The following is a 57,671-nucleotide window of genomic DNA, read 5'->3' on the forward strand; positions in this document are numbered from 1 at the left end:
TCGAAAGCCGCACCGCGCAGGCGGGCTGTTGCTTACCGTTGTGGCTCGCTATCGCGTGTTCCGCATGTTTCGCGCGTTCACTTTCACTGCCTGATGTTCAGCGCGGCGGTCAGGTCGCCCATCGGCTTGCCGCCGTTGGCGACGAGCGCGGCGTCGCGGGCCGCGATGCCCGGCAGCGTCGGCAGCGAGAAGCGATGCGTGATGAAGCGCAGGATCGACGTCGTGTCGTATTGCGTGTGATCGACGAAACCCTTCTTCGCGAACGGCGAGATGATGAGCGCCGGAATACGCGTGCCCGGACCCCAGCGGTCGGCCTTCGGCGGCGCGACGTGATCCCAGAAGCCGCCGTTTTCGTCGTAGGTCACGACGACCAGCATGTTGTTCCACTGCGGGCTCTTTTGCAGATGCGAGATGACATCGGCGATATGCTGGTCGCCCGACGCGACGTCGGTGTAGCCAGGGTGCTCGTTCAGGTTGCCCTGCGGTTTGTAGAACGTGACTTGCGGCAGCGTGCCGCTGTCGATCGCCTTGATGAACTCCGAGCCGCCGAGGCCGCCGTCGAGCAGATGCTGCGCGCGGTTTGCGCTGCCCGGCGCGAGATCGGCGAAGTAGTTGAACGGCTGGTGATGCGGCTGGAAGTTCGGCGCCGTCAGATTCGCGCCGTAAATCACATTCGACGTGCCGTTCTGCGCCGCCGACAACGCCGCGCCCCACGCGCCGCCGTACCACGCCCACGACACCTTCGCGTTGTTCAGCAGATCGCCGATGTGCTGCTGCGTCTGCGCTGGCAACGTCGTGGCCGCGCCTGGGTCGGCGAGATTCGCGTCGCCGCCCGAGGCCGCCTTGTTGCCGCTCGGCTGATACGGCGGCTGCATCGTGTTGATCGCGAAGAAGTCGGGCGTGAGGTTGCCCGACAGCACGAACTTCGGCGGGCCGTTGAGCGACGAAGCCGGCGAGTTCGATGCGAGCTTGAGCGTCACGCCGTCGCTTTCGACTGCCGAAATCGAGCTGGCCGCCGGGCTCTTGTCCGCGTTCGGATAGACCGGCGTGCACGCGCACACGAGCCACTGGTGATTCAGGAACGAGCCGCCGAATGCGCCCATGAAGAAGTTGTCGGCCAGCGTGTATTGCTGGGCGATTTTCCACAGCGGTAGCTTGTCGGCGTCGAGCGTGTAGTGGCCCATCACCAGGCCGCCCGAATCGGCCCATGCGGCGAACTTGTCGTTCTTGCCGCCGTCAATCTGCATCTGGTTTTCATAGAAGCGGTGATACAGATCGCGCGTCGTCTTCGTGATCGGCGTGTTGAAACCGTTGGGGTCGTCGATCGCGAACGGACTGTTCGGCAAGTTGGCGGTCATCGCTTGCGTGACGACCGGTGTCACGCCCGTTTGCGTGAGACCGTTCCAGACTTGCGGCAGCGTCGCGAGCGTCGAGCCGTCGCGGTCCAACTGCTTCGCAGCGGTCGCGCTGACGTTCTGCAAACCGTTCGCGCCCGGGAAGTTGCCATACAGATTGTCGAAGCTGCGGTTTTCCGCGTAAATCACCACGACCGTCTTGATCGAAGCGATGTCGGGTTGCGTGACCTCGTTGCCGCCGCACGCATACAGGCTTAACGCTGCGGCGATCGCCAACGGCGTCGCGCAGATCAGTTTCTTGTTCATTTATCTGGATTCTCTCTCTCGCGTTGGGGACGGGCCTCGGGCATTCCTTAACCCGATGACCGCGCGCAAAAGTGTGGCAACGCAATTTGACAGAAAGATGTATTCATTACGGATCGCTTTGAATCGGCGATGGCCGTCGGCTGGATGTCATTTCGACGACATACAGATGAAATACCCTCGCGGACTTCGATAGCGCACATTCACATCATTCATATGCGGCTCGGTTTGTCGGGGATCAGGAAGACGGTAGGGCGCGTGACGGCGCGGGGCGGCGTGCAAGCGGATGCCGATGCGGTCCACGCTGAGCGCGCGGTGGCGGTTGCTCGCGGGCTTGGGTCTGGATTGGCGTCGACGGTTGCATTGGCAGCCGTGGTGGTAAGCGCGGGGCTTGCAGGGTGCGATTCGGGCGCGAACGCGCAGTCGGGTTTGGCGTCGGCGTCGGCCGCCGCCTCCGCTGCGCAGCCAGTGAAAGTGGCCGCACACGAAGCCGCGCCGGCCGGCGGCCAAACGCGCGCGCAAGTCTACGAATCGGTGCGCAAGATGAGCGCGCTTGGCAAGCAACTGTTCTTCGATCCGTCGCTATCCGGCTCGGGCAAGCTCGCGTGCGCGTCGTGCCACAGTCCCGACCACGCGTTCTCGCCTGCCAACGCGCTGTCCGTGCAACTGGGCGGCAGCGACATGCATCGCGTCGGCATGCGCGCGGCGCCGACGCTCAAATACTTGCAATCGGTGCCCGCGTTCGCCGAGCACTATCACGAGTCCGACGACGAAGGCGACGAAAGCGTCGACGCGGGCCCGACCGGCGGACTGACGTGGGACGGCCGCGTGGATCGCGGCGGCGACCAGGCGCGAATTCCGCTGTTGTCGTCGTTTGAAATGGGCAGTTCGCCGGCGCAAGTCACCGCGGCGGTCAAGGCCGCGCCGTACGCCGGCGATTTCCGCGACGCGTTCGGCAAAGACGTTTTGGATAACGACGACGCGACCTTCAAGGCGGTGCTGCAAGCGCTCGAGACCTTCGAGCAGACGCCCGAACTGTTCTATCCGTACAGCAGCAAGTACGACGCGTACCTGGCGGGCAACGCGCAGCTCACGCAAGCCGAGCTGCACGGCCTGCAACTTTTCAACGACGAGAAGAAGGGCAACTGCGCGAGCTGCCACATCAGTCAGCGCACGATGGACGGCGCGCCGCCGCAGTTCAGCGACTTCGGCCTGATCGCGATCGGCGTGCCGCGCAATCGCGCGCTGCCGGTGAATCGCGATTCGCGCTTTTACGATCTCGGCGCGTGCGGCCCGGAGCGTACCGATCTGAAGGGACGCTCGGAGTTCTGCGGCATCTTCCGCACGCCGACGTTGCGCAACGTCGCGTTGAAAAAAAGCTTCTTTCACAACGGCATCTATCACTCGCTCGAAGACGTGCTGCACTTCTATGCCGAGCGCGACACGAACCCGGAGAAGTTTTATCCGGTTGTCAAAGGCAAGGTTCAGAAGTTCGACGATTTGCCGCGGCGCTATTGGGCGAATCTGAACACGGAGCCGCCGTTCGATCGGAAGCCGGGCGACAAACCCGCGCTCGACGACGCGGAAATCAAGCACGTGGTGGCGTTTCTGAATACGCTCACCGACGGGTACAAGGCGGGGAATTAAAGCGACGGGCTTGCGGGATGGAAGTGCTACTTGCGTGCGAGCGGGTGGCCCGCTTGAATTGATTGGCGCCAGCAGCGCGCCGGATTTAGACGCGTGCGTCGGCGAGTATGACGTAGCAGGCCGACAGCAGCATCGCAAAAGAGACGAGCAGACACGCGATGCCGGCGCGCGTCACGAGGTTGGGCCAGCGCGGCCGGCGAAGTCCGTCGATGCGGACGATAGGGCGCGCGAGACCGGGGTCGCGGCGAATCGCGACGGGCACGAGCGCAAGGCAAAGCAGCGCGAGTGAGACAGCGAAGGTTTCGAGGGCAACGGAGAGTTCCATGATGGGGCGTTTGAAGTCGTTCAGCGTGAAGACGCAATACGGCCAATCATAGGAATGCAGGTTACGCGGCGATATGGGAGCTATCCTAAAAATGCCGACCTTTGCGTGCTTGCGGCCAACTGTCGCTGCCGACGGACTCATGGCGGCCTATGAGGCGACGCGACGCCAGGCTGTTGGAAACGGACATGCTATGCTTTTGGGGTCCAGATCAAGAGCCGCATAAGCTTCACAAGCCGTACAAGCTGCGCTCATGACCGCCCGAAACGTTTCCGAGGAGAACCCTTCATGTCGATGCGAACCCGTGCTTTCCGTCAACTGACCGCCGCCGGTCTGCTGCTTGGCGCGGCGATTGGCGCCCAGGCAGCGAATCTGGGCTTCCTGAACGACACGCCGATCAGCTACATGAAGCAGCGCGACGTCGACTCAGTGAGGCAGGCCGTCTTTACCACGCTCGATCAAAAGCAGGACGGTGAAACCACCACCTGGGTCAACGAAGGCACGCGCAACAGCGTGAAGATCGACGCGACCATTCAGGTCGTGAAGACGTCCAAGGAAGGCGCGCGCACCTGTCGCGACCTCGGCATCGTTCTGAACGCGAAGGGGCAGTCGATGAACCTGCACCCGCAATTCTGCAAACAGGGCAGCGGCACCTGGCAATTGCAGAAAAAGCATTGAGCATGCAGGCAGTGCTGATCGACCACACGCGCGGGCAAGCCGCAAGCCGGGCGCGGCGCGCGCGGCGATGAGTCCGCGGGTCGTCTCGTGCGGCATCGTCCTGCTCGATCCAGAGGGGCGCGTGCTGCTCGCGCACGCCACCGAAACATCGCACTGGGACATTCCCAAAGGTCACGGCGAGGAAGGCGAGGCGCCGCACATCACCGCGCTGCGTGAGATGGTCGAGGAGACGGGAATCGCCATTGAGCCCGAGCGTCTGAAAGACCTGGGCCTTTTTGTCTATCGGCGCGACAAGGATCTGCATCTGTTTGCGGCGCGCGCGACCGCGGACGAACTCGATCTGAGTTCATGCACCTGCACGTCGCTGTTTCCGCGCCGCTCGGACGGCACGCTGATTCCGGAGATGGACGCGTATCGCTGGACCGCACCCGACGAAGTGGACAAGTACGCGAGCCGCAGCCTCGCGCGGCTCTTTCACACAACGCTTTCGCTGACGGAGTTGCATCGGTCGCTGTAGCGGGCGCTGTAGCGGCGAGCGCCGACAGATGCAAAAAACAAAAGGCGTGCATCGGATGAAACCGATGCACGCCTTGATCGACCACCAGATGCGCGACTAGCGCGCTCTCAGGCCATAACACCTCAGGCCGGCTTGCCCCAACTATCGCGCAAGCTCACGATCCGGTTGAACACCGGCTTGCCCGGTTTCGAATCGACGCGGTCCGCGACGAAGTAGCCGTGCCGCTCGAACTGATAGCGCTGCTCCGGCAACGTACCGTGCGCGCCCGGCTCGAGGTACGCGTTGACCACGCGCTTCGAATCCGGGTTCAGCGCTTCGAGGAAATCGCGGCCGCCGGCGTCCGGCTGCGGCTCCTTGAACAGACGGTCGTAGATGCGCACTTCGGCCGGGCACGCGGCTGCCGCGCTGACCCAGTGAATGTTGCCCTTGACCTTATAGTTGTTCGCGCCTTCGGTGCCCGACTTGCTGTCGGGGAAGTAGTTGCAATGCACCGCGACGATGTTGCCGTTCTCGTCCTTCTCCGCGCTCGTGCACTCGATCACATAACCGTAGCGCAGACGCACCTTGTTGCCGGGGAACAGGCGGAAATAGCCCTTCGGCGGCGTCTCGGTGAAGTCGTCGCGCTCGATCCACAGCTCACGCGAAATCGGAAACTCGCGCACGCCTTGTTCCGGATGATGCGGATGCACCGGCGCGCTGCAGGGCTCGGTGAGGCCAACCGGGAAGTTGTCGATGATCAGCTTCAGCGGGTCGAGCACCGCCGCGATGCGCGGCGCCTTCTCGTCGAGATCGTCGCGCAGCGCGCCTTCGAACACGCTCATGTCGATCCACGAATCGACCTTCGTCACGCCGATGCGCTCGCAGAACAACTGGATCGACTCCGGCGTGAAGCCGCGCCGGCGCACGCCGACGATGGTCGGCAAGCGCGGGTCGTCCCAACCGTCGACGTGGCCTTCATTCACGAGTTGCAGCAGCTTGCGCTTGCTGGTGATCGCGTACGTGAGGTTCAGTCGCGAGAATTCGATTTGCTGCGGCAGCGGACGCGTGAAAATGCCGGCATCGGCGAGCTCGTTCAGAATCCAGTCGTACAACGGACGATGGTCTTCGAATTCGAGTGTGCACAGCGAATGCGTGATGTTTTCGAGCGCGTCCGAGATGCAGTGCGTGTAGTCGTACATCGGGTACACGCACCACGTATCGCCGGTGCGGTAATGATGCGCGAAGCGAATGCGGTACAGCACCGGGTCGCGCATGTTGAAGTTCGGCGACGACATGTCGATCTTCGCGCGCAGCACGTGCTCGCCTTCCTTGAACTCGCCCGCCTTCATGCGGCGGAACAGGTCGAGGTTTTCTTCCACCGAACGCTCGCGGAACGGCGACGGCGTGCCGACTTCGGTGGCCGAGCCGCGGTTCGCGCGCATTTCTTCCGCCGACTGGCTGTCCACATACGCCTTGCCGCGCTGGATCAGCAGCTCGGCGAATTCGTACAGCTTGTCGTAGTAGTCGCTCGCGTAGTACAGGTGTTCCTTGCCGTCTTTCTGCCACTCGAAGCCGAGCCAGCGCACGGCGTCGATGATCGACTCGACGTATTCGACGCTTTCCTTTTCCGGATTGGTGTCGTCAAAGCGCAGATGGCACACGCCGCCATAGCTGCGCGCGACGCCGAAGTTCAGGCAGATGCTCTTCGCGTGACCAATGTGCAGATAGCCGTTCGGCTCGGGCGGAAAGCGCGTTTCGACGCGCTGGCTCCACTTGCCGGTGCGGTTGTCGTCGTCAATGATGTTGCGGATGAAATTGGATGCCGCTGGCGCGTCGTTGCGTTCGGTATTCATGCGAGATGGTGAAAGTCTGTCGGGGGCGCGCGGTGCGCTCACTTATCCGACAATTCTACCTGACGAGGCTCGATGCGGCAGGCGAGTGCGGGCCGTGGCCGACGTTTGAGCGCGGTTCGTGTGCGGTTGTGGGGATTCTAGGGCGCGCGGGAAAGCGCTGAGGCCGGCGGGAATGCTGCGCTTTTTTGTTTTTTGCGCAGGTCTCGCGGGCGGGTGCGCGGCCGTCGGCTCGCTGACACGGGGCCGATCGTGCGAGGTGCTGTGGCCGCTGGGCTCGCGGACCCGCGGCTTGACGGCTTCACGGCTTCGCGGCCTTACGGCCTCGGGGCCTCACGGCTTCGCGGCCTCACGGCCTTACGGCTTCGCGGCCTCACGGCCTTACGGCTTCACGGCCACACGGCTTCGCGGCCTCACGGCCTCACGGCCTCACGGCCTCACGGCCTCACGGCGCATGTGCCCCTCGCCGCCGCCGGCGCGCGCGAACCGCGCCGGCTATCGCCGGCTTGCACCGGCCGTTGCTGTTCGTGCAACATGGCGCCCTCAGTTCGTCCTCAATGCCGGAGTTTCTCGGATGCCAATGCCGACGCACGGCGCGCCTCGCGCGCCTTTCACCTTTTTCTGGCGGCGGGCCGCGGCCGCGGCGCTATTCGCCGCGCTCACCACGCTCACCGCCGCCGTACTCGCGCCCACTCCGGCGCTCGCAAAAACGCCACCGCCCAAAGCCGTCTTCGATGCATCCGCCGTTGCGACGCCGGACCGCTTCAGCGCCGACGCCGCGCAGCAGATCTTCGCCGCGGGCGGCAACGCGGTCGATGCCGCGGTAGCTATCGCCTTCACGCTGGCCGTCACGCGCCCCGACGCGGGCAATCTCGGCGGCGGCGGGTTTATGACGCTCTTCGTCGACGGCAAGCCGTATTTCCTCGATTACCGCGAGCGCGCGCCGCAACAGGCGACCCGCGACATGTATCTCGACGACAAGGGCAACGTGGTGCCGGGCATGAGCGCCGTCGGTCATCGTGCGGTCGCGGTGCCGGGCACCGTCGACGGCATGTGGCAGGCGCAGCAGCGTTTCGGCAAGCTCAAGTGGAAGCAGGTGCTCGCGCCCGCAATCCGTTATGCCACCGACGGCTTTCAGGTCGACCCCTGGCTTCAGCAGCGGCGCGACGCCACGGCGAAAAATTTTGCCGGCAAGACCAACTTCGATGCCTATTTCTCGAGCCTGAAGGCCGGCGCCACGTATCGACAGCCGGAACTCGCGCAAACGCTCGCGCGCATTGCCAGCGACGGCGGCCGCGAGTTTTACGAAGGGCGCACCGCCGATCTGATCGCGCAGCAGATGTACGGCCACGGCCTCGTCACCCGCGCCGATCTGCTTCAATACAAGGCCGTCTGGCGCCAGCCGCTCGCCGCGAACTGGAACGGCTATCAGGTGCTCACCGCGCCGCCGCCGGGTTCGGGCGGCGTCGGATTGATACAGATGCTCAAGATGAAGGCCAATCTGAAGCAGGCTTTCGACGGCCTCGAAGTGAATTCCGCGCCGTACATTCATCTGATCGCGCAAATCGAGGACCGCGTGTTCGCCGACCGGCAGCAATACCTGGGCGACCCCGACTCGTACAAACCGCCGGTCGACAAGCTGCTCGACGACGCCTACCTCGCCCAACGCGCCGACGAAGTCAAAGCCGACGAGGTGCCGGGCGCGACGCCCGTCAAGCCGGGCCTTGGCGAAGCGCCGCCGGAAAAGGCGCAGACGACGCACTTTTCGGTCGTCGACAAATGGGGCAACGCGGTGTCGAACACGACGACGCTCGACGGCGAATTCGGCTCCGGCGTGGTGGTCGACGGCGCGGGCTTCCTGTTGAACGACGCGATGGACGACTTCGTGACGAAGCCCGGCACGGCGGGCCAGTCCGGCGCCGAACTCAACACGATATTGCCGGGCCGCCGCCCGCTTTCGTCGATGACACCGACCATCGTCCTCAAGGACAACAAAGTGTCGCTCGTGATCGGCACGCCTGGCGGCTCGCGCATTCCGACCTCGATTTTCCAGGTGATGACCGATCTGTACGACTTCAACATGACGCCCGCCGACGCGCTCGCGGCAATGCGCTTTCATCACCAGTTGCTGCCGCAAAAGACGATCTACTTCGAGCCCTACCGGCCGATTACCGGCGAACTGGCCGAGCAGTTGCAAGCGATGGGCTACGCGCTCGAAGCACAATCGTTCAACGGCGACGTGCAGATGATCTGCATCGACGGCACGACGCCCGAGCCCGCTGCCGATCCGCGCGGTATAGGAGTGGGGCGCGTGATACGTTAAATGCCACGGTAAGCGCGACGTTAAGCGCGACGTTAAGCGCGCTCGGCCGCATTCACGATTGCATCGCCAAAAACAACACGACGGGGAACACCATGAACGCACGAAAACTCAACGCACTCATCCTGCCCGGCTACCAGAACTCCGGTGCCGGGCATTGGCAGACTCGCTGGGAGGCGCTCGATCCGGCATTCACTCGCGTGCAGATGCCTGACTGGGATCATCCCGTGCGCGACGCGTGGTGCCGCGCGCTCGACGCCGCGGTCGCAGCCGTGCCAGCCGCCGACGCGCCGATCGTCTTCGCGGCCCACAGCCTCGGCTGCCTGACAGTCGCGTTCTGGGCGTCGCAGTACGCGAGCGCCGCGCAGCTCGCCAAGGTCGCCGGTGTGCTGCTGGTCGCCGTACCCGATCCCGCCGAAGCGCACTTTCCGCAGGACGCCGTCGGCTTTGCCCCCGTACCGCTCGAGCGCCTGCCGTTCGCGAGCATCGTCGTCGCGAGTACGGACGACCCGTACGGCGGCGTGCCGTTCTCGCAAGCCTGCGCGAAAGCTTGGGGCAGCCGCTGGATCGACGTCGGCCCGCGCGGGCACATCAATGCCGACAGCGGACTCGGTGACTGGCAGGACGCGCGCGACTGGCTGGCGTCGCTCGGCAAGTGAGCATGAAAGCGCATGGCCGCCATAAGCGTGAACGCGAGGCAGCCGCGCTAGATGCGTCGTGACATTGGTCCGCGCGGCTCTCCGTAGCACGCGCGCCGAACCGTCGACACGACGCTCGCCGCAATCGCGACTACATCGCTCTATCGCGCCCGCCCGTCGACGGCAAGCTTCAAATCACCGCCTGGCTCCGCAACGCCGAGATTCGCGCGTCGTCGTAACCGAGCACCTCGCGCAGCACGCTCTCCGTGTGTTCGCCGAGCGTCGGCGGGTGAGTGAGCGCCTGCGGCGGCGTGCCCGTCATATTGATCGGATTGCGCACCAGCTTGACGGTGCCGCCCGACGGATGCGGCAAGTCGACCTGCATGCCGCGCGCCACCACCTGCTCGTTCTCGAACACTTCGGCGAGATCGTTGATCGGACCGCACGGCACGCCCGCGGCCTCCAGCGCCGCGATCCATTGCTGCTTGCCCTGCAGGCGGACCATCTCCGCGAGAATCGGCACCAGCACGTCGCGGTTGCGCACGCGCGCGGGGTTGGTCGCGAAACGCTCGTCATCGGCAAGATCGGGACGCCGGCCCACTTCGACGAACTTGCGGAACTGCCCGTCGTTGCCCACCGCGACGATGATCCAGCCATCGCTCGTCTGGAAGGTCTGGTACGGCACGATGTTCGGATGCGCATTGCCCCAGCGCACCGGCGGCTGACCGCTCGCGAGGTAGTTCGAATTCATGTTGGCGAGCATCGCGACCTGAACGTCGAGCAACGCCATGTCGATATATTGGCCTTCGCCCGTGCGGTCGCGGTGCGTCAGCGCGGTGAGCACCGCGATGGTCGAATACATGCCGGTCATCAGGTCGGCAATCGCCACGCCCGCCTTTTGCGGGCCGCCGCCTGGCTGACCGTCGCGCTCGCCGGTAATGCTCATGAATCCGCCGATGCCTTGCACGATGAAGTCGTAGCCCGCGCGCTGCGCATACGGTCCAGTTTGCCCGAAACCCGTCACCGAACAGTAGATGAGATCGGGCTTCACTTCTTTTAGCGACGCGTAATCGAGGCCGTATTTCTTCAACTGCCCGACCTTGTAGTTCTCGAGCACCACGTCGCTTTGCGCGGCCAGCTCGCGAATGATCCGCTGGCCTTCGGGCGATGCGATGTCGACGGTCACCGAGCGCTTGTTGCGGTTGGCGGCGAGGTAGTACGCGGCCTCGTGTGTGTCCGCGCCGTCGGGCGTCTTCAGGTACGGCGGCCCCCAGTGGCGCGTGTCGTCGCCCACTTCCGGCCGTTCGATCTTGATCACGTCGGCGCCGAAATCGGCAAGCGTCTGCGCGCACCAGGGACCGGCGAGCACGCGGGTGAGATCCAGCACGCGGATATGACTGAGAGCGCCCATGTTTGTCGATGTCTCCAATCCAGTTGGGCGGCGCGCGAGGCACCGCGAATGTGGGCAATCTTAAGCGATTGGCGCGGGCCGGCGCAGTCGGCCGAACGTCATAAGACGCATCAGACGCATGCCGATGTCTCACACTGCCCGGTCAAACCTGGCCGAATGGCTAACGGGCCCGCGGCGCTGCCGCGCAACGGCGCCGATCCCGTATAATCAGTCGTTTAAGAAACAAACAGTTGGCGCATCTCACGATGCCGCCGGTAGAAGTCTGGAATAGTCAGGACCGTCCCCCGCACGCCATGAAAGCCGCCGAAATCCGCGAGAAATTCCTCAAGTTCTTCGAATCGAAGGGCCATACGATCGTTCGCTCGTCGAGCCTTGTGCCCGGCAACGACCCGACACTGCTCTTCACCAATTCGGGAATGGTGCAGTTCAAAGATGTGTTCCTCGGCGCGGAATCGCGTCCGTATTCGCGCGCCACGACCGCGCAGCGCAGCGTGCGCGCAGGCGGCAAGCACAACGACCTCGAAAACGTCGGCTACACCGCGCGTCACCACACGTTCTTCGAAATGCTGGGCAATTTCTCGTTCGGCGACTACTTCAAGCGCGACGCAATCCACTATGCGTGGGAGTTGCTGACGGGCGTCTACCAGTTGCCCAAAGACAAGCTGTGGGTCACCGTCTATCACGAAGACGACGAAGCGCACGATATCTGGGCGAAAGAAGTGGGCGTGCCGGTCGAGCGCATCATCCGTATCGGGGACAACAAGGGCGCACGTTACGCGTCGGACAATTTCTGGCAAATGGCCGACACCGGCCCGTGCGGCCCGTGCTCGGAAATTTTCTACGACCACGGCCCGGACGTGTGGGGCGGCCCGCCTGGATCGCCGGACGAAGACGGCGACCGCTACATCGAGATCTGGAATCTCGTGTTCATGCAGTTCAACCGTGACGCCCAAGGCAACATGACGCCGCTGCCCAAGCAGTGCGTCGACACCGGCATGGGCCTCGAGCGGATTGCCGCTGTCTTGCAGCACGTGCACAGCAATTACGAAATCGATCTGTTCCAGGCGCTCATCAAGGCTGCGGCGCGCGAAACCGGCGTGAGCGATCTGACGAATAACTCGCTGAAGGTGATCGCCGATCACATCCGCGCGTGCTCGTTCCTGATCGTCGACGGCGTGATTCCCGGCAACGAAGGCCGCGGCTACGTGCTGCGCCGTATCGTGCGCCGCGCGATCCGTCACGGCTACAAGCTCGGCAAGAAGGGTTCGTTCTTTCATCGCATGGTGGCCGACCTCGTCGCGCAAATGGGCGGCGCTTACCCCGAACTGAAGGACGCGGAACAACGCGTGACCGACGTGCTGCGTCAGGAAGAAGAGCGCTTCTTCGAGACCATCGAGCACGGCATGTCGATCCTCGACAACGCGCTCGCCGAGCTGGACGGGAAGGGCGGCAAGACGCTCGACGGCGAACTGGCGTTCAAGCTGCACGACACCTACGGCTTCCCGCTCGACCTCACGGCCGACGTGTGCCGCGAGCGCGAAGTGACGGTGGACGAAGCAGCGTTCGACGAAGCCATGGCGCGTCAGCGCGAACAGGCGCGTGCGGCCGGCAAGTTCAAGATGGCGCAGGGCCTCGAATACTCGGGCGCGAAGACCACGTTCCACGGCTACGAGGAAATCGTTTTCGACGACGCGAAGGTCGTGGCGCTGTATGTGGACGGCGCGTCGGTGCAGCAAGTCACGCACGGCCAGCAGGCCGTCGTCGTGCTCGACCACACGCCGTTCTACGCGGAATCGGGCGGCCAGGTCGGCGACCAGGGCTTGCTCGCCAACGCAAGCGTGCGCTTCGCCGTCGCGGACACGTTGAAGGTCCAGGCCGACGTGGTCGGTCATCACGGCACGCTCGAACAGGGCACGCTGAAGGTCGGCGACGTGGTGAAGGCCGAGATCGACGCAGTGCGCCGCGCGCGCACGGCTCGCAATCACTCGGCCACGCACCTGATGCACAAGGCGCTGCGCGAAGTGCTCGGTTCGCACGTGCAGCAGAAGGGCTCGCTCGTCGATCCGGACAAGACGCGCTTCGACTTCGCGCACAACGCGCCCATGACGGACGAACAGATCCGCCGCGTCGAGCAAATCGTCAACGCCGAGGTGCTGGCGAACTCGCCTGGCATCGTGCGCGTCATGCCGTTCGACGAAGCGGTGAAGGGCGGCGCGATGGCGCTGTTCGGCGAAAAATACGGCGACGAAGTGCGCGTGCTCGATCTCGGCTTCTCGCGCGAATTGTGCGGCGGCACGCACGTGCATCGCACCGGCGACATCGGCCTTTTCAAGATCGTGATGGAAGGCGGTGTGGCGGCGGGTATTCGTCGCGTGGAAGCGATTACCGGCGATAACGCCGTGCGCTTCGTGCAGGACCTCGACGCGCGCATCAACGCCGCGGCTGCGGTGCTGAAGGCGCAGCCGTCCGAGCTGACGCAACGCATCACGCAGGTGCAGGACCAGGTGAAGCAGCTCGAGAAAGAACTGAGCGCGCTGAAGTCGAAGATGGCGTCGAGCCAGGGCGACGAACTGGCGGGTCAGGCAATCGAAGTCGGCGGCGTCCAGGTTCTCGCGGCAACGCTGGAAGGCGCGGACGTGAAGACGCTGCGCGAAACGGTGGACAAGCTCAAGGACAAGCTGAAGAGCGCGGCGATCGTGCTGGCTTCCGTCGAAGGCGGCAAGGTCAGTCTGATTGCCGGCGTGACGGCGGACGCGAGCAAGAAGGTCAAGGCCGGTGAACTGGTTAACTTTGTCGCGCAGCAGGTTGGCGGCAAGGGCGGCGGCCGGTCGGATATGGCTCAGGCCGGTGGCACTGAGCCGGCCAATCTGCCGGCAGCGCTGGCTGGCGTGAAGGGCTGGGTCGAAGCGCAGCTTTGATTCTGATTCGCTGGTGAGCTGCGGTCGGCTGTTTTAAGGCCGGCTGTAGAGTTCAGAAAGAGGGCCACGTAGCGCGCCGGATTGTCGGCGTGGTGCGTGGCCCGATTTTTTTGCACGAGCGGCTTTGCGCACGAGGTCGGTTGCCGGTTTGAAGGCGATTGTGAGCGCCTCACTTCGGCGTGAACCGCAATCGCTCACTGAAACAGCCGCAAACCACGCAGCGCTTCCTTCGGCGCAAAATCACGCGACGTCCGCGCCTATGTCAGCCTGAACGCGCGCATGCGCTTCGGCATCGCCAGCCACATCCGCCACATCAACGCGCCCGGCTTCCCCCAAACCCCGCACATTCTCCTGCCCCAACAGCGTCTGCTTCAACGCATTGAGCGCCGACGAAAAATGTCCGCGTCGCCAGACGAGCAGCGTTTCGATCGCGCCGATGTCCGGCAAGTCATGCACGGCGATATTGCTCGCGTCGGCGGCCAAGCCGAGCACCGACCGCGGCGCCACTGCAACGCCCGCGCCCGCCGCGACGCAAGCCACGATCGCGTGATACGAGCCGAGTTCCAGCACGCGCGCCGGCCTCACGCCGTGCTCCAGATACCAGTTCTCGATGTAGGTCCGATACGCGCAGCCGCGCTCGAACGCAACCAGTGTCGACAGCGCGATGTCGCGCACTTCGCGGATCGGCCGATGCCCGCGCGGCGTCAGCATCACGAGTTCCTCCTTGAACACCGGCACCGTCTCGAACACATCGCCGAGGACCGCCGGGTCGAACGGCGTAGCCACCAGAGCGGCGTCGACGTCGAATTCGCGCACGCGCTCGATCAGCTTGCCGGTCGTGCCCGTCTCCAGTTCGAGCGCGACATCGGGCCATTGCTGGTGATACTGCGCGAGCAGGCCCGGAAGACGTGTGGCCGCGACGCTCTCCATCGTGCCCAGACGCAGGCGTCCGCGGGGACGGTCGGCGCGCACGGCATGGCGCGCTTCGTCGGCGAGAGCGAGCAGGCGTTCGGCGTAAGGCAGCAGCGTTTCACCGGCGGGCGTCAGCACAAGACGCCGCCCGTCGCGGATAAACAGTTCCGCGCCGAGCTGCTCTTCGAGCTGCTTGATGCGCGTGGTGACGTTCGATTGCACGCGGTTGAGCTTCGCGGCGGCGCGCGTCACGCCGTTCTCGCGTACGACGGCCCGAAAAATCGTCAAGGCGGCCAGGTCCACGATTCTCTCCTAGCGATGAATGGTATCCAAATTATTCATTTTTCATGATTGGATCGTCAAGCTAATATGAGACTACCGGTGCGACTCACCGGGCCCGCGATCCCGACGCGGTTTCCACCGCTCCCTCGCCTTTCGAATGGCCGCCCATGAACGATCTCGCTTCCGACGCCCACCGCCTTCCCACCGAATCTCATGCGGCCCGGCGTGCGGCGCTTGCGTGTATGGTGACGCTCGCCGTCGCGCTCGGCGTCGGGCGGTTCGCCTTCACGCCGCTTTTGCCGCTGATGCTGCACGGCGGCGCGTTCGGTCAGCCGCCAATCGACATCGAGCACGGCGGCTGGCTGGCGTCGTTCAACTACGCGGGCTACTTTGTCGGCGCGCTGACGTGCGCGGCGCTGCGCGTGGAACCTGCACGGGTGGTGCGCGCGGGGCTCGCACTGACCGTGCTGTTGACGCTCGCGATGGGCGTCACGAGCCAGTTCTGGGTGTGGGCGGTGGTGCGCTTCGTCGCGGGCGCGGTCAGCGCGTGGACTTTCGTTTTCGCGTCGCAGTGGGGCTTGCGGCGGCTCGCCGAGCTCCGTCAACCTGCGTGGAGCGGCGTAATTTATACGGGGCCGGGCGTCGGCATCGTCGGAACTGGGCTGCTGGTGAGCGCGGCGGGCGGTTATGGCGCGACGGCGGGCTGGATCGGCTTCGGCCTGATTTCGGCGGTGCTGGCGGCAGCGGTGTGGCCGGCGTTCGGCAATGCGGCCGCGTCTGATCGTAAGGCGGCAGGGCGCGCGTCGGCGTTGTCTGCGACAGAACGGAGAGCCAGCGACGTGGCCGCCGCGACGTCGGACGAAACCGGCGCAAGCCGCGCGGGCGCCGCCACAACGCGACATGCAGCCATCAACAGCGGGCCGGCCACGCATCGTGCGGACGCCTTCTGGCTGGTCGTCCTGTACGGCGTGCCGGGCTTCGGCTACATCATCACCGCGACGTTCCTGCCGGTCATCGCGCGCCACGCGTTGCCCGGCTCGCCGTGGCCGGACCTGTTCTGGCCGATGTTCGGCGCGGCGCTGATGGTCGGCGCATTGCTGGCGGCGCGCCTGCCGTTGCATCTGGATAACCGCGTGCTGCTGGCGGGCAGCTACGTGCTGCAAGCCGCGGGTATCGCGCTTGGGATCGTCTGGCCGACGGCGGGCGGTTTCTCGCTCGGCAGCATTCTGATCGGCGTGCCGTTCACCGCGATCACCCTGTTCGCGATGCGCGAGGCGCGGCGTCTGCGCGGCGACGATGCCGCCGGCCTGATGGGCTACGCGACGGCCGCTTATGGCCTCGGACAGATCGTCGGCCCGCTGGTCGCCGCGCCGATCGCCGCGCACACCGGCTCGTTTTCGCTCGCGTTGTGGCTCGCGGCCGGCGCGTTGCTGGTGGGCGCTGCGGGCCTTGTCGTCGTCGCGCGGATGCCGCGTGGGCGAGGGCGAATGCCGGACTGCGGCTGCGGTTGAGCGCGCGCGGCCACGGCGGCGATGCGGCCAGGAAGAAGTTGGAACCGTCCGTCTGCAGGCTTTTGCTGCTGCGGGTCGGACTTGGCGCCTATGTCGGCTACGGTTGATGAACAAAAAGGAGCGACACGCCAACCGCCAACTGCTATCGGCGACGCCCTACGGCGAAAAGCCCTAGCGCTTTGCGCCCAGTGCTTCGGCTAGAGGAAGTCCCATCGGTCGTCCCACGACGGAACGGCGATTCGGCTTCCTCGACGCGGCCGTACCCGACCCGCGCACCGATACCTCTCTAACCCTGGGCCCCGCCTCAGCCCCGCTGCCACTTCAGCGAAGCGAACCGATACAACAAACGGCCGCCGGGCGCACTAAAATGAGCGCTTTCCGTCATCCCCGCGCGCCTGTCGCCGGCCGCGCCGCCCAGCATGCAACATTTCGCGTCCGACAACTACGCCGGCATCTGCCCCGAGGCGCTCGACGCGCTGATCGCCGCCAATAACAGCGGCCACGAACCGGCCTACGGCGACGACTCCTGGACCAGCCAGGTCTGCGACCGTCTGCGTGATCTGTTTCAGACCGACTGCGAGGTGTTCTTCGTGTTCAACGGCACGGCGGCCAACTCGCTCGCGCTGGCGTCGCTGTGCCAGTCGTACCACTCGGTGATCTGCCATGAACTCGCGCACATCGAAACCGACGAGTGCGGCGGCCCCGAATTCTTCTCCGGCGGCTCGAAGCTGCTGACGGCGCCGGGCGTTGGCGGCAAGCTCACGCCGGACGCCATCGAGGCCGTGGTCACGCGCCGCGCCGACATCCATTATCCGAAGCCCAAGGTCGTCACGCTGACGCAGTCGACGGAAGTCGGCACCGTGTACAGCGTCGACGAAGTGCGCGCGATCGCGGAGGTCGCGAGGCGGCATCGTCTGAAAGTGCATATGGACGGCGCGCGCTTTGCCAATGCGGTCGCTGCGCTGAACGTGCATCCTTCGGAAATCACATGGCGCGCGGGCGTCGATGTGCTGTGTTTCGGCGGCACCAAGAACGGCTTGCCGGTGGGCGAGGCGGTGGTGTTCTTCGACAGAACGCTCGCCGACGACTTCGCTTACCGCCTGAAGCAGGCAGGGCAGCTTGCGTCGAAGATGCGCTTCATTTCCGCACCTTGGCTCGGTCTGCTCGATAGCGACGTGTGGCTGCGCAACGCGCGTCATGCGAACGCGATGGCCGAGCTGCTGCAAACGCGCTTGCAGGACATTCCCGGCGTGAGCATCATGTTTCCGCGCGAGTCGAACGCGGTGTTCGCGCAGTTGCCCGCACGAGCCGCGAAGGCCATGCGCGAGCGCGGCTGGAAGTTCTACGAGTTCATCGGCGCGGGCGGCTGCCGGCTGATGTGCGCATGGGACACGCAGCCGGAAACGGTCGAGCGCTTCGTAGCCGAAGTGCGCGAGCTATGCGCGGCGTAAGATGGCGTGCGTCGCGCAAGGCGCGGAGGGCGCTGGAGGTGGGCGAAGTGGGCGCGGCGGCGAGCGACGCAGGCCATGCAAGCCACGCGAGCGATGCAAGGCACGTGAGCGATGCAAGGCACGCGAGCGATGCAAGGTGCGCGAGCGATGCAAGGTGCGCGAGCGATGCAAGGTGCGCGAGCTATGCAAGGTGCGCAAGCGATGCAAGGTGCGCGAGCGATGCAAGGTGCGCGAGCGATGCAAGGTGCGTGAGCGATGCAAGGTGCGTAAGCGATGCAAGCCATGCAGGCCACCCACGCCACCCACGCGCGATAGGCCGCACAAGCTACGCACACCACGCACGCAAACCCTCGGGAGATCTGCGCTGCGCCAAGCCGGCCTCGCCAGTCCGCAGAGCCCGTGAACCGGCGAGGCCCGCACAATAGCGACCGAGGCCCACGCAGCCCAACGCACCCAACATACCCACCGCCGACCGCGACGAACCGCACAAAAAACCACTCACCATGACCGACTACCGATTCTGCCCGCGCTGCTCGACGCCTCTCATCGAGCGGGCCGACGCCGAGCATGAAGGCGGGCGCATCCGCCAGACCTGTCCCGACGAGCAATGCGGCTACGTCCACTGGAACAATCCGCTGCCGGTGGTTGCCGCGATCGTCGAATACGAAGGCAAGATTCTGCTCGCGCGCAACGCCGCATGGGCCGAGGGTGTGTTCGCGCTGATCACCGGCTTCCTCGAAAACGGCGAGACGCCGGAGGAGGGCATTGCGCGCGAGGTGTGGGAGGAGACGTCGTTGCACGCGGAGTCGGTTGAACTGATCGGCGTGTATGAATTCATCCGCAAGAACGAACTGATCATCGCGTATCACGTGAAGGCGCATGGCACCATTTCGCTGTCGCCCGAACTGCTCGAATACCGGCTCGTGGAACCGGCGAATCTGCGTCCCTGGCGCGCGGGCACCGGTCAGGCGCTCGGCGAATGGATGCGGCGGCGCGGTCTGCCGTTCGAATTCGTCGACAAGCCGGGACAGTAAGTGCGTTTGCCGCGTTCGCCGAGTTCGCCGCAAGCAGGTCTCGCAGCGGCGTCGACGAACGGCACTACGGCACCAATGGCACCAATGGCACCAATGGCACCAATGGCACCAATGGCACCACGACAACGACTCTCCGCGATGCACCGATAAACAAAAGCGCCCCACAGCCACCTTCGTTCGAACCAACGCCCATGTCCACGACCGCAGCCAAACCCCAACCCACCGCACGAAGCGCCTATCCGCATTTCCTCACCATCACCACGCGCTGGATGGACAACGACGTCTACGGTCACGTGAACAACGTCGTCTACTACAGCTACTTCGATACGGTGGTGAACGAGTATCTGATCCGCGCGGGCGTGCTCGACTTCGAGCGCGGCGCGACTATCGGACTCGTGGTCGAAACGCATTGCAACTACTTCGCGCCGCTGGTGTTTCCGGAGCGCGTCGACGCAGGCTTGCGGGTGACGCGGCTCGGTGCGTCGAGCGTGCGCTATGAAGTCGGACTGTTCCGCGAAGGCAGCGACGAAGCCGCCGCCCAAGGCCACTTCGTGCATGTGTACGTGGATCGCGTGACGCGCCGTCCGGTGAATCTGCCCGACGCACTGCGCGCGGCGCTCGAGCCGATCGGCGTTGCCATCGGCACCGCGGACTAGGCGTGCAGTCGTTCGTCATCAATCTGCTGAACGGAATCAGCTTCGGCCTGTTGCTCTTCATGCTGTCGGCGGGCTTGACGCTGATCTTCAGCATGCTTGGCGTGCTCAACTTCGCGCACGCGAGCTTCTACATGCTGGGCGCCTACGTCGGCTATTCGGTGGCGGCGCGCTTCGGTTTCTGGGCCGCGCTCGTGATCGCGCCGCTCGTCGTCGGCCTGATCGGCGCGGCGCTCGAGCGCTGGCTGTTGCGTCGCGTGCGAAGTCACGGACATCTCGCCGAGTTGCTGCTGACCTTCGGCGCGGCCTACGTGCTCGGCGAACTCGTCAAGCTCGGCTGGGGCTTGAGCCCGCTCGGCGCGAGCGTGCCGGCTGTACTCGACGGTCCGCTTTTCACGCTTTACGGCGCGACCTTCGCGCGCTATCGCGCGTTCATGATGGCGCTCTCACTCGTCATGCTGGCGGCGCTGTACGCGGTGCTGCGCGTGTCGAAGGCGGGGCTCGTGGTGCGCGCCGCGCTCACGCACGCGAGCGCCGTCGAAGCGCTCGGCCACAATGTGCCGCGCGTCTTCACCGGCGTGTTCGCGGCGGGCACGGCGTTGGCCGCGCTGGCCGGCGTGATCGGCGCGCCGCTTTCCGTCATCGAACCGTCGATGGCAGAATCGCTCGGCTCGATCGTGTTCGTCGTCGTGGTGATCGGCGGGCTCGGGTCGCTCGGCGGTGCGCTCGCGGCGTCGCTGCTGATCGGCTGCATTCAGACGCTCGCGGTCGCGAGCGACGTTTCGCTCGGCGACGTGCTCGCCGTTTTCGACGCCTCGCTGCCGCGCGAATGGGACGCGCTGACGCTCGCGCAGCTTGCGCCGCTGATCCCGTATCTGCTGCTCGTCGCGATGCTGGCGTTGCGCCCGCGCGGACTCTTCGGACGGCGCGACGATCATGCGTAAGGTCTCGAAGTCAGCAACTGCAGTCGCGTCGACGATAACGCCCGCCGAGCCCGATGCCCCGCATCAACGCGCGTTATGGCGCAATCTTTTACCGTGGCTCGCGCTGGTCCTGCTGCTTCTTGTGCCGCCGCTGCTGTCGCCGCAAAGCTGGCTGCTCGCCTATCTCGCGCAGACCGCGACGATGATCGTCTTCGCGCTTTCCTACAATCTGCTGCTCGGCGAAACGGGATTGCTGTCGTTCGGACATGCGGCGTATTCCGGCCTAGGCGCACTGATCGCCGCGCATCTGTTCAATCGCGCCGGCGTGCCGCTCGTGCTGCTGCCGCTGATCGGCGGGGCAGGGGCCGCGGTATGCGGCGCGCTGCTCGGCTTCATCTCGACGCGGCGCGCCGGCACCGCATTCGCGATGATCACGCTCGGCATCGGCGAACTGGTGGCGGCGGCCGCGTGGACCTTACCCGACTGGTTCGGCGGCGAGGCGGGCGTCGCGATCGATCGCGCGAGCGGTCCGCCGCTCGGCGCCTTCACATTCGGCCCGGCTCGCGAGGCGTATGCGCTGATCGCGCTGTGGTGCCTGCTCGCGAGCGCGGCGATGTTCGCGCTGTCGCGCTCGCCGTTCATGCGGCTTGCCAATGCGGTGCGCGACAACCCGGCGCGGGCCGCGGCCATCGGCTGCTATCCGCGACGGATTCGCCACGGCGTCGTCGTGATCTCGGCGTTCTTTGCGGGCGTCGCGGGCACGCTGGCGCTCATCAATGTCGAGCTGGTGTCGACGGAAAGCGTCGGCATGGTGCGCTCGGGCTCGGTGCTGATTGCAACGGTGATCGGCGGCGCGGGCGTCTTTTTCGGGCCGGTCGTGGGCGCGGTCGTGCTGACGTTTTTCAGCGTGGCGGTGGCGAGTGTCACGCGGGCCTGGCTCTTTTATCTGGGGCTGTTCTTCATCGTGATCGTGGTCGCTGCACCGGATGGGATCGCCGGCTTCGCGCAGCGGCACCTGGCGCGGCTAACGCGCTTGGGCTGGCGCTCGTGCCGGGCCGCGTGCCTGGTCGCCTACTTGGCAGGCGCAGCGGCGATCCTGCTATGGAGCGCCGCCATCGTGCTCGCGGTGCAGTGGGCCTACGCGGCGCAATTCGGCGCGGACGAAGGCGCCGCGTTACGCATCGGCACAGCGTCTTCGCTGATCGCGTTTGGCGTGTCGTCACCCTGGCGGCTCGTCGTAGCAATTGTTGCGTTGGCAGCGTGCGGAACGCTGGCGGCGCTCGCCGCGAGCCGCGCGCAAACCCGCCTCGCCGCGCATGCCCGCGCGCTGCACAACGCCGGAGACACACGATGATCCCGGCACTCGCGCTCTACGGCGTCACAAAACGCTTCGGCTCCACGCAGATTCTGCGCGGCGTGAATCTCGCGATCGAACCGGGCGAACGTCACGCGTTGATCGGCCCAAATGGCGCGGGCAAGTCCACGCTCTTCAATCTGATTGCCGGTGGCGCGCGTCCCAACGCGGGACGCATCGACCTGTTCGGCGCGGAGATCACGCGGCTCGCGCCGGCGGCGATCGCGCGGCGCGGACTCGCGCGCAGTTTTCAGAGTACGAGCGTGTTCGCGCGCCTGAGCGTATTCGACAACCTCCGTTGCGCCGCGCTGCTCGCCGAGCGCGACCGCTTGCGCTGGTGGCAGCGTTTCGCGGGTTCATCCACGGTCGATGCGCGCGCCTCGCAGGTGCTGCACGCGGTCGGCCTCGGCGCACGCGCGCATGTGCAGGCCGCGACGCTCAGTTATGCCGAGCAGCGCGCGCTCGATCTCGGCATTGCGCTCGCGGGCGGCGCGCATACCTTGCTGCTCGACGAGCCGACGGCCGGCATGAATCGCGCGGAGGCGGCGCGCGCGATCGAACTGATTCGCGAGACCACCGCGGGCCGCACGCTGCTGATGGTCGAGCACGACATGGACGCGGTGTTCGCCATCGCCGATCGCATTTCAGTGCTTGTACAAGGGCGCATTATCGCGACCGGCACGCCCGCGGCGATTCGCGCGGATGCCGCGGTGCGCGCCGCGTATCTCGGCGAAGGTTTCGACGCATGACGCCCTTGCTCGACATTCGCGGACTCAACGCATGGTACGGGCCGAGCCAGGCATTGCATGGCGTGAACCTGCGGATCGGCGCGGGCGAAGTGCTTGCGCTCGTCGGCCGCAACGGCTCGGGACGCTCGACGCTCGCGCGCGCGATCATGGGCCTCGTGCAGTGCGACGGCGAATTGCGCTTTAGAGACCGCTCGCTTGCCGGGCTGCGTACGTTTGAAATCGCGCGGCTCGGCATTGGCTATGTGCCGGAGCATCGTGACGTGTTTCCGACGTTGAGCGTCGGCGAAAATCTCGAACTGGGGGTTGGGCCGGGCAGTAGTGCAAATCGCGGACGCGCGCCGCGCTTTACCATCGACGATGCCTGCGCGCTTTTCCCTGTTTTGCGCGAACGCAGACGCACGCGTGCGGGCGCGCTGTCGGGCGGCGAGCAGCAGATGCTGACGCTCGCGCGTGCGCTGCTCGGCGATCCCGATCTGCTCATAATCGACGAACCCGGCGAGGGTCTTGCCAGCCTCGTGATGCAGCAGGTCGCGCAATGTCTGCGCGTGCTGCGCGAGCGCGGCATGGCGATGCTGCTGATCGAACAGAGGCTCGTGATCGCGGGGGACATTGCGAGCCGCGTCGCGGTGATGGGTCATGGCGAAATCGTGTTCGACGGCGAACTCGATGCTTTCGTGCAGCGCACCGACGTGATGCGCGAGTGGCTCGGCGTCGGTTGAAGGGCGCGCCGTGCCGCTTTGAAAAAAAACCGCAGTGCGATTAGCGTTTGAATTTGCGTCGTCGATAGTCCGCCCAGGTCCGGCGTGCAAGGCATTGCGCTGACCGATCGCGGCAATTCAAACGCTTGATCGTTTGGTGAGCGTCCTCCAGAAATCTTGTCGGCAGCGCGCGGACAAATAAAGACAATTATTGAAGACCGCGCGGCGTCGGCGCGCGCAATTTGCGCGTCGAAATGCGTCGAGATGCGTCGCGGCTTCAGGAGGAGACATCATGAAAAACATACGCACGGCCCGCGAGCATGGATGGCGCGCGCCGCTTGTCGCAAGTTTCGCGCTGCTCGCCGCGGCGCTTTCCATGTCCGCGTGCGCCGACGCGAATTCGACAACCGCAAACACTGCGCCTTCCGCGGACATGCAAACCGCAACCGCAACCGCAACCGCAACCGCAAGCGCGCCGCACGCGCAGCCCGCTTCATCCCCACGTCCCGCGATCGAAGCCGCCAAGGCCCGACAACTCGCGTTAGAGCAAAGCATCGCGGCGCGCGTGCCCACGGCGAGCGGCATGAGCATCAAGCGCAGCCGCGCGCTCACGCTGCGCGACTCGGGCATCGACGGCTCGCTGATGTTCGCGCGCGATGTCGACTTTCGCGTGACCGGCGACATCGGCTTCATGATTCACGACATGGCGGCGACGCTCGTGCCGACGCACGCGGGCGAGCCCATCGTTTTCGACGATCCGACGAGCGTGACGATCGACGTTCATCGCGGCGAAGTCACGCTCGACAGCGCCAAGCTCACGGCGATCTTCGACCGTTATCTATTCCAGTACCAAGGCTCGCCGCTGCGCAATATGCGCGTGGTGCCGCAAGACGGCGGCAGTTTGCGCATAACCGGCGAGATGCATCGCGATACGTGGGTGCCGATCGTGCTGTCCGGATCGCTTGCGATGCGCGGCGCGGACGAACTCGTGTTCCATGCCGATCACGTCGAAGTCGCGGGCGTGGCCGCCGACCGGTTGATGCAGGCCGCGCATGTGAAGATGGCCGATCTGCTGAAAGTCGATACGCCGATTGCGCGGCTCGACGGCGACGACGTCGTGATGCAGGTCGCAAAGCTCACGCCGCCGCCCGCGCTGCGCATGCGCATCACGCGCATCGACACGAGCGCGGCGGGCGTGCGCTTCACGCTGGACGACGGCACGCTGCCCAACATCGACTGGCCCGCGAACATGCCCGCGCGCGGCATGCTGGTGCAAGGCGGCGACGTGAAGTTCATGCGTTCGATGCCGATGAATATCGACATGGCGCTGACGCCCATCGATAGAAGCGCGCCGTTCGTGCTCGATCTGTACCACTATCGCGAGCAGATGGCCGCCGGCTATTTCACTTTCGACGAAGCCGGCGCGCTCGACGTGCATCTGCCTTCATACGCGACGCTCGCGAGCGCGGCAAAAGAGCCGCCGCTGCGGATCGGCATCGGCATCGGCAGCGCGAGTGCGCGCTTTAACGACAGCCTGATTCGCGCGCAGCAGGCGTCGCTGGCGCAGGCGCGGCTCGTGTGGCAACGTGCGCCGCAGAGTGTGCAACGCGCATCGGCCGCGCATGCGATGCCTGTCAGTCTGCGCACGGGGTTGTCTCGCGGCAGCCGGGACGCTGCAACGCTCACACCCAACGACGAGCGTCGTTCGACAGGTCCCACCCCGCTGATTCACGTCGAAAACGTCGACTTCTACGTGGCCGGGCACATCGGCTTTCACGTGCGTTCGCTCGACGCGCAGATGGTCCCGAAGACGCCTGGCCAACCGGTCGATCTCGACAATCCCGATCAGTACGACATACGCATCATCGGCGGCGAAGTAGTCGAACCCTGGCCGGCGATGGCCGCGCTATTCAACGATTATCTGCTCGATTACGAGCCGCGCTCGCTCAACGATCTGCAACTGAAACCGGTCGACGGCAAGCTCGAAGTCACGGGCGGCATCAAGTTGTGGAATCACTTTCCCGGCGTATGGCTGCCGACGACGATGAGCGGCACAATCGTCGCGCGAGACGAGCGGCATCTCGTGTACGAGCCGGCGTCGGTGAAGGTGCTTGGCGTGCCGCAGGCGGGACTGCTGCGCGCGCTCGACATTCCGCTTGCGTCGTTGACGCCGTTCACGCGCAAGGGCGTCGCGCTCGAAGGCAACCAGCTCGTGTTCGATCAGTACACCGTGTTTCCACCGCCGGTCTTGCAAGGGCGTCTTGCAAGCGCCACGGTCACGGACGAGGGCCTCGTGCTGAAGTTCAAACGCGAACCCGGCATTGCCGTCGCGCGGCCGCCTGTCAACGCGGCGAAGAGCTACGTATGGATCGAATCGGGCGACGTGAAGATGTTCAACTCGCTCGTCACGAACGCGCGAACTTTCATCAGCGACAGCTCGAACCCCGGCGTGATGAAGTTCGATTTATACGGCTATCGCAGGGACGTTTCGAAGGGCACGGTAAAAATGGGCACCGACGGCGCGCTCGGCGTGGATCTCGCCGCGCGAGGCAAATAAGAGCGCGCCTGCCTCGCGCGAAGCCTGCCGCACGATTCAATCTTCCTTGTTGACGATCCACTCGTGCGCCGGATCGTTACGGAAATGCCACGTCCGCTGCGCGCCCGCCATCACGTTCAGATAGTACGAGTCGTAGCCATACGGCACGACGACCGGATGATAGCCGCGCGGCACCATCACGACGTCGTGATTCTCGACCGCCATCGATTCGTCGATGTCGCGCATATCTGTGTACACGCGCTGAAACGCAAAACCCTGCGGCGGATTCAGCCGATGGTAGTACGTCTCCTCGAGCGAACTTTCGTGCGGCACGTTGTCGGTGTCGTGCTTGTGCGGCGGATAGCTCGACGCGTGGCCGCCCGGCGTTCTCACCTCGACCACCAGCAGCGACTCGGCGGGTTCGGTCTGCGGAAGAATATCGCAGACGTAACGCGTATTCAGGCTTTTGCCGCGCGTGGAGCGTTTCATCGAAGACGGCTCGATCAGGCGCGCGGGCAACTCGCCTTTTGCAGGCGCGCTCGCCACGCCGATCTCGGCATCGCGGCATGCACGCACCGCGGCGCGCACGCCTGGCGGCAAATACACCGCATACGGCGCGGCATCTTCGAACACGCTGTCGCGCGAACCGAGCGAACTCCACTTCGCGTGCTGCGTTTCGATGTCGACCGCGCCCGTGAGCACGACGATGCACACTTCGCGCGACGGCTCGAACACATGCACGACTTCACTCGTGCCGAGACGATAAGCGGCGAAGCCGACATAGCGCCAGCACGCCGACTGAGGTGTCACTCGCGCGATTGTCTGGCCTTCGCGCTCGGCCTTCACTAACAGACTCATGCTGCCTCCTGCGTGTCGAGCGGCGCATCGACCAATGCACGCAATGTATTGAAGCCTTTTTGCGCGTACTCGAACGACGGCGCGACGACCGGGTCCTGTTCTGCTTCGACCACCAGCCAGCCGCAATAGCCGTGCCGCTTCAGACGCGCGATGATCGATGGAAAGTCGACGGCGCCGTCGCCGGGCACCGTGAACGCGCCCGCGATCACCGCATCGAGAAAACTCCAGTTGCGATTGCGCGCGAGCTTCATCACGGCGGGGCGCACATCCTTGCAGTGCACATGGCAAACGCGGCCGATGTGCTTGTCGAGCACGGCGAGCGGATCGCCGCCTGCAAACGTGATGTGTCCCGCGTCGAACAGCAGGCCGACTGCGTCGCTCGTGCGCGACATCAACTGATCGACGTCGGCGGGCGTTTCGACGTACGCGCCCATGTGATGATGGTAAGCAAGCCGCACGCCGCGGCTTAGCGTATAGCGTGCGAATTCATCGACGCGTGCGGCATACGCGGCCCATTGCGCGTCGCCGAAAAAACGCGGCCTCTGATACAGCGGCTTCGGCGCGCCCTGAATCGAATCGGCCACTTCGCCATACACCATGACGGTCGCGCCGTTTTGCGCAAGCAGTTCGAGGTGCGGGCCGACCGCCGCGATTTCCTCTTCGACGCTGCCGCGCGCGAGACGCCCCGAATACCATCCCGACACGAGCGCGAGATCGTATTGCGCGAGCAGCGTCTTCAATGCCTGCGGTTCGCGCGGGAATTTGTTGCCGAGTTCGAAGCCCTGATAGCCGATCTGCCGGCCTTCGGTCAGCGCGACCTCGAGCGGCGTTTCGCCGCCGAGCGAGGGCAGGTCGTCGTTCATCCACGACAACGGATTGATGCCGATGCGTACGTTGAAAGCTGTCATGCGAGCGATCCTCGGTCGTTGACGTCGTTGTCCGTTTCGTTGCTGTCCTCTGCAACGCCGGATGGTTTTCCGCGTGCCGCAATCTGCGCATCGTAATTCGCTCGCGCGTCGCGCACGCTTGCCCTGGACGATACTTCGGGCACCGCGACTTCCCACCACCAGCCGCCGTCGGTCGTCGTGCGGGCCGGGTCGGTGTCGATGCTAATGACGTATGTGCGATCCGCAGTGCGCGCACGTTGCAGCGCGGCTTCGAGTTCCGCGACGTTCGCCGCATGCTCGGCATGCGCGCCGAGCGCACGCGCATGCGCGGCGAAGTCGATGCGCGGCGCGCCAAGCGGCCCCTGCTTGCAATCGTCGAGCAGGTTGTTGAACGGCGCACCGCCGCATGCCTGCTGCAGTCGATTGATGCAGCCATAGCCGCGATTGTCGAGCACCACGACAATCAGCTTCGCGCCGAGCATCACGGAAGTCGCGATCTCGCTGTTCATCATCAGATAGCTGCCGTCGCCGACCATCACGATCACTTCGCGCTCGGGACGCGCGAGCTTCGCACCGAGCCCGCCGGCGATCTCATAGCCCATGCACGAGTAGCCGTATTCGACGTGATACGCGCCCGGCGTCGCCGCGCGCCACAGCTTGTGCAATTCGGCGGGCAAGGTGCCCGCCGCGCATACGACGATGTCGTTGGCCGGCGAGTTCGCGCTCGAACGCTGCACGGCGCCGATCACATCGCCCTCGTAAGGCAGCACGGCGTCGCGCTGCGGCGCGTGCGTGAGCGTATGTACGGTGTCGCGCCAGCTTGCCGCGAGTTGCTGCGCGCGAGCGGTCCACGCGCGGTCCGCATGCCAGTCCTGTAGGCGTGAGCCAGGCCCATCGAGCGCATCGAGCGCCTCGAGTGCGAGACGCGCGTCCGCTTCCACCACTTGCGCGCGATGCTTGAGGCCGTCGAATGCATTCGCATTGATGCCGATCACGTCCGCCTGCGTGAAGAGCGTGTTCGAGCCGGTCGTGAAGTCCTGCAAACGCGTGCCGAGCGCGAGCACACAGTCGGCGTCGCGCGCGAGTGCGTTCGCGGCAGGCGAGCCGGTGACGCCGAGCGCGCCAACGTTCAATGGATCGTCCCATGCGAGCGAACCCTTACCCGCCTGCGTCTCCGCGACCGGAATGCCGTGCGCGGCGGCGAAGCGTTGCAGCGCGTCAGTCGCGCGGCCGTACAGCACGCCGCCGCCCGCGACGATCAGCGGCCTCTGCGCGCGCCGCAAGCGCTCGATTGCCCGCTCGATTTCATCGACGCGCGGCGCCGGCGCATAAAACGTCACGACGCGCGGCGCGAAGAAATCGGCGGGGAAGTCCCACGCCTGCGCCTGAACGTCTTGCGGCAACGCGAGCGTGACGGGCCCGCAGGACGCGGCGTCGGTGAGCACGCGCAGCGCGCGCGGCAACGCACTCAACAATTGCGCCGGATGCACGATGCGATCGAAGTAACGCGACACGGGTTTGAACGCATCGTTGGCGGACACGCCACCGTCGTGGAAGTCTTCGACCTGCTGCAAAACCGGGTCCGGCGCGCGCGACACGAAAATGTCGCCCGGCAACAGCAGCACCGGCAAACGGTTCACATGCGCGAGCGCCGCGGCAGTGAGCAGATTCGTCGCGCCCGGTCCGATCGAAGTCGTGACCGCCATCATACGGCGGCGGAAATGCGCCTTCGCGTACGCAATCGCGCTATGCGCCATCGCCTGTTCGTTATGCGCGCGCAGCGTGGGCAATTCGTCGCGATGCTGATACAACGCCTCGCCCATGCCCGCGACGTTGCCGTGACCGAAGATCGCGAACACGCCGCCAAAGAGCGGCTCGGTGCCGAGACCGTCTTCGGTCGCGACGCGTTGCGCGGCGAGATAACGCACGAGCGCTTGCGCGGTGGTCAGGCGAATCGTGCCTTCCCGAACCGCGCCGCTTGCGGATGCCGCGTGGCCGTGCTCATGTTCCTGCTCGCGTTTGTGATCCATCATGCGCTGATTCATGCGGCCTGCTCCTGATGAACATGCGTCTTCGCGTCGGGTTCGCCGGCCACGGATTCACGCGCCGCGCGCCACGATGCGATCAGCGTTTCGAAGATGCGGCGCACGCGCGCGATCAGTTCGTCGTCGCCGATTTCACCGGCAAGCCACGCATGGCTCGGCTCGTGAAAGATCGTGCGGCCCACCGTGAAGCCGCGGCATGTCGACGAGCGCGCCGCCGCGCGAAAGCCATCGTTCAACTGCTCGACACCCGCCGACAAACCGAGCAGCACGACACCGCGGCAATACGGATCGCGCTCGGCGATTAACGCATCGACGTTGCGCCACTGCGCGGCGTCCATCGGTTCGAGCTTCCACCACTCGGGATAGATGCCGATGTTGTAAAGCCGCTTTAACGCGCGGTACACCACGTTCGGTCCTTGCGGCAAGTTCGGGTGCTTCGGCGGAATCACTTCGAGCAGCAACTCGTGGCCGCTTGCCTGCGTTGCATCGTAGAGCGCGCGCAATTGCGCTTCCTGTTCGAGACGCTGTTCGATCGGCTCGTCGGGATGGAATTGCACGAGGCACTTCGCGACGTGCTCTTGCGGCCACGTGACGAGCGTCGTGCCCACGGAGCGTCCATGATCGAAGACGAGCGGCACCGAGCCCGGCAACTCGACGGGGCGGCCGATCCACCAGCCGCGGCCGGTCGCCGCATTCAGCGCATCCTGACCATAACGATCGTCGATCAGCACGCCGATGCGGCCTTGCAAACCCAACGCGCTTTCGGTCTGCGAGACCGCCTCGACGAACAGGCCCTTGAGCCTCGTGATACGCGCGTCGCTCGCGCCGGTCTGCTGCGCGAGTTCGAAGAACTGGTTGCGATGATCGAATGCAAAGCCGAGTACTTCGTTCCATTGCTTGCGCGCGGGCGTCACGCGATGCAGGCGCGCGAGCGTCGCGTCGCGGTCCGGGCGGCGCATGCGTTCGGGGTCGGCTTTGGCCTCGCGCAGGAAGTAGTCGAGTTCGGCGGGCGTCGGCATGGCCGGCGCGCACGCGTGGCGCGAGACCACCAGGGCGCCGCTCGCGTTCCCGGCGCGCGCGCATGCTTCGAGCGGTTGATCGCGCAACCATCCTGAGAGAAAGCCGGAGGCGAACGCGTCGCCCGCGCCGAGCACGTTCAGCACTTCCACTTGCACGCCGCCGTGAACCGGCACGTCGTCGAGCGAGGCGGGCACTTTGCCGTCGATAATCTGGCAGCCCAGCGGCCCGCGCTTGAGCACGAGCGTGGCGGGCGTTACCGCGCGCACCATCGCGAGTGCGTCGACGAGTTCGCTCTTGCCGCCTGCGATGCGAAACTCTTCTTCGGTGCCGATCACGAGATCGAACAACGGCAGAATGCGCTGCAAATGCGCGGTGACGCCTTCGCTCGCGACAAAGCGCGTTTCGCCGTCCGCCTTGCCCGTGAGACCCCACAACACCGGACGATAGTCGATGTCGAGCACGGTGCGCACCTGGTTGCGCCGCGCGTAGTCAAGCGCGCGGCGGCTCGTGCGGTTCACCTGCTCGGTGGAAAAGTGCGTGCCGGTAATCAGCAGCGCTTTCGACGACGCGATAAACGCTTCATCGAAATCCGCTTCGTCAACGGCCATGTCCGCGCAATTCTCGCGATAGAAAATCAGCGGGAACGTGTCGCGGTCTTTCAGGCCGAGCAGCACGAGCGCGGTCAGGCGTTCCTGATCGACGCGCACGTGGCTCACGTCGCAGCCTTCCTTCGTCAACGTCTCGGTGAGAAAGCGGCCCATATGGTCGTTACCGACGCGCGCGAGCATCGCCGCGGAAAGTCCGAGCCGCGCGCAGCCGAACGCAATATTCGCCGACGATCCGCCGAGATACTTCGCGAAGCTCGACACGTCCTCGAGGCGCGCGCCGACCTGCTGCGCGTAGAGATCGACGGCGAGGCGGCCAAGGCACACGATGTCGCGGCTGCGCTCCGGCGCGAAGCGGCTGCCGGCGTTCGCGCCGGACATGCCCGCGGTTTCGCCCGAGGTCTGTGCCGGTGTGCCGCCGAATGTACTGGAATGAGCCATGAATGTCCCTGAATGACGGAGCGCGGCAAGCGGTTTCATCGCTGCGCCTGCCGCGCGAATGAATCAGATCGTTGCGCCTTCGAGTTCGCCGATCATCTTCTGCATCTCGGCGCCGCCCGCCATCATGTCGAGCACTTCGTCCTTGCTGATGGTTTCCTTCGTGAAGGTGCCGAGCGATTTGCCGCGATTGAGCAGCGTGAACGAGTCGCCGATCGGATATGCGTGATGCACGTTGTGCGTGATGAAGATCACCGAGATGCCTTTCGCGCGCGCCTTGTGAATCAGCTTCAGCACGTTGAAGCTCTGCTTCACGCCGAGCGCGGCGGTGGGCTCGTCGAGAATCAGCACGCGTGCGCCGAAGTGAATCGCGCGCGCAATCGCCAGACACTGTTTCTCGCCGCCCGACATCGTGCCGATCGGCTGATGCGGATCGCGCACGTTGATGCCCATTTCCGCGAGCTTGTCGCGTGCGGTGGTCGCGCTGGTTTCGAGGTCCATCACGTTCAGGAAGCCGAAGAGTTTCTTTTGCGGCTCGCGTCCCATGAAGAAATTGCGCGCGACGGAAAGCAGCGGCACGAGCGCGAGATCCTGATAGACGGTGGCGATGCCCAGATCGAGCGCGTCTTTCGGCGACTCGAACAAAACCGGCTTGCCGTCGACCAGATACTGGCCCGACGACGGCTGATGCACGCCGGCCAGCGTCTTGATGAGCGTGGACTTGCCCGCGCCGTTGTCGCCGAGCAGGCAGTGCACTTCGCCGCGCTTCAGGCGCAAGGTCACGCCGCTTAGCGCGATCACCTTGCCGAAGTACTTGTTGACGTTTTCGAGCGCGAGGATCACGTCGTCTTGCTGCGCGGCGGCGGTTGCCACCGGCGCTTCGTGAGTCACAGGGTTCGTATCCGACATGTTCGTCTCCTCGTTACGATTGCGACACGCGACGGCGCACGTAGTGATTGAACAGCACCGCGATCAGCAGCATCACGCCGAGAAACACGCGGAACCAGTCGGAACTCACGTTCGTATAGGTGATGCCGATCTGCACGACGCCGAAGATCAGCGCGCCGAAGCAGGCGCCGACCACGGACCCGTAGCCGCCCGTCAGCAAGGTTCCGCCGATCACCGCCGCGATGATCGCTTCGAATTCCTTCTGCAAGCCGCGATCCGCCGCAGCCGAGCCGATGTCGCACACTTGCAATACCGCGAACAGGCACGAGCAGAATGCGGTCAGCACGAACAGCAGAATCTTCACGCGGCGCACCGGAATGCCCACGTTCTTGGCTGCGTTCGCATCGCCGCCGACGGCGAGAATCCAGTTGCCGGCGCGCGTCTTTGCCAGAACGAATGCGCAGATCGCGGCGAGGCCGAACCACCACAGAATTACCTTCGGAATGCCCGGCACCAGCGCATGACCGTTATCGAGCAGCGTGCCGATGCCGTGATGCGCGAGCATCGTGAAGAGGCCATTGAGCGCGACGCCGTGAAAGAGCGTGTTGGCGAGCCAGTCCTGCTGCGCGAGGTCGCCGACGCCCGAGACGATGGTGCGGTCGGCGAACATGATCGACAGCGCGAGCGTGAGGCCGCGCAGAATGAACAGGAAGGCCAGCGTGACGATGAACGACGGCAGCCGCGTGCGCATCACGAGATAGCCGTTGAGCGCGCCGAGCAGCATGGAGCCGGCGAATGCAAAGAGGATCGAGAGCGAAATCGGCCAGTGAAAGTACACGCTCGGAATCGCGACCATCATGCCGGCGAAGCCGATCATCGAGCCGATCGAGAGGTCGAACTCGCCCGCGATCATCAAGAGACATGCGCCGACCGCGAGGATGCCGAGATACGCGGACACCTGCGACCAGTTCATCACGCCGTCGAGATTGAACATGCCGGAGCCGCCGGCCGTCAGCGCGAAAACGAGAAACACGAGTACCGCGCCGGAAATCGCGGCAAATTCAGGGCGGTTCAGCAAATGACCGAACCACGATTCCTTGCGCACGCGCTCGTCGCGTCCGTCGCGCGCTTCGGCGTCCGGGCGCGGCGCGGCGTTATGCGAAGCGGCGCTGTTTGGATCGACGTGCGGTGGGAAGTGTTTGCCGGCTACACCCATGATGTCTCCTTGGAGCCGGCTGTGCGTTAGGGCAGGCGGGAATGCGTTGCGAGAACGACAGCCGGTGAAATGCGCGCTGGCGGCGAGGCTGCCGGGCGGGAGCGATGCCCGCCGCGCGCGTGACTAGCTAGAAGAAAGAATCAGCGATACTGCCCTGCGTACTTGATGACCTTGTCGAGGTTTTCCTTCGTGATGAAGCCCGGGCCCGAACGAATGTTCTTCGGTCCATACGACGGCGCGAGACCGTACGTCGCGAGCCGCGCCTTGAACTTCGGATTCGCTTCGAGAATCTGGCGGATTTTCGCGGGGTCGGTGGTGTGCTCTTTCTTCACGATGGCGAGCACGGCGACCGGAATATAGCCTTGCAAATACGGCTGCTGATCGATCGCGAACTGGATCGTGCCGTTCTGGATGGCCTTCGCGATGTCGTCGGAGAAGTCGAACGTGCAGAAATAGATCTTGCCGTTCAGGCCCATTTGCTGGACCGCTTTCAGCGTGGCCGACGCGGGCGTCGGTCCGAGCGTGAGAATCGCGCCGGTGTTCGGATGGTTGCGCAAATAGGCGCTGACCTTCGATTGGATCTCGGTCGGGTCCTGGCCGGAATCGATGGTGGACGATTTATAGTCGACGCCGATCGCATCCGCGAAACCACGGCAACGGTCGAACGAAACGGTGTTGGTCGCGAGGTGATTCACGCACACGAACGACTTCACGCCGGCCGCTTTCGCCTTCTCGCCCGCCGCCTTGCCGGCGACGTATTCGGGCTGGCCGACGTGCATGATCGCGCCCAGTTGCGCGCTCTGTTCCTCGGTGCCGGAATTGATCGTGACGAGCGGAATCTTCTTCGCGGTCACCTTGCTGATGGAGCTCTTGAGCACATCGTAATCGGCGATGGTGACGATCACGCCGTCGTAGTTGCGCGCGGCGGCCTGCTCGACGAGGCGCGCCATATCGGCGATGTCGCCGTTCGGCGGATTGCGATAGTCGGTCTCGACGTTGAAGTCCTCGTCGGCCTGCTTGATCGCGTTCTTGATCGTGTTCCACCAGGAATCGGAGTCCGGCGCGTGGCTGATCAGCACGAAATGAGCGTCAGCCGCGCGGGCGGCCGAAGCCGCGCCGAATCCCGTCGCCAACGTCAATGCCGTCACCAGAATCCTGAGCGTAGCCTTGCCCTTGCAAAGTCTCATGTCTCCACCTTTCTCGGTCTGTCGTTATTGAGGGAGCGACGCAGCTGCGCCGAAGCGCCATCGCTCACGACCAAGATTAGGTCATCTTCGAGGGTGGTGCAACAGAAATTTCATCGTGAATAAAAATGGAAAATACGTTCCATTTATGCGATGCGCTGCCTATAATCGGCAACGTCAAACACGTCGTGCGGCGCGCGTCGAAAGCGTCTGCCGCACTGCGACAAAGCACCGAAGAGAGACTCATGGCGGAAGAGAGCACCGAGGAATTGCCGAGCGTCGAAGAATTGATGCAGCGCATCGCGGAAAACTACGAAGCGTTGCCGCGTCAGTTGAAGAACGTCGCAACGTATATCGAGCAGCATCGTTCGAGCGTGATGGTCGATCGCACGAGTGATATTGCCGCAAGCTGCGGCGTGCATCCGTCGGCGGTGGTGCGTTTTGCGCAGCGCTTCGGCTTCTCAGGTTTCTCCGATTTGCAGGCGGTGTTTCGCCAGGCGTACACAGGGCAGGGCGCGTCGTCGCCGAGTTATCAGCAGCGCATTCGCAAGCTGATCGACGACAAGCCTGGCGCGCTGTCGGGCGGCGCGGTGGCGCGCGAATTCATCGCGGCGTCGCGCGGCGGCCTGGAAGAACTCGAAGCGGGGCTCGACGACAAACAGTTCGACGCCGCCGTGAAAATGCTGCAGCAGGCGGACAACATCTATGTGATCGGCGTGCGGCGCTCGTTTCCGGTCGCGAGCTACATCGTCTATGCGTTGCAGCACACGCCCAAGCGCGTGCATCTGGTGTCCGGTTTCGGCGGCATGTATCGCGAGCAGATTCGCAGCGTGAAGAAGGGCGACGTGGTGATCGCGATCAGCTTCGCGCCGTATGCGAAGGAAACGCAGTATTGCCTGCGCGTCGCGCATCATCATCAGGCGAAGACGCTGGTTATTACGGATAGCCAACTATCTCCGCTCGCCCGTTACGCGAGCACTCAACTGTATGTGAAAGAGGGCAGCGCGTTTGCGTTCCGCTCGCTGACCAGCACGATCTGCCTGTGCCAGGCGCTTTTCATCGCGCTCGCGTACAAGCTCGAACTGAACGTGGAAGAATCCAAAGACACTGGAGGATACGATGACTGACGCAGCACAACCGATCGACGTCGCGGTGTTCGGCGCGGGGCGCATCGGCAAGATTCACGCGGCCAATCTCGCGCGGCAACCTGGCGTGAGGCTCAAGTATGTGGTCGATGTGAATCGCGAAGCGGCCGCGGCGCTCGCTGCCGCGCATGGCGCGCAAGTGGCGGACATCGACGGCGCGATGGGCGACGCTTCGGTCGGCGCCACGGTGATCTGTTCGAGCACCGACACGCACGCCGATCTCATCATGAAGTCGGCCGCGCAGAAAAAGCACGTGTTCTGCGAGAAGCCCGTCGACCTCACGCTCGAACGCGCACGGGCCTGCGCGGACGCGGTCGAACGCGCGGGCGTGGTCTGCATGATCGGCTTTCAGCGCCGCTTCGACCCGACGTTTTCCGCGCTGAAGGCGCGTCTCGACGCGGGCGAAATCGGCACGCCGGAAATGCTCATTGTGACGAGCCGCGATCCGGGGCCGCCGCCGGTCGAATACATCCGGCATTCGGGCGGCATCTTCAAGGACATGCTGATTCACGACTTCGATATCTTCCGCTGGATTCTGGATGACGAAGCCGACACGCTGCATGCGACCGGCAGTTGCCTCACCGATCCGGCGATTGCAAACGCGGGCGACATCGACTCGACGGCGGTGACGATCCGCACGAAGCGCGGCCGTCTGTGCCAGATCAACACCGCGCGCCGCGCCGCCTATGGTTACGACCAGCGCTTCGAAGTGCTCGGCAGCGGCGGCATGCTGCAAGCGGGCAATGTGCGGCCCACTGAAGTCACCGCTTATTCGAAGACCGAAGTATCGAGCGACGTGCCCGAGGCGTTTTTTCTCGAACGTTATCGCGCGGCGTACGCGCTGGAAATCGCGCATTTCTTCGAAGCCGTGACGCAAGGCAAACCGGTGCGCACGACCGTCGCCGACGGCGTGAAGGCGCTCGAACTCGCCGAGGCCGCAACGCTTTCGTGGCGCGAAGGCCATGCGGTCAAACTCGGCGAGGCCGCGCGATGAATGCCGCGGCAGCGCATGACAAGCGCGTTCGTCTGGGCGTGGTCGGCCTTGGTCGGCTCGGCAAACGGCATGCGGAGAATCTCGCGTATCGCGTGCCGGGCGCGGAGCTGGTCGCCGCTTGCAGTCCGCTGGAAGAGGAGCGGGCATGGGCGCGCGGGGCATTGCCGTCGCCGCGTCTTTACGACGATTACGCGAAGCTGCTCGACGATAGCGAAGTGGATGCCGTGTGGCTCGTCACGCCGTCGTCGTTGCACGCGCAACAAATCGTCGACGCATTGCGCGCGGGCAAGCACGTGTTCTGCGAGAAACCGTTGTCGCTCGATCTCACCGAATGCGAGCGCGTGCTGGCCGAGGCCGCGCGCTTTCCGCATCTTCAGGCGACGATCGGCTTCATGCGGCGCTTCGATCGGAGCTATAAGGATGCATTCGACAAGATCGCGGCGGGCGCGATAGGCCGGCCGTTTCTGGTGCGCTCGCAGACCACGGACAAGAACGATACCGACGGTTTTTTCGTGCGCTTTGCGGCGACCTCGGGCGGCATTTTTTTGGACTGCACGGTGCACGATATCGACGTCGCGCGCTGGCTGCTCGGCAAGCCGCGCGCGACACGCGTGTTCGCGGCGGGCGCGGTCGCGTTACATGAAGGCCTGCGCGAATTCGGCGACGTCGACAACGGCGTCGCGATCTGCGAATTCGAGGGCGGCAAGCTCGCGATGTTCTACGCGTCGCGCACCCAGGCGCACGGCAACGACACGCATAGCGAAGTGATCGGCACGGCCGGCGCGCTCGCGATCGGCTGCAATCCGCGCGCGAATCGCGTGGAGATTTATGACGCGAGCGGGATTCGCAACGAGTGCACGCCGAGCTTCTTCGACCGTTTCGAAGACGCGTTTTTGCACGAGGCGCGCGCGTTTGTCGCGGCGGTGCAGGGCGGGGCGGGCTCGGATGCGCAAGCGGGCGCGACGCTCGCCGACGCGCTCGAGGCGACGCGCATCGGCAATGCGTTGCGGCAGTCGCTGCAGAGTGGGCAGGCGGTGACGCTTTAGCGCAGGGATCGCGGCGGCGGCACTCTCAACGCCGCCACCGGCAGCGCGGCGCAGGCTGCGGTAGAATTTGACCCTCTGTCTGGCGTCGCACAACGGCGTCTCGTCCCGAAGGTCATCGTCGATGCAAATTCAGATTCACAAGGAAGTCGATGCGCGCGGGCTGATGTGCCCGCTGCCCATCCTGCGCGCCAAAAAGGCGCTCGCCGATATGGAAAGCGGCCAGATTCTCAAGGTGCTCGCCACCGACCCCGGTTCGCAGCGCGATTTCGCCGCGTTCGCGAAGCAGACCGGCAATGAGATCGTCGAGAGTTCGTCGCACGACAAGGTTTTCACGTTTCTGATGAAGCGCCGCTGACGCAGGCGCAGGCGCTGAAACACGTTCGCTCAAACGCGTCCTCTCAAACGCGTCCGCTGAAAACGCGCGCTGCAAACAAAAGGCGCTGTGCCCGCCAAAGCGGGGCACAGCGCCTTTTTCATTCGCGCGAAAGAATCAGCCTTCGAGCACCGGCGAACGCGTCCGCAGATATTCTTCGAAATCCGCGGCCACTTCCGGATGGCGCAGCGCGAATTCCACCGTCGCCTTCAGATAGCCGAGCTTGCTGCCGCAGTCGAAACGCGTGCCGTGATACTTGTACGCGAGCACCTGTTCGTCGGCGAGCAGCGACTGGATCGCGTCCGTCAACTGCAGTTCGCCGCCGGCACCGGGCTTGATCGAGCGGATGTGGTCGAAAATGCGCGGCTTCAGCACGTAACGGCCGACAACGCCGAGATTGGACGGCGCGACGTTCGGCTCCGGCTTCTCGACGATGCCCGACATCTTGATGATCGAGTCTTCCCATTCCTTGCCGTCGACGATGCCGTACGACTTCGTCTCTTGCGCCGGGATCTCTTCGACGCCGATCACCGAGCTGTGATAGTGGTCGAACACCTCGATCATTTGCGTCATGACGGGCGGCGTGCCGTACAGCAGGTCGTCCGCGAGAATCACGGCGAACGGGTTGTCGCCCACCAGCTTTTCGGCGCACAGCACCGCGTGGCCGAGGCCGAGCGCTTCCGGCTGACGCACGTAGAAACAGTCGACATGGCTCGGCTTGATGCTGCGCACGAGTTCGAGCAGCTTGTCCTTGCCGCGCGCCTCTAGCTCCGCTTCGATTTCGTACGACTTATCGAAATGGTCTTCGATCGCACGCTTGCTGCGGCCCGTGACGAAGATCATCTCCGTGATGCCGGCCGCCATGGCTTCTTCCACCGCGTACTGGATCAGCGGCTTGTCGACGATAGGCAGCATTTCCTTCGGGCTTGCCTTCGTGGCAGGGAGGAACCGGGTGCCAAGACCTGCTACCGGAAATACCGCCTTTGTAACTTTTAGCATGTGATTTACCCTGAGTCCTCTGGTTTAATCAGTCCGTGCCCGCCGCGCGGGGCGGGCGTGGAGCGCCGATCAGGCCGGCAAGCGCGCGAGCTGCGCTTTCAACTTGCCGACAGTCGCTTCGAATTCCGCCAGCCTTTTCTGCTCCTGCTCGACGACTGCGGGCGGCGCCTTGGCGACAAAACTTTCGTTGTGCAGTTTGGCATTGCACTTGACGATTTCCGTGCTCAACCGCGCAATCTCTTTCGACAGGCGCTCGCGCTCGACGGCCACATCGATCTCGACCTTCAGCACGAGCTTGTCACTTCCTACGATAGCAATTGGCGCGCCATCTGCCTGCGCGTCGAGCGTTGCTTCGTCGGCGATGATCTGCACTTCGGAAAGACGGGCCAATGCCTGGGCGTACGGAGCGAAACTGCGCAGACGCTCCGCGTTGCCGGTGACGAGCAACGGCACCTTCACCGCCGGCGACAGATTCATTTCGCCGCGCAGATTCCGGCACGCATCGATCATTGCCTTCAGGTCGGCGGCCCATTGCTCCGCTTCTTCGTCGATCTTCGACATCTCGGCAACGGGATACGGCTGCACCATGACGGACGCTTCGCCCTCGGCCTTGTCCGCGGGATAACGCCCGGCCAACGGCGCAACTTTTTGCCACAACGCCTCGGTGATGAACGGAATCACCGGATGCGCGAGGCGCAACACCGTCTCGAGCACGCGCAGCAGGGTGCGCCGCGTCGCGCGCTGCTGGTTCGGCTGACCCGTCTGGATCTGCACCTTCGCGAGTTCGAGATACCAGTCACAGTATTCGTCCCATACGAACTTGTATAGGGCGTTGGCCACATTGTCGAAGCGATAGTCGGCAAAACCCTTGGCGACTTCCGCTTCCACGCGCTGCAAGAGCGACACGATCCAGCGATCCGCCGACGAAAAATGCAAATGCCCGTCCGGCCCGCATTCCCCGCATTGCGCCGGCTTGCCGAAGCCGCAGTCGTGGCCTTCGCAGTTCATCAGCACGAAGCGGGTGGCGTTCCACAGCTTGTTGCAGAAGTTGCGGTAGCCTTCGCAGCGCGCGAGGTCGAAGTTGACGTTGCGCCCGAGCGTGGCCATCGACGCCATCGTGAAGCGCAGCGCGTCGGTGCCGAACGCGGGAATGCCGTCGGGGAATTCCTTGCGGGTTTTCTTCTCGATCGACGCCGCCTGCTTCGGATTCATCAGGCCGGTGGTGCGCTTGGCGACGAGCGCATCGAGCCCGATGCCGTCGACGATATCGATCGGATCGAGCGTATTGCCCTTGCTCTTCGACATTTTCTGGCCTTCGGCGTCGCGCACGAGGCCGTGCACGTAGACCGTGTCGAACGGCACCTTGCCGGTGAAGTGCGTGGTCATCATGACCATGCGCGCGACCCAGAAGAAGATGATGTCGAAGCCCGTGACCAGCACCGACGACGGCAGGAAGTGCTTCAGTTCCTGCGTCTCGTTCGGCCAACCGAGCGACGAAAACGGCACGAGCGCAGACGAAAACCATGTATCCAGCACGTCTTCGTCACGCTTGAGCGGGCCGGTATAGCCGGCTTCGGCCGCTTTTTCGCGCGCGCCTTCTTCGGTCTTCGCGACGAAGATTTCGCCGTTTTCGCCGTACCACGCCGGAATCTGATGACCCCACCAGAGCTGGCGCGAGATGCACCAGTCCTGGATGTTTTCGAGCCACTGGTAATACGTGGAGGTCCAGTTTTCCGGCACGAATTTGATCTGGCCGTTGCGCACCACGTCGAGCGCGGTTTCGGCGATCGACTTGCCCGGATTGAACGTGCCCTCGGGCGCCGGCTTGCTCATCGCGACGAACCACTGGTCGGTCAACATCGGCTCGATCACGACGCCGGTGCGGTCGCCGCGCGGCACCATCAGCTTGTGCGGCTTGACGGATTCGAGCGCGCCGAGCGCTTCAAGATCCGCAACCACCTGCTTGCGCGCGTCGAAACGGTCGAGGCCGCGGTATTTTTCCGGCGCGTTTTCGTTGATCTTCGCGTCGAGCGTGAGAATTTCGATTTGCGGCAGCTTGTGGCGCAGGCCGACCTGGTAGTCGTTGAAGTCGTGCGCGGGCGTGACCTTCACGACGCCCGTGCCGAATTCCCGGTCGACGTAGTCGTCGGCGATGATCGGCACTTCGCGGTTGGACAGCGGCAGCGTCACGGTCTTGCCGATCAGGTGCGCGTAGCGCTCGTCTTCCGGATGAACCATCACGGCGGTATCGCCGAGCATGGTTTCGGGACGCGTGGTGGCGACCGTGAGATGGCCGGAGCCGTCCGTCAGCGGATACTGGATGTGCCACAGATGGCCGTTTTCTTCCTCGCTGACCACTTCGAGATCGGACACGGCCGTGAGCAGCACCGGGTCCCAGTTCACCAGCCGCTTGCCGCGATAGATGAGCCCCTGTTCATAGAGGCGCACGAACACGTCGCGCACGGCGGTCGACATTTTGTCGTCCATCGTGAAGTATTCGCGCGACCAGTCGATCGACGCGCCGAGACGCCGCACCTGGTTCGTGATGGTGGAGCCGGATTCCTGCTTCCATTCCCACACGCGTTCGACGAATTTCTCGCGGCCCAGATCGTGGCGCGACACGCCTTTCGCGTCCAGTTGCCGTTCGACGACGATTTGCGTGGCGATGCCCGCGTGGTCCGTGCCCGGCACCCACAGCGTGTTTTCGCCGAGCATGCGGTGATAGCGGGCGAGGCCGTCCATGATGGTCTGATTGAACGCGTGGCCCATGTGCAGGGTGCCCGTGACGTTCGGCGGCGGCAACTGGATCGAGAAGTCTTTCCGGTTGCCGTCGAAAGCGGGCGCGGCGTACGCGCGCTTTTCCCATTCGGGGCCCCAGTGGGCTTCGACGGTGTGCGGCTCGAAGCTCTTGGCCAGGGTGGAGGAGGTATCGCTCGGGGTGTCGCTCATGTGTCGATCGGCTGATGAATGCGGGGAATGTTCGATTATAAGCGGGGCAGCAGGCGCGGGCCTGGTTTTGGGGTTGGGTTGGTCGGCTTGCGTTGGCCCGCTTCGGATCTCGCCAGCCCGCGCCCGTCATAAGACAGCGCTCCGCCCGCGCCGCTCATGGTGAACCCGCGTTGTCCACGCGGCGGCGCGTACTTTATGCTTCATTCACGCGCTTGCCGCCGCCGCTGTCCGCCGCTACCCGCTGCCGTGCGCCGCGGCGCGCCCGCGTCTTTAGGCTTTTTCACCGCACCCGAAGGATCGCCGCCGATGACCCGCTACCGCGACTTCCACCGCCGTTCGATCGACAATCCCGAGGCATTCTGGCGCGACGAAGCGCGGCGCATCCATTGGGAAACGCCGTTCGATACCGTGCTGGACCGCTCGAACCCGCCGTTTGCGCGCTGGTTTGTCGGCGGACGCACGAACCTGTGCCATAACGCGGTGGACCGGCATCTCGTGGAGCGCGCGCAGCAAAACGCGCTCGTGTATGTGTCGACGGAAACGGGTATCGAGCGCCGTTATACGTATGCCGAGCTGTACGCGGAAATCAACCGCATGGCCGCGGTCATGCGCTCGCTCGGCGTGAAGCGCGGCGACGTGGTGCTGCTCTATCTGCCGATGATCCCCGAGGCGCTTTTCGCGATGCTCGCCTGCGCGCGGCTCGGCGCGATTCACTCGGTCGTGTTCGGCGGCTTCGCGGCGCCGAATCTGGCCGCGCGCATCGACGACGCGAAGCCGGTGCTGATCGTGACCGCCGACGCCGGCGCGCGCGGCGGCAGGGTGATCGACTACACGCCGCTCGTCGACGAAGCGCTCGCGCGCGCGAGCCACAAGACGCCGCGCGTGCTGCTGATCGACCGGCAACTCGCGCCGGAGCGCCTCAACGCGAATTATCTGGTCGACTACGAACCGCTGCGTGAAAAGTTCTTCGACGCCCACGTGCCCTGCGAATGGCTCGAATCGAACGAGCCGTCTTATGTGCTGTACACCTCGGGCACGACCGGCAAGCCGAAGGGCGTGCAGCGCGACGTGGGCGGCTATGCGGTGGCGCTGGCGGCGTCGATGGAACACATCTTCGAAGGCAAGGCCGGCGACACGATGTTCACCGCGTCGGACGTCGGCTGGGTGGTCGGCCACAGCTATATCGTCTACGCGCCGTTGCTCGCGGGACTGACCACGGTGATGTACGAAGGCACGCCGATTCGCCCGGACGGCGGCATCTGGTGGCGCCTCGTCGAGCAGCACAAGATCAACCTCATGTTCACCGCGCCGACCGCGCTGCGCGTGCTGAAGAAGCAGGACCCGGCGCTGCTGAAACAGGCCGATCTGTCGAGCCTGCGCACGCTGTTTCTGGCCGGCGAGCCGCTCGACGAACCGACCGCCTCGTGGATCGCGGGCGCGCTCGGCAAGCCGGTCATCGACAATTATTGGCAAACCGAAACCGGCTGGCCGATGCTCGCGATTCCGCGCGGCGTCGAGGTGCTGCCGACCAAGCTCGGCTCCCCGGGCGTGCCGTCGGCCGGCTTCAGTCTGACCTTGCGCAACGAGCTGACGGGCGAACCGTGTCCGCCCGGCGAGAAAGGCGTGTTGACGCTCGACTATCCGCTGCCGCCGGGCTGCATGTCGACCGTATGGGGCGACGACAAGCGCTTTGTCAGCACGTACTGGTCGAGCGTGCCGAACCAGCAGGTGTATTCGACCTTCGACTGGGGCATTCAGGACGAAGACGGCTACGTGACGATTCTCGGCCGCACGGACGATGTGATCAACGTCGCGGGCCACCGGCTCGGTACGCGCGAAATCGAGGAAGCGCTGTCGAGCCATGCGGCCGTCGCGGAAGTCGCCGTGGTCGGCGTGACGGACGCCGTGAAGGGGCAGGCGGCGATGGCCTTCGTGGTGTTGCGCGACGCGCAGGCTTACGCCGACGCCGGCACGCGCACGAAGCTGGAAGCCGAACTGACGACGACGGTGGACCGGCAGCTCGGCGCGATCGCAAGGCCGTCGCGCGTGGTGATCGTCTCGATGCTGCCGAAGACGCGCTCGGGCAAGCTGCTGCGCCGGGCTATCGCGGCGCTCGCGGAGGGACGCGAGCCGGGCGAGCTGCCGACCATCGAAGATCCGGCGGCGCTGCAACAGGTGCGTGAGGGGTTGAAAGGCTAGGAGTTTGTGGCCGAGCGGGTGCGGTTGCCGACTCAGCGCTCGCCGCGCGCCTTCAGAAAGCGCGTCAGGATCGCATTCGAATACGTCCCGGCGATCTCCGTGAGAAACGACACGAACGATGCCGGCGCGTGGTCGTCGGCGGTATCGGAGATGGTCCGCACGACCGCGCACGGCACGCCGTACTCGTGACAGACCTGCGCGATCGCCGCGCCTTCCATCTCGACGGCGAGCGCGTCGGGCAACGCGTCGCGCAACGCGCGCACGCCTGCCGCGCTGGCGACGAACTGATCGCCGCTGATAATCAGCCCTCGATGCACGCGCGCCTCGCGCGTGCCGAAACGCGCGGCCGACGCCGCGCCTTCGTCCGCAATGAAACGCTCGCAGGCTTGCGCGAGTTGCGCGGCGAGCGCCGCGTCCGCTGCGAAGCGCGACATGCCGAGGAGCGGCACCTCGAAGCGCGGAAAGAGCGGCGACGCATCGAGATCGTGCTGCAACAGCGCATTCGCCACGACGATGTCGCCGACCCGCACCTGTTCGCCGACACCGCCGGCGACGCCGGTGAAGACGACGGCCTCGACATCGAATGCATGAATCAGCGCGCTGACCGTGGCCGCCGCCGCGACTTTGCCGACGCGCGCCAACGTCACGACGCACGGCACGCCGTGGACGGTGCCGACGTGATAATCGCGCCGGCCGTGGATCACGGTACGCACGCCGGATTCCGCGCGCATCCCCTCGATCAGGTCGCCGAGTTCCTGCGGCAAGGCCGCGAGCACGCCGAGCGGGCGCCGCGCAAGGTGCGTAACCTGTGCATTAGCCCCTTGCGAATCCTCCAGCGGACCGCCAGCCTGCGCGGTGCGCTCGCCGCCGTCGACGCCGCTCACTCAACCGCCTGCAATTTGGCAACCGCCAGCGCCAGCCATTTCTCGCCGTGGCGCTTGAACTTGACCTGCGCCTTCGCGTCGGTGCCGCCGCCTTCGAGCGCGGTGATCGTGCCTTCGCCGAACTTCGTGTGGAACACCTGCTGGCCGACGCGAAAACCGGCTTCCGCCGCGCGCTGCTCATTGGCGAAAGCGGGCAAGGGCGCTGCCGCCGTCGATGCGCCGCCGCCATATCCCTGCTGACGGTCGGGCCGCGCGAACCAGTCGCGCCCATAGCCCGCGTTGTCCGAGCGGCCGCCCCAGCGCGCGCCCGCCTCGACCTTCGGCGTGAGCCACTTGAGCGTTTCCTGCGGCAGTTCGTCGAAGAAACGCGAGCGGATGTTGTAGCGCGTCTGGCCGTGCAGCATCCGGCTTTGCGCGAATGACAGATACAGGCGCTCTTTCGCGCGCGTGATCGCGACGTACATCAGGCGGCGCTCTTCTTCGAGACCGTCCGACTCCATCGCGCTGTTCTCATGCGGGAACAGCCCCTCTTCGAGGCCCGTGATGAACACGGCGGTAAATTCCAGGCCCTTCGCCGCGTGCACTGTCATTAGTTGCACGGCTTCCTGGCCGGCCTGCGCCTGGTTGTCGCCGGCTTCGAGCGACGCATGCGACAGAAAGCCCGCGAGCGGCGTCATCGTGTCGGGGTTTTGCGCGGGGTCGGCAATGCCGGGCGCGTCGAGCACGACGACGTTGGGGTCGTCGGTGGCGACGGCCAGTTCCGGAGCGGCCGTCGCGCCTGGGCGCAGCGGAATGGAGCGCGCCGGCGTGTTCATGCCGTAACCCTCTTCGCTGACGAACGCCGCGGCGGCGTTGACCAGTTCCTGCAAGTTCTCCAGCCGATCCTGGCCTTCGCGCTCGTTCTGGTAAAAGTCGGCGAGGCCGCTTGCGCGCACCACGTATTCGACGGTGTCCGGCAAGCTCATCTGCTGCGTTTCCGCGCGCATCTTGCCGATCAGGTTCGCGAACGCCGCGAGGCTCGAGCCCGCCTTGCCGGCGACATACGGAATCGCCGCGGCCATCGAGCAGTTGTAGAGCCGCGCCGCGTCCGCGAGTTGTTCGATCGAGCGCGCGCCGATGCCGCGCGTCGGAAAATTGACGACGCGCGCGAACGCGGTGTCGTCGTTCGGATTGTCGATCAGGCGCAGATAGGCGAGCGCGTGCTTCACTTCCTGGCGCTCGAAAAAGCGCAAACCGCCATACACGCGATACGCGATGCCCGCATTCACCAGCGTGTGCTCGATCGTGCGCGACTGCGCGTTGCTGCGATAAAGCACGGCGACTTCGCTGCGCGACGTGCCCGTGTTGATGAGCGCCTTGATTTCCTCGACGATCCAGCCGGCTTCCTGAGTATCCGTCGCGGCCTCGTAGACGCGCACCGGCTCGCCGTGACCGGCGTCGGTGCGCAGATTCTTGCCGAGGCGCCGCGAATTATTCGCGATCAACTGGTTGGCCGCGTCGAGAATATGGCCGTGCGAGCGGTAATTCTGTTCGAGCTTGATCAGATGCCGGACGTTGAACTCGTGTTCGAAGTCGCGCATGTTGCCGACGTTCGCACCGCGGAAAGCGTAGATCGACTGGTCGTCGTCGCCGACCGCGAAGATCGAATTCGTCTGGCCCGCGAGCAGCTTCAGCCACGCGTATTGCAGCTTGTTGGTGTCCTGAAACTCGTCGACGAGAATGTGTCTGAAGCGCGCCTGATAGTGCGCGCGCAGCGGCGCGTTGTGCGCCAGCAGTTCGTAGCAGCGCAGCAGCAGCTCCGGAAAATCGACGACGCCTTCGCGCTGGCACTGCTGGTCGTAGGCTTCGTAGAGCTCGACGAATTTGCGGTTGAAGTTGTCGGTGGCGTCGACGTCTTTCGGGCGCAGCCCTTGTTCCTTCGCGTTGTTGATGAAGTACTGGAGGTTCTTCGCCGGGTACTTTTCATCGTCGATGTTGAGGCCCTTCATCAGGCGCTTGATCGCGGACAGTTGGTCCGCGGTATCGAGAATCTGGAACGTGGCCGGCAGCGCGGCGTCGCGATGATGCGCGCGCAGCATGCGGTTGCACAGGCCGTGAAAGGTGCCGATCCACATGCCGCGCGTGTCGATGGGTAACAGCGCCGACAGACGCGACATCATTTCGCGCGCGGCCTTGTTCGTGAACGTCACCGCAAGGATGGTGGCCGGCGACGCGAGGCCGTGCTGGATGAGCCACGCAATGCGCGTGATGAGCACGCGCGTTTTGCCGCTGCCTGCGCCGGCGAGAATCAGCGCGGGCTCGTTCGGGAGCGTGACGGCGGCGTGTTGTTCGGGGTTGAGATTGGCTAGCAGATCGGGCATTTTTTCGGAGGGACGGCGGGGTGTTCGTCATTATATGCCCCGACGCTCGCTTGCTTTTTTTGCCTCGTGAGCACCGTTTGGCGCGTTGGGTTTTACGTTGCCGGAGCCGCCGCGCGGCCAGCATGCTTCCCGGCCGACAACAGGCAAGCGCCTCATCCGGCCCGCCGCGGCAAAAAAAAAAAGGCGCCGCAGCGCCTTTTCGTCATCCGTTCAACAGCGCAAGCCCTCAGGCCTTCGCGCGCTTGCCTTCCACATCCGGCAGGAACACCGTCAGCACGCCGAGCAACGGCAGGAACGAGCAGACTTTGTACACATACGTGATGCTCGTCGCGTCGGCGAGTTCGCCGAGTACCGCGGCGCCGATGCCGCCGAGGCCAAACGCGAAGCCGAAGAAGAGGCCCGCCACCATGCCCACCTTGCCCGGAATCAGTTCCTGCGCATAGACGAGGATCGCCGAGAACGCCGAGGCCAGCACCACGCCGATGATCACCGTCAGCACGCCGGTCCAGAACAGGTTCGCATACGGCAGCAGCAGCGTGAACGGCGCGACGCCGAGAATCGACACCCAGATCACATATTTGCGGCCGATCCTGTCGCCGATCGGACCGCCGATCACGGTCCCCGCGGCCACGGCGGCGAGGAACACGAACAGATGAATCTGCGCGGCCTGCACCGGCAGATGGAACCGGTCGATCAGATAGAACGTGAAATAGCTGTTGATGCTCGCGAGGTAGAAGTACTTCGAGAACACCAGCAGGATCAGCACGCTCATCGCGAACATGACCTGGTTGCGCGAGAGCGTTGCGTGAGCGGTCTGGCTGCGCGCCTTTTTCACGGATGGATGCTGCTTGTACCAGCGGCCGATCTGCGTCAGCACGACGATTGCGACGAGCGCCGCCACCGAAAACCACGCGATGCTGCGCTGTCCGTGCGGAATCACGATCAGCGCGGCCAGCAGCGGCCCGAGCGACGATCCCGCGTTGCCGCCCACCTGGAACAGCGACTGCGCGAGCCCGTGACGGCCGCCCGAGGCCATCCGCGCGACCCGCGACGATTCCGGATGAAACACCGACGACCCGCAGCCGACCAGCGCCGCGGCCACCAGCAGCACGCCGAAACTCGTCGCCATCGACATCAGCAGCAGGCCGGCGAGCGTGAAGCCCATGCCGACGGGCAGCGAGTACGGCTTCGGATGTTTGTCCGTATAGATGCCGACGAGCGGCTGAAGCAGCGACGCGGTGATCTGATAGGTCAGCGTGATCAGGCCGATCTGTCCGAACGACAGCGAGAAGTTGTCCTTCAGCATCGGGTAGATGGCGAGGATCAACGACTGGATCATGTCGTTCAGCAGATGCGAGAAGCTGATCGCGCCGAGCACGGAATAGACCGTGCGCTGAACCTTGGCGGCCGGCTGCGCGGCTGAAGATGCGGCAGCCGACGCGGCTGAGGCATTGGCGGCGCTGCCGGTTTGGGCTGACGCGCCGGCAAGTGCGCGTTTATCGAGGCTGGTTTCCATACGCTTCAAAGAAAGGGAAAGGAAGGGGCAATCCTGCTGGCGGCGCGTCGCGATTCCTGGTCTGCGTCGTTGCGGCATAACGACGCGAACTCGCGCGTGTCCAACTATTTGTCGCAGTTTAATGTGGCTCGACCGAAATGTAAGGACAAGTTTTGTCGCGAATCGGACACGGTTATGCGGGCCTCGCGCATCGCTGTAAATCCGAACGGGCGGATTTTTGGCCATGTATAAAACTGGCGCGGCGCGCGCCCACGAAGCGGCGCGTCGAGGACCGGGCGAATCACGGTCGGCATCGGGCAAACCGCGCTAAAGATCGCGGCCGCCGATGCCGTAGACCCGGAGAGAGAAAAAGCAATGCCGGAACAGACCTTTGCGGCAGGTTTAAACGTGGGGACGGGGAATATGAAAGCAGGTTCAGCAGTGTCAGCAGTTCCGCTGGGCAGCCGGAAGAGCGCGGGGTTCGTTCCGGACACGGAGGCGGCCGGCCGGTCGCCGTCGCGGGGAAAGGGTGGCGGGTCGCGAGTCGTGCGGCTCAAGGGGCTGTCGGTCAAGGCGATGTTGCGCGCCGCGTTCGCGGTGCTGCTGGTCGGCACGCTGGCAATCGGCGTGTTTTCGCTCACGCAGATCAGCCGCCTGAACGCGTCCGCGCAATCCATCTACGACCAGGGCCACGTCGCGAGCCGCGCCGCCGAGGAAGCGCGCGGCCATATGCTGCGTGCAAGCCGCGCGCAAAAAATGCTGCTGACCGCGACCACCGCGAAAGAGCGCGACGAACTGGGCGCCGACATCGACAAGGGCCTGAACGGCCTCGCCGCCGAACTCGCCACGCTGCAGCAGTACGTGGACAAATCCGACGCGCAGGCCGTCGAGCATCAGAAGAAATTCGCCGCCGGCGTCGCGACGTGGAGCGCGCATTTGCGTGACTTCGTGACGCTCGTGAAAGCGCAGCCGCTCGACCTTTCGCAGATGAACTGGCAGGTCGGCACGCAGGACGTGTCGCTGCTTGTCGAGACCGGCAAGCTCGAAAAACTCGTCGATCAACTCGTGGCGGAACGCGGCACGGCCGCGAAGGCGACCATCGACGCGTCCGGCTTCATTTATCACTCGTCGTTCGTGATGCTCGCGGTGATGACGGTCGGGCTGATCGTGCTCGCCGCGTTCGTCAGCGAGTGGGTGGTGCGCCGCCTCGCCCGCCAGTTGGGCGGCGAACCGGCCTACGCGAAAGAGATCGCGAGCCGGATCGCGGCGGGCGATCTGTCGAACCAGATCAAGCTCGGACGTAAGGACAAGTCGAGCGTGCTGTACGCGCTCTCCGACATGCAAAGCGGGCTCGCGACCACGGTATCGGATATTGCGTCGAGCGCGGACGCGATTGCGACCGCCTCGGGCGAAATTTCGATGGGCAATCTCGATCTGTCGCAACGCACCGAGCAGCAGGCGATGGCGCTCGAGCGCACGGCGAGCAGCATGGAGCAGTTGACGTCGACGGTGCGTCAGAACGCCGACAACGCGAAGCAGGCGAGCACGCTCGCCAATAACGCGTCGGAGATCGCGGAGAAGGGCGGCGAAGTGGTGAGCCGCGTCGTCGCGACGATGAACGAGATCAACGACAGCGCGCGCAGCATCGGCGACATCATCGGCGTGATCGAGGGCATCGCGTTTCAGACCAATATTCTCGCGCTGAACGCGGCCGTCGAGGCGGCGCGCGCGGGCGAGGAAGGGCGCGGCTTTTCGGTGGTCGCCGCCGAGGTGCGCAACCTCGCGCAGCGCAGCGCCGCCGCCGCGAAGGAGATCAAAGGCTTGATCAGCACGTCGGTCGAGCGTGTCAGCAACGGCTCGACGCTCGCGCAGGACGCCGGCCAGACGATGGACGAAGTGGTCAAGGCCGTGAAGCGCGTCACCGACATCATGGGCGAGATTTCGGCGGCTTCGTCGGAGCAGAGCGCCGGCATCGAGGAAATCAACCTCGCCGTCGCGCAAATGGATTCGGGCACGCAGCAGAACGCGGCGCTGGTCGAGCAGGCGACCGCGGCGGCCCGCTCGCTCGACGATCAGGCGCACGGCCTCAAGCAGATGGTCGGCAAGTTCCGCTTGTAGAGCTTGTATAGCTTGCAGAGCTTGTAGCGGCGCCGCTCAGCTCTGCTTGACGACCACCGTGCAGGTAATGCCTGCCGCCAGCACGACACCGTCGGGCACCGAGTCGATCTTCACCCGCACCGGCACGCGCTGCGCGAGCCGCACCCAGTTGAAGGTCGGGTTGACGTCGGCGAGCAGTTCGCGGCTTTGCGGATTGTCGCGGTCGTAAATGCCGCGCGAGATGCTTTCGACGTGGCCTTGCAGCGTGCCGCCGCTCATCAGCCGCACTTCGGCCTTGTCGCCGATATGCAGGTGCGGCAGCTTGGTTTCCTCGAAGTAGCCATAGACCCAGAACGAGTGGCTGTCGACGATCGCGAGCTTCGCCGCGCCGGCCGTCGCGTAGTCGCCGCGAAACACGTTCAGGTTCGTCACGTAGCCGTCGACGGGCGACACGACGCGCGTGCGGGCGAGATTGAGCTTCGCGGCGTCGAGCGCGGCGAGCGCCTGCTGATAGGCGGCCTCGGCGGCCGATGCCGTATGCGCCGCATTTTCCTGGCTCTCCTTCGACACCACGAGCGAATCCATATCCGCGCGACGCCGCGCGTCGTCGCGCTTCATCTGCAATTCGGCCTTGCGCGCGGCCACCGCGGCCTGCGCCTGCTCGACGGCGATCTCGTAGTGCGACGGATCGATCTGCATCAGCAAATCGCCTTTCCTCACCAGTTGATTGTCCTTGACCGGCAACTCGACGACGGCGCCCGACACGTCCGGCGCGACGTTGACGATCTCCGCGCGCACGCGTCCGTCGCGCGTCCACGGTTCGTCCATGTAATGAACCCACAGCACGCGCCCCAGCAGGATCGCGACGATAAAAACAATGGCTGTCGCAACGAAGCCAACAAGATTTCGGATGGTCATGTTTCGACTCGGATCAACGGTAAACGGCAAGGCCCAGCACGCCGCATACGCAGACGAGCAGGCTGGCCCGGAACAGGGACGGATGCCACACCACGCGATAAACGCCCGTATAGGCGATCACGCGATCCAGCACCCAGGTAATCGCCGCGCCCGCGACGAACAGCAGCACGATCGTGGGCACATAGGCGTCGAAAACGGCAATGTCACGCGGCATGTGAGGCTCCTTTTTGCGTGTCCGTCCGTGTGTCCGCTCGCGCGCCCGTCCACGGTTCGAGCGGCGACTGCGGATCGAGCAGCGCGGTACGAATGAAGTGCAACTGGCTCAGAATGCGTTGCAGCCGATGGCGCTCGTCGCGCGGCGGGGCGAACGCCAACGCCGTAAGTAACGCCTGCATGGCGTCGATGGCTTCGCTGGTCGCTTTAAGCGCGCGTTCGAAGCGATCGCTGCGCGGCCGTTCGAAGAGGGCGGTCAGCGCGTCGCACATCGCGCGCAGTGCAATGCGCCACGGCGTCGCTTTCGCGTAGCGCGCATCGGCCGGCAGCGCGGCCACTTCGCGGCGCAGATCGATCACCGCGTTGCCGATTTCGAGCACCGAGAACAGCCAGCGCAACGTGTCACGCCGCGCCGCCGGGTCGTTCTGCGCGAGCGCGTTGATCTGGAACATCAGGTCGCGCGCGCCGCTCTCGAAGTGCGAGCGCACGCGGCTCAGGTGCGCGCGGCTCGCGAGTACGACCTGGCGGCGCAGATCGGCGAGCAGCCGGTTGCGCAGCCACGGCGTGGACGGCGGCAGCAACACGGCGAACGCCACCGAGGACACCAGCATCGACAGCACGAGCGCCATCGCGTCGTTGATAAAGCTCGTCGGGTCGTAATGCATCACGTTGTCCGGGCCGGCGAGAAAGCAGAAGAAGATGCAATAGCCGACGCCGTAGCCGACGAGCGCGGGCCGCGTCGTCATGAATACGCCGAGCAGCAGGAACGGCGCGAGCGCCGCGCACAGCAGCGGGAAGCCGTCGATGCGCGGAAACACGCCGTACACCGCGAGCATGCCCATCACCGAGGCCGCGAGCGTCCCGCCGGCCATCTGGAACACGGTGCGTTTCGGGTCCGGCGACGACGACGCCAGCGCGCATACGGCCGCCGCGTTGAGCGTGAGCGTCGAGCCGCTCGGCCATGCGGTGGCGATCCAGAAGGCGCCGAGCGCCATCATCACGAGCGCCGCGCGCAGGCCGGCGACGCCCGCCGCGATTGCGTTCGTCTTCGGCTCGTAGCGCTCGACCCAGCGCTCGCGCGCGTGGGTGTCGACGGCCAGCGACGCGTAAGTGGCCGCGTACGCATGCAGGTCGTCGATGAAGCGGTACAGCAGTTCGGCGCCCGTGTCGAAGTCGAGCAGCGGCGCGCCGGGATGCGTTTCGAGCGCGGCGCGCGTCGCGCGCACGCGGCGCGGCAACTCGGCCTTGTACGCTTCGAGTTGCGCGGCGGCATGCGCGGCGTCGGCGGCGCTTCGCACCGGCTCGCCGGACTTCGCGAGCAAGGGCGCGATCTCCTTGAAGTACGGCTCCAGCGCGTCGATGGCGATCACGGCGCCATGCGTGCCGGCGTTGCGCAGCCGGTTCATCAACTGATGCAGCGCGTGAAAGCGCGTCGACGCCGTCATGAACTCGCTGTTCAGGCGCGCGAGACGGCCGGCGCGCATCCGCGAATCCGGGCCTTCGAACACGGCGACGCTGCGCGCCGCCTCGAAGCCGACGATGTCCGCGACGAAGCGCGCATTGGTCGCCTCGATCTGCGCGCGGTCGATGCGCCCGGCCAGCGACGCCGACACATAGTCGACGAACGAGGAGAACCGCGCCCGCACCGCGCCGCGCATCTGCAAGCCGGCGAATTGCGGGAACACGAGGCCGCTAACCGCGCCCGCGCAGACGATGCCGAGCACGACTTCCGCGACGCGCGTGAGCGCGGCGAGAAACGCGCCGTCGGGATGCTGCGAGGCGGGGATGCCGATCAGCGCGGCGGTGTAGCCGGCGAGCACGAATCCGTACGACCGGAAATTGCGGTTGCGCGCGGCGCCGGCGGTGCAGATGCCGACCCAGATCGCGGTCGTCGCGATAAAGAGCTCCGGCTGCTGCGCGAAAAGTCCGATCAGCGCGAGCATCACGACGAGGCCGACGAGCGTGCCGCAGATCCGGTAGAAACTCTTCGCGAACACCATCCCGCTTTGCGGCTGCATCACGATGAAGACGGTGGTCATCGCGGTGCGCGGCTGCGGCAGGTCGAGCTTCATCGCGATGCCGAGCGCGAGGAAGCACGCGGCCAGCGCCTTGAAGAGATAGATCCACGTGAGGCCGTCGGTGCGGGCCCAGTCGGCGGCGGCGCGCGACCAGGTAGCGAGTGACGGGGGGCGCGAAGCGGAAGCAGGGGAGGCTGACATGGCGGGCTTCCTTAGTCGGCTGCGGCGTGGGGCGCGGGGCTTGTTGCTGGGCGCGGTGCCGGGCCTGCCGCCTCCGGCGCAGCGGTTCGGTTCGAGGCGGCAGCGGAGTTGCCGACACTGCCCTCGGCGCCGCCCTTGCCCTTGCCATGCCCCGGCAGCGTCTCGTTCGCCGCCGGCCCGTTCGCCGGCTCGTCGAGGCCGCCGCCCAGCGCGGTAACCAGCGACGCATGCGCGCCGAGCCGCTCCGCGTGGACTTTTGCGACGCCTTCCTGCGCGCGCAGCAACTGGTTTTGCGCCGTCAGCACGTTCAGATAGTCGGTCAGCCCGCGCCGATAACCTTCGCGCGCCAGTTCGTAGTTCTTGCGCGCGGCGGCCACCGAGCGCTCGGCGTCCTGCGCCTGCGTCGTCAGAGAACGGATGCGGATCACCTGATCGGAGACGTCTTTGAGCGCGCCGACGATCGACTGGTTGTAGTTCTCCACCGCCTCGTCGTAACCGGCGGAAGCCGCGCCCAGTTCCGAGCGCAGCCGGCCGCCGTCGAAGATCGGCAGCGACAGCGCCGGACCGGCGCTCCAGCTATGCGACGGATTCTTCAGGAACTGGAAGAGCGGCCCCATCGCCGCATAGCCGCCGATCGACGCGAGCAGATCGATGTCCGGATAAAACCCGGCCTTCGCGACGTCGATGCCGCGCGCCTGCGCCGCCACCGTCCAGCGCGCGGCGACGATGTCCGGCCGATGGCCAATCAGTTCCGCGGGCAGCGCACTCGGCAAGCCCGCGGGCGCGGCAAGCGAGAGCTTCGGCCGCTGGATCGAGTCGCCCGCGCCGGGGCCTTTGCCCGCGAGCGCCGCCAGTTGATTGCGGCCGAGCGCGATCCTTTCCTCGAGCGCATCGATTTGCCGCTCGTATTCCGGCAGCGGCGTTTGCGCCTGGCTCGCTTCGAGCTGCGTGCCGATGCCGCCCTTCAGACGCCGGTTCGCCAGGTCGGCGATTTGCTGCTGTTGCTGCAACGTGGCGCGCGCGATGTCGAGCAGCGCGTAATCGAGCGACATCCCGATGTAGGTCCGCACCACGTTGGCTTGCAGTTCGAGTTGCGCGGCGCGGGCATCGGCGGCGCGCGCGTGCGCCGCGTCGAGGGCGCGCTCGGCGGCGTTGCGGTCCTTGCCCCACAGATCGAGGTGATAGGAGAGCGCGAGCGTGCCGGTGTTGTTCCACGATTGCTCGCCGGCGAGCGGACCCGGACCGTAGTACAGGTTGTCGGCCCACTTCTGGCGCTTGATCGACAGATCGCCGTTCACCTGGGGAGCCAGCGCCGAACGGGCGACGCCCGCCATCGACATCGCTTCGCGCACGCGCGCCTGCGCCGCGGCGAGGCTCGGATTGTTCGCCTGCGCGGCCTCGATCCACGCGTCCAGTTGCGGATCGCCATAGACGCGCCACCAGTCGGCGGCGGGCCACTGGGCGTCGGCGTCGGCCGCGCGGATCGCGTTGCCCGCGTCGAGCGAGGCCGGGTCGGTACGGCTCGCCTGCGGAGCGATGCCTCCGGTACTTGCACAGCCGGCAATTGTTAATAGGATCGTAAGAGCCGCGGCTGCGGCGATCCTCGTGGCGACCGGAGACTGCACGATTTCCTCCAGAAATGACTATAGAAGCTACCGCGCAATTATATTTTTCGATCGATTGGGGAATAACCGGTAAAGATGCAAGGGATTTTTACGGGAATTGTGATAATCGCCTTTGCATTGCGTGTAACAATCGACGGGTTGGCTTGGATGCTGGATAAGGATCAGGTATGGATACGCTTCAAAACATGCGCGTATTTGTCCGCGTCGTCGAGGCGGGCAGTTTCACGGGTGCCGCGCAGCACCTCAATACGACGACCGCGTACGCGTCGCGCGCGGTCTCCGATCTGGAAGCGCATCTGCGCACGCGCCTGTTGAACCGCACCACGCGCCGTATCGCACTCACCGAGGCGGGCGAGCGCTATTTGCAGCGCTGCGAGCAGATTCTCGCGTATGTCGATCAGGCGGAAGCCGAGGCGAGCGACGCGCACGCGCGTCCGTCCGGCAAACTGAAGGTTCACGCGATGACGAGCTTCGGCCAGCACTACGTCGTGCCGGCCGTGGGCCGCTATCAGCAACGCTACCCGGAAGTGCATGTCGAGCTCACGCTCGCGCAGCGCATGCCCGATCTGCTCGACGAAGGTTTCGACGTGTCGCTGACGCTCGCCACGGGTCTGCCGGATTCGGGACTGGTGTCGCAGCGGCTGGGCAGCGCGTTCAGCATCGTGTGCGCGTCGCCGGCTTATCTGGAGAAACACGGCGTTCCGCAAACGCCGTCCGATCTCGCGAGCCACGCCTGCCTGCAAATGGTCACGCCGGTGTTTCCGCCCGACAAATGGACCTTCGACGGCCCCAACGGCGAGGAAACCATCGCGCTCGGGCCGGCCACGTTTCAGGTGAACGTCGCGGAGGCGATGGCCGTCGCGGTGACGAGCGGCATGGGCATCGGCCTGATTCCGATTTACTCGGCGATCAGCGGCCTGCGCAAAGGCGACCTGGTGCGGCTCCTGCCCGACTACACCTCGCAGGAGATGAA

Annotated in this window: 43 protein-coding genes (1 of these 43 only partly in view); 22 read left to right on the top strand and 21 right to left on the bottom strand. The window is 65.0% G+C overall.

The annotated features are described in order from the left end of the window. Window positions 1-83: 83 nt before the first annotated feature. On the bottom strand, window positions 84-1,661 hold the full coding sequence (locus P0D87_RS21920; RefSeq protein WP_053858529.1) for an acid phosphatase: 1,578 nt from the start codon (window positions 1,659-1,661) through the stop codon (window positions 84-86). A gap of 213 nt (window positions 1,662-1,874) precedes the next feature. Here P0D87_RS21920 and P0D87_RS21925 point away from each other — a divergent pair, with 213 nt between their 5' ends. Further along, entirely contained in the window at window positions 1,875-3,305 is a 1,431-nt protein-coding gene (locus P0D87_RS21925; protein ID WP_114156319.1) for a cytochrome-c peroxidase, read from the top strand. An 85-nt stretch (window positions 3,306-3,390) separates the two neighbouring features. Here the strand turns inward: P0D87_RS21925 and P0D87_RS21930 are convergent, their stop codons facing one another. After that, complete coding sequence (locus P0D87_RS21930) at window positions 3,391-3,630, bottom strand: hypothetical protein (RefSeq protein WP_053858528.1); 240 nt, start codon at window positions 3,628-3,630, stop codon at window positions 3,391-3,393. A gap of 285 nt (window positions 3,631-3,915) precedes the next feature. Here P0D87_RS21930 and P0D87_RS21935 point away from each other — a divergent pair, with 285 nt between their 5' ends. Together P0D87_RS21935 and P0D87_RS21940 are read left to right on the top strand one after the other, a co-directional pair. Then, window positions 3,916-4,305 carry a hypothetical protein gene (locus tag P0D87_RS21935; RefSeq protein ID WP_006052010.1) on the top strand — a complete coding sequence of 130 codons (390 nt, stop codon included), beginning with the start codon at window positions 3,916-3,918 and terminating at the stop codon, window positions 4,303-4,305. Window positions 4,306-4,372: 67 nt separating this feature from the next. Beyond that, window positions 4,373-4,822: an NUDIX hydrolase gene (locus P0D87_RS21940; protein WP_029967715.1), complete on the top strand. Its 450-nt coding sequence runs from the start codon at window positions 4,373-4,375 to the stop codon at window positions 4,820-4,822. A 122-nt stretch (window positions 4,823-4,944) separates the two neighbouring features. Here the strand turns inward: P0D87_RS21940 and P0D87_RS21945 are convergent, their stop codons facing one another. Beyond that, entirely contained in the window at window positions 4,945-6,654 is a 1,710-nt protein-coding gene (locus P0D87_RS21945) for a glutamine--tRNA ligase/YqeY domain fusion protein (RefSeq protein WP_006052012.1), read from the bottom strand. Window positions 6,655-7,225: 571 nt separating this feature from the next. On the opposite strand from P0D87_RS21945, the gene ggt reads away from it, so the two are divergent. Both ggt and P0D87_RS21955 read left to right on the top strand, forming a co-directional pair. Then, window positions 7,226-8,974 carry a gamma-glutamyltransferase gene (gene ggt, locus P0D87_RS21950; RefSeq protein WP_408637033.1) on the top strand — a complete coding sequence of 583 codons (1,749 nt, stop codon included), beginning with the start codon at window positions 7,226-7,228 and terminating at the stop codon, window positions 8,972-8,974. Between the two features lie 92 nt (window positions 8,975-9,066). Then, window positions 9,067-9,630, top strand: a complete 564-nt coding sequence (locus tag P0D87_RS21955) for an RBBP9/YdeN family alpha/beta hydrolase (RefSeq protein ID WP_006052014.1) — start codon at window positions 9,067-9,069, stop codon at window positions 9,628-9,630. 169 nt (window positions 9,631-9,799) lie between these two features. Here P0D87_RS21955 and P0D87_RS21960 read toward each other — a convergent pair whose 3' ends face one another. Then, the gene (locus P0D87_RS21960; RefSeq protein WP_053858526.1) at window positions 9,800-11,020 is read right to left on the bottom strand and encodes a CaiB/BaiF CoA transferase family protein; all 1,221 of its coding nucleotides are present in this window, start codon (window positions 11,018-11,020) and stop codon (window positions 9,800-9,802) included. Between the two features lie 293 nt (window positions 11,021-11,313). Here P0D87_RS21960 and alaS point away from each other — a divergent pair, with 293 nt between their 5' ends. Continuing rightward, a complete protein-coding gene (alaS, locus tag P0D87_RS21965) occupies window positions 11,314-13,938 on the top strand; it encodes an alanine--tRNA ligase (protein WP_053858525.1) in 2,625 nt (874 codons plus the stop codon). Between the two features lie 240 nt (window positions 13,939-14,178). Here alaS and P0D87_RS21970 read toward each other — a convergent pair whose 3' ends face one another. Then, the gene (locus tag P0D87_RS21970) at window positions 14,179-15,153 is read right to left on the bottom strand and encodes a LysR family transcriptional regulator (protein WP_053858524.1); all 975 of its coding nucleotides are present in this window, start codon (window positions 15,151-15,153) and stop codon (window positions 14,179-14,181) included. Window positions 15,154-15,299: 146 nt separating this feature from the next. On the opposite strand from P0D87_RS21970, the gene P0D87_RS21975 reads away from it, so the two are divergent. The 9 genes from P0D87_RS21975 (at window position 15,300) to P0D87_RS22015 (ending at window position 26,062) form a co-directional block, all read left to right on the top strand. Further along, window positions 15,300-16,643 carry a YbfB/YjiJ family MFS transporter gene (locus P0D87_RS21975; RefSeq protein WP_053858523.1) on the top strand — a complete coding sequence of 448 codons (1,344 nt, stop codon included), beginning with the start codon at window positions 15,300-15,302 and terminating at the stop codon, window positions 16,641-16,643. A gap of 419 nt (window positions 16,644-17,062) precedes the next feature. Beyond that, window positions 17,063-18,094, top strand: coding sequence for a threonine aldolase family protein (locus tag P0D87_RS21980; RefSeq protein WP_053858522.1), 1,032 nt, complete (start codon window positions 17,063-17,065; stop codon window positions 18,092-18,094). 503 nt (window positions 18,095-18,597) lie between these two features. Further along, window positions 18,598-19,128 (top strand): NUDIX domain-containing protein, encoded by a 531-nt coding sequence (locus tag P0D87_RS21985; protein WP_053858521.1) that lies wholly within the window; start codon window positions 18,598-18,600, stop codon window positions 19,126-19,128. Window positions 19,129-19,319: 191 nt separating this feature from the next. Continuing rightward, window positions 19,320-19,784: an acyl-CoA thioesterase gene (locus P0D87_RS21990; RefSeq protein ID WP_053858520.1), complete on the top strand. Its 465-nt coding sequence runs from the start codon at window positions 19,320-19,322 to the stop codon at window positions 19,782-19,784. 2 nt (window positions 19,785-19,786) lie between these two features. Beyond that, entirely contained in the window at window positions 19,787-20,725 is a 939-nt protein-coding gene (locus P0D87_RS21995) for a branched-chain amino acid ABC transporter permease (RefSeq protein ID WP_006052024.1), read from the top strand. Then, window positions 20,718-22,058 (top strand): branched-chain amino acid ABC transporter permease, encoded by a 1,341-nt coding sequence (locus tag P0D87_RS22000; RefSeq protein ID WP_053858519.1) that lies wholly within the window; start codon window positions 20,718-20,720, stop codon window positions 22,056-22,058. Before P0D87_RS21995 ends, P0D87_RS22000 begins: the two co-directional genes overlap by 8 nt. Further along, window positions 22,055-22,807, top strand: a complete 753-nt coding sequence (locus P0D87_RS22005; RefSeq protein WP_029967697.1) for an ABC transporter ATP-binding protein — start codon at window positions 22,055-22,057, stop codon at window positions 22,805-22,807. The genes P0D87_RS22000 and P0D87_RS22005 overlap by 4 nt, the downstream gene beginning before the upstream one ends. Further along, window positions 22,804-23,526 (top strand): ABC transporter ATP-binding protein, encoded by a 723-nt coding sequence (locus tag P0D87_RS22010; protein WP_053858518.1) that lies wholly within the window; start codon window positions 22,804-22,806, stop codon window positions 23,524-23,526. The genes P0D87_RS22005 and P0D87_RS22010 overlap by 4 nt, the downstream gene beginning before the upstream one ends. A gap of 271 nt (window positions 23,527-23,797) precedes the next feature. Beyond that, window positions 23,798-26,062: a hypothetical protein gene (locus P0D87_RS22015; protein WP_053858517.1), complete on the top strand. Its 2,265-nt coding sequence runs from the start codon at window positions 23,798-23,800 to the stop codon at window positions 26,060-26,062. 36 nt (window positions 26,063-26,098) lie between these two features. On the opposite strand, the gene iolB is transcribed toward P0D87_RS22015, so the two are convergent. From iolB to P0D87_RS22050, 7 genes are all read right to left on the bottom strand, one after another. Next, entirely contained in the window at window positions 26,099-26,899 is an 801-nt protein-coding gene (gene iolB / locus P0D87_RS22020) for a 5-deoxy-glucuronate isomerase (RefSeq protein ID WP_006052392.1), read from the bottom strand. Then, a complete protein-coding gene (gene iolE / locus P0D87_RS22025; RefSeq protein WP_053858516.1) occupies window positions 26,896-27,807 on the bottom strand; it encodes a myo-inosose-2 dehydratase in 912 nt (303 codons plus the stop codon). The genes iolB and iolE overlap by 4 nt, the downstream gene beginning before the upstream one ends. Continuing rightward, window positions 27,804-29,831, bottom strand: coding sequence for a 3D-(3,5/4)-trihydroxycyclohexane-1,2-dione acylhydrolase (decyclizing) (iolD, locus tag P0D87_RS22030; protein ID WP_053858515.1), 2,028 nt, complete (start codon window positions 29,829-29,831; stop codon window positions 27,804-27,806). The genes iolE and iolD overlap by 4 nt, the downstream gene beginning before the upstream one ends. After that, window positions 29,828-31,897, bottom strand: a complete 2,070-nt coding sequence (locus tag P0D87_RS22035; protein WP_408637035.1) for a bifunctional 5-dehydro-2-deoxygluconokinase/5-dehydro-2-deoxyphosphogluconate aldolase — start codon at window positions 31,895-31,897, stop codon at window positions 29,828-29,830. The genes iolD and P0D87_RS22035 overlap by 4 nt, the downstream gene beginning before the upstream one ends. A 63-nt stretch (window positions 31,898-31,960) precedes the next feature. Then, window positions 31,961-32,803, bottom strand: a complete 843-nt coding sequence (locus P0D87_RS22040; protein ID WP_029967685.1) for an ATP-binding cassette domain-containing protein — start codon at window positions 32,801-32,803, stop codon at window positions 31,961-31,963. A gap of 13 nt (window positions 32,804-32,816) precedes the next feature. Further along, window positions 32,817-33,998, bottom strand: coding sequence for an ABC transporter permease (locus P0D87_RS22045; RefSeq protein ID WP_029967683.1), 1,182 nt, complete (start codon window positions 33,996-33,998; stop codon window positions 32,817-32,819). Window positions 33,999-34,138: 140 nt separating this feature from the next. After that, the gene (locus P0D87_RS22050) at window positions 34,139-35,185 is read right to left on the bottom strand and encodes a sugar ABC transporter substrate-binding protein (protein ID WP_006052398.1); all 1,047 of its coding nucleotides are present in this window, start codon (window positions 35,183-35,185) and stop codon (window positions 34,139-34,141) included. A gap of 242 nt (window positions 35,186-35,427) precedes the next feature. Between P0D87_RS22050 and P0D87_RS22055 the strand changes: the two genes are divergently transcribed. From P0D87_RS22055 to P0D87_RS22070, 4 genes are all read left to right on the top strand, one after another. Beyond that, complete coding sequence (locus P0D87_RS22055) at window positions 35,428-36,309, top strand: MurR/RpiR family transcriptional regulator (RefSeq protein WP_029967682.1); 882 nt, start codon at window positions 35,428-35,430, stop codon at window positions 36,307-36,309. Next, entirely contained in the window at window positions 36,302-37,321 is a 1,020-nt protein-coding gene (gene iolG / locus P0D87_RS22060) for an inositol 2-dehydrogenase (protein ID WP_029967681.1), read from the top strand. The genes P0D87_RS22055 and iolG overlap by 8 nt, the downstream gene beginning before the upstream one ends. Then, the gene (locus P0D87_RS22065) at window positions 37,318-38,367 is read left to right on the top strand and encodes a Gfo/Idh/MocA family oxidoreductase (RefSeq protein WP_053858514.1); all 1,050 of its coding nucleotides are present in this window, start codon (window positions 37,318-37,320) and stop codon (window positions 38,365-38,367) included. Before iolG ends, P0D87_RS22065 begins: the two co-directional genes overlap by 4 nt. A gap of 127 nt (window positions 38,368-38,494) precedes the next feature. Continuing rightward, window positions 38,495-38,722, top strand: a complete 228-nt coding sequence (locus P0D87_RS22070; protein ID WP_029967676.1) for a sulfurtransferase TusA family protein — start codon at window positions 38,495-38,497, stop codon at window positions 38,720-38,722. A 135-nt stretch (window positions 38,723-38,857) separates the two neighbouring features. On the opposite strand, the gene galU is transcribed toward P0D87_RS22070, so the two are convergent. Then, entirely contained in the window at window positions 38,858-39,739 is an 882-nt protein-coding gene (gene galU / locus P0D87_RS22075; RefSeq protein WP_006052403.1) for a UTP--glucose-1-phosphate uridylyltransferase GalU, read from the bottom strand. A 69-nt stretch (window positions 39,740-39,808) separates the two neighbouring features. After that, window positions 39,809-42,688 carry a valine--tRNA ligase gene (locus P0D87_RS22080; protein WP_053858513.1) on the bottom strand — a complete coding sequence of 960 codons (2,880 nt, stop codon included), beginning with the start codon at window positions 42,686-42,688 and terminating at the stop codon, window positions 39,809-39,811. 306 nt (window positions 42,689-42,994) lie between these two features. Between P0D87_RS22080 and P0D87_RS22085 the strand changes: the two genes are divergently transcribed. Beyond that, window positions 42,995-44,887 carry a propionate--CoA ligase gene (locus tag P0D87_RS22085; protein ID WP_053858512.1) on the top strand — a complete coding sequence of 631 codons (1,893 nt, stop codon included), beginning with the start codon at window positions 42,995-42,997 and terminating at the stop codon, window positions 44,885-44,887. 32 nt (window positions 44,888-44,919) lie between these two features. On the opposite strand, the gene P0D87_RS22090 is transcribed toward P0D87_RS22085, so the two are convergent. From P0D87_RS22090 to P0D87_RS22100, 3 genes are all read right to left on the bottom strand, one after another. Further along, on the bottom strand, window positions 44,920-45,723 hold the full coding sequence (locus tag P0D87_RS22090) for a 5'-methylthioadenosine/adenosylhomocysteine nucleosidase (RefSeq protein ID WP_053859070.1): 804 nt from the start codon (window positions 45,721-45,723) through the stop codon (window positions 44,920-44,922). A gap of 44 nt (window positions 45,724-45,767) precedes the next feature. Beyond that, window positions 45,768-48,131 (bottom strand): UvrD-helicase domain-containing protein, encoded by a 2,364-nt coding sequence (locus tag P0D87_RS22095; protein ID WP_006052407.1) that lies wholly within the window; start codon window positions 48,129-48,131, stop codon window positions 45,768-45,770. 226 nt (window positions 48,132-48,357) lie between these two features. Then, on the bottom strand, window positions 48,358-49,647 hold the full coding sequence (locus P0D87_RS22100) for an MFS transporter (RefSeq protein WP_006052408.1): 1,290 nt from the start codon (window positions 49,645-49,647) through the stop codon (window positions 48,358-48,360). Between the two features lie 420 nt (window positions 49,648-50,067). Here P0D87_RS22100 and P0D87_RS22105 point away from each other — a divergent pair, with 420 nt between their 5' ends. Then, window positions 50,068-51,744, top strand: coding sequence for a methyl-accepting chemotaxis protein (locus P0D87_RS22105; RefSeq protein WP_029967665.1), 1,677 nt, complete (start codon window positions 50,068-50,070; stop codon window positions 51,742-51,744). Window positions 51,745-51,780: 36 nt separating this feature from the next. Here the strand turns inward: P0D87_RS22105 and P0D87_RS22110 are convergent, their stop codons facing one another. The 4 genes from P0D87_RS22110 to P0D87_RS22125 are packed head-to-tail and all read right to left on the bottom strand — an operon-like array spanning window position 51,781 to window position 56,698. Beyond that, the gene (locus P0D87_RS22110) at window positions 51,781-52,641 is read right to left on the bottom strand and encodes an efflux RND transporter periplasmic adaptor subunit (protein ID WP_006052410.1); all 861 of its coding nucleotides are present in this window, start codon (window positions 52,639-52,641) and stop codon (window positions 51,781-51,783) included. 13 nt (window positions 52,642-52,654) lie between these two features. Then, window positions 52,655-52,855, bottom strand: coding sequence for a DUF1656 domain-containing protein (locus tag P0D87_RS22115; RefSeq protein ID WP_006052411.1), 201 nt, complete (start codon window positions 52,853-52,855; stop codon window positions 52,655-52,657). Further along, window positions 52,845-55,073 (bottom strand): FUSC family protein, encoded by a 2,229-nt coding sequence (locus P0D87_RS22120; RefSeq protein WP_053858511.1) that lies wholly within the window; start codon window positions 55,071-55,073, stop codon window positions 52,845-52,847. The genes P0D87_RS22115 and P0D87_RS22120 overlap by 11 nt, the downstream gene beginning before the upstream one ends. 11 nt (window positions 55,074-55,084) lie before the next feature. Next, window positions 55,085-56,698, bottom strand: a complete 1,614-nt coding sequence (locus tag P0D87_RS22125; protein WP_053858510.1) for an efflux transporter outer membrane subunit — start codon at window positions 56,696-56,698, stop codon at window positions 55,085-55,087. Between the two features lie 167 nt (window positions 56,699-56,865). Between P0D87_RS22125 and P0D87_RS22130 the strand changes: the two genes are divergently transcribed. After that, a protein-coding gene (locus P0D87_RS22130; RefSeq protein ID WP_006052414.1) for a LysR family transcriptional regulator crosses the window boundary here: on the top strand, window positions 56,866-57,671 show its 5' portion. Its footprint extends 133 nt past the window's final position; the window shows 806 of its 939 coding nt (coding positions 1-806); its start codon is at window positions 56,866-56,868; its stop codon lies beyond the right edge, outside the window.

Source organism: Paraburkholderia sp. RL17-368-BIF-A (genome assembly GCF_046054045.1).
In the GTDB taxonomy this organism is placed as follows: Bacteria; Pseudomonadota; Gammaproteobacteria; order Burkholderiales; family Burkholderiaceae; genus Paraburkholderia; species Paraburkholderia graminis.

Excerpts from the sequence above, each read along its gene's own strand:
- P0D87_RS21920 (WP_053858529.1), bottom strand. The coding sequence starts at position 1,661 with ATGAACAAGAAACTGATCTGCGCGACGCCGTTGGCGATCGCCGCAGCG.
- P0D87_RS21925 (WP_114156319.1), top strand. The coding sequence starts at position 1,875 with ATGCGGCTCGGTTTGTCGGGGATCAGGAAGACGGTAGGGCGCGTGACG.
- P0D87_RS21930 (WP_053858528.1), bottom strand. The coding sequence starts at position 3,630 with ATGGAACTCTCCGTTGCCCTCGAAACCTTCGCTGTCTCACTCGCGCTG.
- P0D87_RS21935 (WP_006052010.1), top strand. The coding sequence starts at position 3,916 with ATGTCGATGCGAACCCGTGCTTTCCGTCAACTGACCGCCGCCGGTCTG.
- P0D87_RS21940 (WP_029967715.1), top strand. The coding sequence starts at position 4,373 with ATGAGTCCGCGGGTCGTCTCGTGCGGCATCGTCCTGCTCGATCCAGAG.
- P0D87_RS21945 (WP_006052012.1), bottom strand. The coding sequence starts at position 6,654 with ATGAATACCGAACGCAACGACGCGCCAGCGGCATCCAATTTCATCCGC.
- ggt (WP_408637033.1), top strand. The coding sequence starts at position 7,226 with ATGCCAATGCCGACGCACGGCGCGCCTCGCGCGCCTTTCACCTTTTTC.
- P0D87_RS21955 (WP_006052014.1), top strand. The coding sequence starts at position 9,067 with ATGAACGCACGAAAACTCAACGCACTCATCCTGCCCGGCTACCAGAAC.
- P0D87_RS21960 (WP_053858526.1), bottom strand. The coding sequence starts at position 11,020 with ATGGGCGCTCTCAGTCATATCCGCGTGCTGGATCTCACCCGCGTGCTC.
- alaS (WP_053858525.1), top strand. The coding sequence starts at position 11,314 with ATGAAAGCCGCCGAAATCCGCGAGAAATTCCTCAAGTTCTTCGAATCG.
- P0D87_RS21975 (WP_053858523.1), top strand. The coding sequence starts at position 15,300 with ATGAACGATCTCGCTTCCGACGCCCACCGCCTTCCCACCGAATCTCAT.
- P0D87_RS21980 (WP_053858522.1), top strand. The coding sequence starts at position 17,063 with ATGCAACATTTCGCGTCCGACAACTACGCCGGCATCTGCCCCGAGGCG.
- P0D87_RS21985 (WP_053858521.1), top strand. The coding sequence starts at position 18,598 with ATGACCGACTACCGATTCTGCCCGCGCTGCTCGACGCCTCTCATCGAG.
- P0D87_RS21990 (WP_053858520.1), top strand. The coding sequence starts at position 19,320 with ATGTCCACGACCGCAGCCAAACCCCAACCCACCGCACGAAGCGCCTAT.
- P0D87_RS22000 (WP_053858519.1), top strand. The coding sequence starts at position 20,718 with ATGCGTAAGGTCTCGAAGTCAGCAACTGCAGTCGCGTCGACGATAACG.
- P0D87_RS22005 (WP_029967697.1), top strand. The coding sequence starts at position 22,055 with ATGATCCCGGCACTCGCGCTCTACGGCGTCACAAAACGCTTCGGCTCC.
- P0D87_RS22010 (WP_053858518.1), top strand. The coding sequence starts at position 22,804 with ATGACGCCCTTGCTCGACATTCGCGGACTCAACGCATGGTACGGGCCG.
- P0D87_RS22015 (WP_053858517.1), top strand. The coding sequence starts at position 23,798 with ATGAAAAACATACGCACGGCCCGCGAGCATGGATGGCGCGCGCCGCTT.
- iolB (WP_006052392.1), bottom strand. The coding sequence starts at position 26,899 with ATGAGTCTGTTAGTGAAGGCCGAGCGCGAAGGCCAGACAATCGCGCGA.
- iolE (WP_053858516.1), bottom strand. The coding sequence starts at position 27,807 with ATGACAGCTTTCAACGTACGCATCGGCATCAATCCGTTGTCGTGGATG.
- iolD (WP_053858515.1), bottom strand. The coding sequence starts at position 29,831 with ATGAATCAGCGCATGATGGATCACAAACGCGAGCAGGAACATGAGCAC.
- P0D87_RS22035 (WP_408637035.1), bottom strand. The coding sequence starts at position 31,897 with ATGGCTCATTCCAGTACATTCGGCGGCACACCGGCACAGACCTCGGGC.
- P0D87_RS22040 (WP_029967685.1), bottom strand. The coding sequence starts at position 32,803 with ATGTCGGATACGAACCCTGTGACTCACGAAGCGCCGGTGGCAACCGCC.
- P0D87_RS22045 (WP_029967683.1), bottom strand. The coding sequence starts at position 33,998 with ATGGGTGTAGCCGGCAAACACTTCCCACCGCACGTCGATCCAAACAGC.
- P0D87_RS22050 (WP_006052398.1), bottom strand. The coding sequence starts at position 35,185 with ATGAGACTTTGCAAGGGCAAGGCTACGCTCAGGATTCTGGTGACGGCA.
- P0D87_RS22055 (WP_029967682.1), top strand. The coding sequence starts at position 35,428 with ATGGCGGAAGAGAGCACCGAGGAATTGCCGAGCGTCGAAGAATTGATG.
- iolG (WP_029967681.1), top strand. The coding sequence starts at position 36,302 with ATGACTGACGCAGCACAACCGATCGACGTCGCGGTGTTCGGCGCGGGG.
- P0D87_RS22065 (WP_053858514.1), top strand. The coding sequence starts at position 37,318 with ATGAATGCCGCGGCAGCGCATGACAAGCGCGTTCGTCTGGGCGTGGTC.
- galU (WP_006052403.1), bottom strand. The coding sequence starts at position 39,739 with ATGCTAAAAGTTACAAAGGCGGTATTTCCGGTAGCAGGTCTTGGCACC.
- P0D87_RS22080 (WP_053858513.1), bottom strand. The coding sequence starts at position 42,688 with ATGAGCGACACCCCGAGCGATACCTCCTCCACCCTGGCCAAGAGCTTC.
- P0D87_RS22085 (WP_053858512.1), top strand. The coding sequence starts at position 42,995 with ATGACCCGCTACCGCGACTTCCACCGCCGTTCGATCGACAATCCCGAG.
- P0D87_RS22095 (WP_006052407.1), bottom strand. The coding sequence starts at position 48,131 with ATGCCCGATCTGCTAGCCAATCTCAACCCCGAACAACACGCCGCCGTC.
- P0D87_RS22100 (WP_006052408.1), bottom strand. The coding sequence starts at position 49,647 with ATGGAAACCAGCCTCGATAAACGCGCACTTGCCGGCGCGTCAGCCCAA.
- P0D87_RS22110 (WP_006052410.1), bottom strand. The coding sequence starts at position 52,641 with ATGACCATCCGAAATCTTGTTGGCTTCGTTGCGACAGCCATTGTTTTT.
- P0D87_RS22115 (WP_006052411.1), bottom strand. The coding sequence starts at position 52,855 with ATGCCGCGTGACATTGCCGTTTTCGACGCCTATGTGCCCACGATCGTG.
- P0D87_RS22120 (WP_053858511.1), bottom strand. The coding sequence starts at position 55,073 with ATGTCAGCCTCCCCTGCTTCCGCTTCGCGCCCCCCGTCACTCGCTACC.